Genomic DNA, 45,666 nt, shown 5'->3' on the forward strand with positions numbered 1-45,666 from the left:
GTGGGCAGCGATTGACGACTGCCCAGGGAAGGAGCTCGAGATTTCCCCTGGGCCACCGCGCTTCAAGTTCATCTGATTTCGAGTTTTTCGGTGGGAATTTTTCCGCCTAGTACTGGGAATTTTTCCCAGTCATCCCCCCCCTCATTGTCCGGTTGCGTCCGGTTATTTTGCTGAAATGGTGCAGTACTGGGATTTTTTCCCAGTACCTTTCAATGAAACCGGGGCCTCCAGAGGAGTACGTAAACGGAAAAAATCCCACCCTTTATAAATTACCACCACCAGGGGTTATTAAGATGGGACCAACGACCTACCAGCAGGCCCGCTGCACTCATGGTTATGCAGGGAAATGTAAGCGCATCGGAGGCTTCACTTTCCTTGTTCTCGACTGGCGACCTTGGACGACGCTCGGAATGTGCAGACCGTGCGCCGAGGAAGTGAGGAAAGACCTTATCTACCTCACCGAGAAGGCACCAACGGCCAGTAAATGAAAAAAGGGCACCACCCTGTTTCGGGGTAGTGCCCTTGATCCTGCGATGGGTTTGGTAGTTTGCCAGCCCTACTCCAGCACCACCGCGCGGTATTGCTGATCGCCGCCCAGGTCATCCGAGCCGAACAGGGCCTGATTGACGACCTTCCTGCTATCCAGCATCAGGTCATGCTCATCATGAGTGCCAATGTCCGCCGCAACCCACTCAGGGAGCTCCTTACGCCGCCGCAACTCGCTTAGGTGAGTCCACCACCGGGTGGCGTGGCGACGCTCTGCGAGGATTAGCTCAACCACCAAGTTTCGTTGATTGTCGGTGAAGAGGGGCAGGTGTAAGACGCTAGAGTCTTCCGCTTCAGTACTTGCCGAGCCCTTCCCTTCAAGTTCGGACTTATCTTGGCCTTTCAGGGCGTTACTGATATTTTGGTAAAGTTGCATGACGTGTCTCTCAAGGCTGCGTCGTGTGATCGCCAGGCCGCTGTTGACGCAGCGGCTTGGCACCTCTTTTAAGATGGCCAAAATCTGGCCCATCGATTCAATCGGCTACGGTTTAAGCCGATCTACATCCGGGGTTTTCCCGTATCTACTGCTTACCCTTCTCGCTTATCCAGCCCGCCGCCCAACTCAAAGGGTCTTTCGACTCCATAGGCTTGAGTGGCTTGCCGTCTCGCGCCGCCTGCTTACCCTCTTCCTCTGTATTTGTGTGAATCCACACCGTGGTTTGTCTGTATCCAGCTTCGCGCTGACGCTCCTTGTAGAGTTTCTGGCGGTCTGCTGTTGTAAGCGCCTTTTTTTCCAGCTCCATATGAACCACCCTATCGTTAGCAGTAACGAAGCAATATTCACACATCGTTAGCAGTCACGCAAGAGTCGTGGAGAAAATTCGCCAACATCGCCCACGACAACGACGAGACTTCAGCTTTGTTGAGAGCTTTCAATGATGCAGCCGTAGCATGGTTGAAGAAATGCAAACAAAAAGCAGAGTGATACGGTTAACAGGACTCGACTCATTAACACGAGATCGCTATCTTGAGTGACCATGGCGACAACCGTTCAAGGAACGAAAATGCAGAAAAGACACCAGGTATTTATCAGCTCAACCTATGCGGATCTCAAACAGGAGAGAGCATTAGTTACCCAAACTTTAATGCAAATGGACTGTATACCTGCTGGCATGGAGCTTTTTCCTGCTACAGATGAGGATCAGCTCGAATTCATCAAAAAGGTGATCGATGATTGCGATTACTATTTACTTATTATTGGTGGTCGCTATGGCTCGACTACGGAAGAAGGTATCAGCTACACTGAAAAAGAATACGAATACGCGGTAGAAAAAGCTATTCCCGTCATCGCGTTATTACATCAAAACCCAACTTCAATCTCCGTTGATAAATCTGATATATCCCCCGAAATGCGAGAGAGGTTAGACCGTTTTCGTGGACGTGTATCTACAGGGAGGCTGGTTAAGTACTGGAGCAACGGAACTGAACTAGCTGGGCAAGTCGCCATCAGCATTGCACAGGCCATATCACGCTTTCCTACGGTCGGATGGATTAGAGGCAATAACGTTGCAAGCGAGGATTTGCTCCGCGAAATAAATGACCTAAGAAAAGAAAATCAAGCTCTAAAGGAAAAGTATGAACTTCAAAAAACCATCCCCCCCATTGAAGAGCTTAACCCTGCTGACTTAGAGTCAGGTGTCACTTTGCATGGAACATACTTGTCAGGCATGACAAGAGCAGCCTGGAGCGTAAACACAAGCTGGCGTGAGATATTTTATTTAATATCACCATATTTGACAGTCAACACTTCCGAAGCCACGATAAAAGACCATCTAAAATCTAGCATCATCACAAAACATGGAGTATACCAAAACAAGAACATCTTGAATGATCAAGATTTTCAGACCGTGGCCATACAGATGCAAATCCTTGGATTAGTAACAATAAACGCCCGAAATGAGCACTCCATAGAAAAGCTTTGGAAGCTTACCCCTAAAGGTGAAGCGCTAATGTATAAGCTCCGAGTCATCCAAAGTTAGTCAAATCAACTTCAGGGATCATCCTCAGGAAAGGCATGCCACGCCCACACTCCAAGAGTGAATTATCGCGGAGTGTGACGTTTGGGTCTCACTAAGACGGTTTGGTCTATCTGGTAGATCGGGAGCCGTTCCGATTTTATCGATGCTCGCTTCCACCACGGCGAGACAGACCAAATGGGCCGAATCGGGCGATATGGCCTACCTATCAGCTCCCGATGAGACTGCTTGGTCTCACCGGGATAACTTGTCAACAGACAAACCGCTAAGGCCGCTGTTTCATAGAGCTCAGAAAGGAAATTACTCCTCTGCGTCTAAATCAGAATCCTCAAGCACCAAGGTCTGATTAGTCACCACGATCTGACGCCCTACTGCGAAGGTTACCCACATGACGCATCCAGCACCGTGCTGAGACTGCACCTCGGGAACAAAATGAACGCCGTGCCAGCCATTTTGATGAGCTGCATTAAAAAACCACTCACGGACTTTTTTGGAGATCCGTTGAGCAACGTCGCCACTATCCTGATTGTAGAGAGCCAGAACCCTGGCCGCAGGGCAGAGCACAGTGGTAGATTTTGGGGAACGCGTTTGTGAGTCGGGAAATTGAAATCTAGGTGCCATTTTCGTTGCTTCCATTCAGTCGATCGAACACGCCAACACGGCGCGCCCGCGTATGTAATATCAATACGACACTGTGTGCAACTCTGTATCTAACCAGGCTCTGTCCAGCGCCCTGAATCGCTACTGAAAATAGTATTAGGGTTAGGGCGATAACGGTATTACTGCCTATTACAGGGAGAATGCTGAATAGATAGGGCACCGATCTCAGAAAAAAGTGAGCATCCGTCCCTACGTATCGGTCGCCAACTCCGACAACGGCCCCACATACCATATGATACGACTCGGACCGTTTGGTCTGATTGGCCATCGCTCCTCCTGACAGCAGGCTGGAGCAGGTGTTGCTGTGACAGCAACACCTTCGCTCAATCGTGCTCCTTGCTCACCTTTAAGCGGTGGGGTGGTGAAGCGCCACCTCGCCTAAATCTGTCTCCCGGACAGAATTGAATCTGAGCAGCCAAGTTTGCATATCCTCAAAGCCGTGATTCCGGCTTTCAAATACCCGTAATCAGGGGTATTACCCCGCCGGGGAAGATCCGTCCAAATCTGGACACATTGAATCCGCGCCACGTTTTCATATTTCGCAAAACGTGGCGCGGAAACCTGACATCCCAAAACGGTATGTCAGCCCTCCCCGATCCGACCGCAATCTGAGATCGGACTGAGCCGAAATCTCGGCCCTGTATCACTTTGGCTATCCTCGATTTACTGCAACAAAAACACCCTCTCCAATCCCGCCAAAACCAACTATTTCAGTCCCATTCAATCCCATTCTGTGTAGCATCTTAGGTGCACCTAAAAAGCACTGGATAAATAATCAGATCATGCCTAATGTGAGTTTTTGAGCCACTCAAAACCCATTCGAGGCAGCACCTATGAACACAGCTAAGCCCGCCCGAGGACGTCAGCACAAACCAACTCGCTCCGAAGTTGCTGCCGCCTGGGGCCGCCTTCGCGAAGCCGCAGCAGACGGAAGCGTTCAAGCATCCGCCCTGCTGATAGCGCTCGCTGAAAACAAACCGGTCATCGCCATGGAATCGCCGGCCGCATGACTGATCGCGATAAAGCCGGCAAATGGAAGCCAGGACAGTCGGGTAATCCCGGCGGCCGATCCGGCCAGACGCAAGAGCTGCGCGCCCGACTCGCGGAAGGTGCAGACGCCGTGACAAAGAAGGTTCTGACAGCGGCCAAGAAGGGCGATATGCAGGCTTGCCGACTGATCCTTGAGCGCCTGGTACCGCCAATCAAGCCCACTGCCGAGACAGTGTGCTTCGAACTCGACGACACCGACCTACCCAGCGCAGCCAAATCAATCCTTCGCGCAGTTGCCGCCGGCGAGCTACCGCCCGACCAGGGCAAGGCATTGATCGAAGGGCTAGGCGCTGTTGCCCGAGTCATCGAGGTTGCCGAGCTACAGAAGGCCGTCGAAGAACTCCGCGAACAGATGGAGGGAATGCGGCAATGAGCATTAAGTGGATGCGGGCCGAGCTCAAGCGAATTGCAGAGAAGATCGGCACCGAAGACGGAGAGACAGTGCTCGTTATGTTGACGGTGGTGGACTGCAGGGTTGACGCGGTTGAGGGGGAGATGGATTACCCCGAGACAGTGGGCCACTCGTTCAACTATCCGGTCCTGGGCGCGCAAACGGTGATGCACTTCCCACTGTGCACCATGAACAGCAACGACGCAGCCAATCTGGCAGAGGCGTTCATTCTCCACGTCCGCGCAATTGAAAGCCTCCGCCGTCCCGCTCCGGTAGGTGTGATGGATATGCGGCCTTTCCCAAGTCCGGGTGCCTGGATCTTCCCACCGCTGGCTGATGAGCAAGACATCAAAGACCACGTCGCAGAACAGTACCAACTGATCATCGAGGCCCGCCATGAAGATCCGTAGCCAGGTGGCCAAGCTGCGTCAGCAATCCGGGCTCACTCAATTCAATCGTGACGTGCGAGAGATCAGCGCCCTTATGGACGAGCTGCACGTAGCAGCAGCCGGCGGAGGCACCCGAGAAAACGTTTCCCTACTCGAAATCCTGAGCGAAGCCTCAGACCAAAACCGGCCGAACCACGGCCAGACAATCAAAAGGTAACCCAATGAAAATCGGCAAACGATCCGTCCTCAAAGTTGGCTTGGCCAACCTCCATTACTCCGAATACGAACACTCCCAGGTAGAGGCAAGAACATTCAACATTCAACGACCCGATGGCACCAAAGGCACCTGGCAGGCCGGTGGCTTGCTGAAGTCTGTCCGCCATTTGCAGGGATTGTCGTTGGAGGCATTCAAGGACCTTGGAGAAGAAATCCTCTCGATTCGCGGGAACAAGGACCTTAACGCCGCTGCCATTGAGCGCAAGGGCAAGGAGCAGATTGATGGAATCATCCCTGCCCTGATGCCTGCAATGGAGAAGGCAGCAAAAGATATGCTCACCTTGGCCCAGACAGTGGCCAGCGGCTTTGCAGCGGTCACGCCTCGCGCTAGCTCGGACGTTGTTGGTTTCCTGGCCGATCAGGAGCTACGAGCCATCGTGCGTAGCCTCAAGCCAGAAGAGCGCCAGCGACTAGTCGCTGAGGCGCGCGCAGGCAGTCACCCTGACGTTGTAGAGGCGGTGCTCAGGGCAAACCCAATGCTCTCCGGGCTATCGCCAGAGGCCGCTGACAGCCTTTCGCGCGCAGGCATTGCCGCGTCGCGCGCCGAAGACATCGAAGGGCTCAAGCAGATGCTAGCGATCTACGATGACGTGCTGGCCACCGCCTCCAATGCTGGTGTCGCACTGAGCGGCATGGTTGCCAATTCGAATGGGTACACCGGCCGGTTTGAGAAGTGGAGATCGGGTTGCGAAGGCTCCGAAGCGCTTCGCGAGTGGCTGGCAAAAATGCCCTCTCGCACCTCCGCAAAAGCGTCTCCTGATCAATCCGAAGCGGCCTAACTGTCGCGCCCGTACGCTACGCAAGTATTGGTGGCGCCGATCAACGGCAGACTCTGTGAGTGTGAAGACATGACCTTTCAAGAGCGTTTTACCGAAGCGTGCAAAACGCAGAAATTCAAACCTTACGAACTGATCCAGGGGCCGGACGCCGGCTACTCGGTGTGGGAGGTCCAGCACGTCAGTGGTGGCCAACAAGTGACAGTCGACGGCCCCTTCTTCACTGAGGAAGAGGCCAGGGTTTCCGCCGACCTGCTGAGGGGCACATTCCGAGGCGCCCGGGCCAGCGATTCGATCTACAACCGGGTGTGGAACTACGACCCGCGCCAGGAGCAACTGACCATCGACCAGGCGCATATGTCGCGCGCTGTACTCGCCATTCGCCTTGGGCTTCCAGCCCCTTCTACCAATCTATAGGAGGCCCCATGGCCGCCACAGCAATTGAATATGCCCCACTCACCACCATCAAGCTGTGCGGGCAACTACGGCAGTTCGGTAAGTCCTACCAGTTCTCCGTCCGCACGCCGGCCGAGGCGATCAAAGCATTGTCAGTGCAGATCCCAGGGTTTGAACGGTTTCTGTCAAACGCAAAGTCTCGCGGGCTCGTGTTCGCAGTCTTTCGAGGTAAGAAAAATATCGGTGAGGGTGAGCTTGGATTTCAAGGCAAAGGCGACATCATCATTGCCCCTGTGATCGTAGGCAGCAAACGCTCTGGAGTTCTGCAAACCGTCATCGGCGCCGTGCTGATCGCAGCCTCATTCTTCACGTTCTGGGCGCCCCCGGTATCAGCCGGGCTGCTTGCATCAGGAGTGGGTATGGTCGCCGGCGGCGTAATCCAAATGCTCAGCCCCCAGGCTGGCGGTCTCAAGACGAGCGCAGCGCCAGAAAACACGCCGGGATATGCGTTTGGCTCCGCTCGGAATACCACAGCCTCCGGCAACCCGGTACCGCTTTGCTGCGGCCACCGCCGCTGGGGTGGCGCGATCATCAGCGCTGCTATTTACGCTGAGGATCGGGTATGACTGCCATCGAATATGCACCGCGCACGACCATTCTGCTCAGTGGCTCACTGGCCAAAAAATACGGCCGTCGACACACCTATGCCCTATCCGCTCATGGCGATACCAGGGAGGCGCTGCGGGCAATCGATGTAAATCACCCAGGCTTCCTGAGCGACATCGCGCGAGCAAGGTCTATCGGCCTGGAGTTCGCAATTTTTCGCGACAGGAAGAACGTAGGCGAATCCGAGTTGACTCTCGGCGGAGCTAGGGAAATACGGGTGGTTCCAGTGATCACCGGGAGCAAGCGCGCCGGGATACTTCAGACCATCGTGGGCATCGTGCTGATCGTGGCCAGCGCATTTACCAACGGCGCAACGCTTGCCCCAGGTATTGCGCTCGTGGCCGGCGGGGTAATCCAAATGCTAAGCCCCCAGGCCGGCGGCCTCAAGACAAGCGCCGCACCAGAGAACACACCCGGATACGCATTCGGCAGCGCCAAGAACACCACTGCGTCGGGTAACCCTGTTCCGCTCTGTTACGGCAGGCGGCGAGTGGGCGGGGCGATCATCAGCGCCGCTATCTACGCCGAGGACCGAATGTAAGAACATCAACGCGCAGTGAACGGTGTAACTAGGAAACAAACTCTACGTAGCCGTGCCGTAGATCACTTTTTCCGCCACAAATCGAACGATAGGCAAATACTCTTCTATTATGCTCTCAGAGTCCGTCAGCGGTATGTGGCAATCTTCGCGCTTATAACGATCAGTAGAGTGCACTATCGCGTTTCTTACCTGTTTAAGAACCTTTGCCGTATTAGCCAGCGCGTGAGACTTATTGATCACAGTATCCTTCTGACCAAACAACACTCGAGATTTCGTATATATTTTTTCACCACATCGCGCTTCAAAATCTGTTAAAAACTCAACTAAATCCTCCTCCGAAATATATCGAGCCAGCACATTGCGCAACATTTCGGTCTCATCGTTACGGGAATCGTGCCCTCGAATTGCAGTGATCACCTTATCCAAGTTATTACGACTAGCGCGAAATTTAGGCTCATTTAAGATTGATGCTAATCTATCATGTACCACAAGTTCTGAAACTTTTAGAAATTGATACTCTAGTACGTGATAAAAAGCCAAAAAGCTTTGACTCGGAAAAGGGCTAGCTTTAGCTAGCTTGTAATAGTTGACTACTGTCTCGTCATAATCCGCCTCCGACAGGCTATCATCATCAATGATATCCCCCCAGAATACGGACCGATTGCGCTTCTTCTTGGGCTTCCATACCACCATGCAATCGTTCTGTTCAACAGCCAATTTGAACAAGGCCCTTTCGATTACACGCAGTGATACGCTTTTCAACTCTGGTAGTATTTTGCGTCCCTTGGCCGAATAAGTAACGGTCTGCGGCAAGAACAGAATCTGCCTAACGGGCCGCCTCTTAATCTGAGACAAACTAAGCCTACGCTTAACTCTTATAGAAAAATACTTATCATATTCACCAGAAAGAAAAAACGCTATTGCATACATCATGGAGCAGTCGCCTACAACCACCGTACTTTGCGCCTTATCCTTTAGCGTATATGACTCAGAGATATATGCACCGTTACTCGCCAGCCGAGACACTTGCATCTCAACCGTATTATTAACTATTAGGAGCCGTGTCTCAGAGTCATAGCTAGCGCTTCTTGCAGCAGTGTATGCTCTATAACTTTTCTCCCACTCCTCACTTACACCAACGATGCAAACGGTTCCATCTTCACGAGTAACTAGAACGTCGCTCTCCTGTACCGAGCAATCAAATCCTAACTCTATAATACGATTTTTAACTACTTCAGTGAAGCTCATTAGATTCCCTTCTGTATTCGCCTAGAAACTGTGTATCCGCAAAGACTAGATAGCCAAACGCCACCTATCATCCTATAAAATCAGTGGCTGGGTAACCGCTTTTGAAGTATGCCTATCCAGATACAGGCTTATTTTGCCTTTTTCGGGTTTTCCGCTTGATAAGTAACACCCAAAGTGCAACAGTATTAGTAGAACGCCCTAACTGATACAGGCACCCAATGATGTTCATCCGCGCATACCTCCGAGCTTCCACCGAAGAACAAGACGCCGGCCGTGCCCGCGCCTCGCTCGAGCAGTTCGCCAGCGACCATAATAAGGTCATTGCAAGCGTGTACCTGGAGAATGCCAGCGGCGCCTCCGCAGACCGGCCTGAACTGTTGCGCCTGCTCAAGGATGCCCGTAAGGGTGATGTCTTGCTGGTGGAGTCTATAGACCGCCTCTCACGCCTCCCAGTGGAGGACTGGCAAAAGCTCAAGGCCGCGATTGACTCCAAGGGGCTGCGCATCGTCGCGCTCGACCTGCCGACCAGCCACCAGGGCATGCAGGACACCAAGGGCGACGAGTTCACCGGGCGGATGCTTGGGGCCATCAACTCCATGCTGGTGGAGATGATGGCGGCGATCGCGCGCAAGGATTACGAGCAGCGCCGCGACCGGCAGGCCCAGGGCATCGAGAAGGCCAAGGCCGCCGGCAAGTACCAAGGGCGCCCGGTTGATGCAGATTTACACAAGCGAGTAAAAGAGCTATTGGAGGCCGGCCTGGGCATTCGCGCAACGGCCAGGCACGCCAATTGCTCCACTACTACAGTCCTTCGAATCAAAGCGATAGACGAAGAGTAATTACCTGGCCCTGGGGATCTCTTTCAATACTTTCCTCAGGTCAAATCCCCTTATCCGACCTTCCTCAAGCAGCTCCGTGAATTGCTTGATGAAAAAATGAGAGTCGGCTTCTGAAGGTTTTTCTGCACCTTTGATAAATATCGGTAGCATCTTCTGGATCACATCCTTGCCGTGAGCAATTAGTCTCTCTTCGCTCCACTCGCTCATATACCTGTGTGCCCGGTATTGCGCCTCTACGAATTCCTGCAACGACTGGGGACCAGGGCGAGGCTCTTGGTTGTGCTCAAAGTGAAGGCCAGACGTTGCACTCGTACTTTCAAAATTGTGACCCTGCGAGCGGGCCCAAGCCTGCAGAAAAAGCTGAATTTCTTGCTCAATTTTATGATGGCGATGAGCATTGAAGGGATTGCTTATAATGAAAGTCGGCAGACGTGTCGACCCACCGCCACCTTGTCTTAGCCTGTAGGTGGTCTGGATCAAAACTATAAAATCAATCTCCGAGAAGCGGCCCGGATCTTTACCATCCCCGGTGAGCCGGGTGCTGAACCTGTCAGCGAGCCGAGCTGCGGGAATGCTTTCAACTGTGTCATTCAATATGAGCGCGATCCCAGGGGTGTCGGGATCAAGGCTAAGCAGCCTCTTGGAAGAGGCGATCTGTTGTTTGGCATTTCTAAGCACCCCCTCCACCATCCTGGTTGCGCTAGAGAAAATTTTGTTTAGGTGCTCTTCTCCTCCCGGTGTGTTCTTCATTGCGGTTTCAAGGTCATAGTCACCGAAGATCAGAGGGAAATCGTCAGATTCCATCAGCGATTTAGCGCCATCCAAAATCTTATCTTTCGGATCGATCTTTAGGGTTTTGAGCTCGACAACCGCTTGCCTGTGGAAAAACAGATAATCGGCAATCTTGACGCCATCAGGCTGAGGAACATGACCATCGAGAGGGGTCACATGATCTTGGCTGTGGAGGAAGCTAATCATGCGCTCCTCGATATCCCGCACACTTTCCATTCGATACCTATCCATTGATAAACGGGTAAGTCAGACATTCTAGACGGTGCTAAACCCACAGGGCCGCAGGAGGGAGCGCCAGCCCAGAAAAATATCGGCTGGTCTTTGTGTTTTGTCTGTAGAACCCCAGATGGGATGCGGAATAGGGAAGCGGGCTGAGGGTTTTGATTGACCAAAACTTCAGCTGCTGCTGCCACCCTGCTGTCACGCCAACTTGAGCAGTCAGTCTAAAAGGCGCGGAAGCATTGAATTATATGGTGTCCCAGGGCCGGTTCGAACGGCCAACCTTCCCCTTAGGAGGGGGATGCTCTATCCAATTGAGCTACTGGGACAAATGACAGGCGCCGCGCCTGGCAAGCGGCGACGGACGGCGTGCATGTTAACGGCCAGGTTAGGTTTTGTCATGTCGTCCGTAGGCTTTTTGAGTGTAGGCCGATACTTGCCGGGTGGACCGTGTCTTGACCCCGTCGATACAGGCGTAAGAACCGTATCGTGCAAAATGCACTCCCGCGAAATGCCATCATTGCAAATTGCAACCTGACAGCCTTTCAAATCAGACTTAAGCCTATGATTTTATTGACATAATAGATTGGCATGACACCTGCAATACTTCTCCTACAAACCCTAACAAACCACGGCGTTAAGCGGAGAACATAATCATGAACAGTGCCCTTCTGTTAGCCCTCAACACCGTAGCCCTGGCGGCACTGCTCATGTTCCATTTTCAATCGAGCGACAGTCACGACCCCGCGCAGATCACCCAGGCCGTCCCTCATCACTTGCAACAACGTCCGCAACTGGCAGTGATGGCACCGAACGTGCAATCGCCCATACGTCTGACCCAGGACACCCAAGTGGCGCCTGCAGCTGAACACTGGGTATTCTGAGGAAGCCCCTGATGACCAAATATGCCTGGCTATTCCTTTGCCTGACCGTTGTCACAGCGGTTCTAGGCTTGGGTGAAGAATCTCAAGACGGCACCACCACCGCTTTCATCGCCTGTGGTGTATTCGCCACTCTCTTGTTGCTGACGCTCATCGTGGGTCGTCGTATCAAATTCGACCCCGTCCTGCGCTGATCCCCCCCACGCCTGACCTTATGTCGCCTGGTCCTCGCATATCGGCAAATTGCCACTAGTCTTAAAGCTAAGGGCAAAGGGCCACTTTGCTATAGGATGTGCGGCCTGAAACCCTGTGGTGGCCCGGGCTTGTGGGAAGTTCCCTCGCGAATTCACACGGTGAAAAATTTTCCAACCAGTCCGCAAAAATGTAAATGAGTGCTGGCATAAAGCCTTTAGGCAGTTCAATATTTGTCACAGAATTGACGCCAAGGAACTGTCAAATCTGAGGCATGATGCGGCCTCTTTGCAATTCAGGTTGAACTTTGGTCGTGAGCCTTGTCTTAACACTCATCTTGCGGCCAATTCCAAAAACCGCTCCCCTGAACTAACCGGTTAAATATATGCGCCCATTGAAACAGGCAATTTATTCCAGCCGTACGGCTGACAAGTTCGTCGTACGTCTGCCAGACGGAATGCGGGAACGCATTGCCGAGGTGGCTCGCAATCATCACCGCAGCATGAACTCCGAAATCATCGCTCGCCTGGAACAAAGCCTCATTCAGGAAGGTGCGCTGGGCGACGAGTTGAGCATGCGCCTGGACAGCCCAGAGCTGTCGTTGCACGAACGCGAACTGCTGCAGCGTTTTCGTCAACTCTCCCACCGCCAGCAAAATGCTCTCGTCTCGCTTATCGCGCACGACGTTGAGGCGGCCGCAGAAGCCAATTGATCCGCAACTGAAAGCCGAAGCCAGCCAAGTGCTGGCTTTTTTTTGCCTGGGATTTGGGAAGATAATGCAAAGCGGGGGCAGATTTGCCCCCGCAGAATGGAGTCAGAGCAGGAAAATCGTTGCCAAGCCCAGGAAGATGAAGAAACCGCCGCTGTCGGTCATGGCCGTGATCATCACGCTGGCACCCATGGCAGGGTCGCGCCCAAGGCGAGCCAGGGTCATCGGGATCAATACCCCCATCAACGCCGCCAGTAAGAGGTTGAGGGTCATCGCAGCCGTCATCACCACACCGAGCGACCAACTGCCATACAGCAAGTAAGCCACCACACCGATCACCCCACCCCACACCAGCCCATTGATCAGACCCACCGCCAACTCTTTGCGCAGCAGGCGCGACGAGTTGGCCGTACTGACCTGATCCAGCGCCATGGCGCGCACAATCATGGTAATCGTCTGGTTACCCGAGTTTCCGCCGATCCCGGCCACAATCGGCATCAGCGCTGCAAGCGCCACCAACTTCTCGATCGACCCTTCGAACAAGCCAATAACCCGCGACGCGATAAAGGCTGTGATCAGGTTAATGGCCAACCACGCCCAACGGTTATGCAGCGAGCGCCAAACCGAGGCAAAGATGTCTTCCTCTTCACGCAAACCCGCCATGTTGAGGACTTCGGTCTCGCTTTCTTCACGAATCAAGTCGACGATTTCATCGATGGTCAGACGACCGATCAGCTTGCCGTTCTTGTCGACGACCGGCGCCGAGATCAGGTCATAGCGCTCGAATGCCTGGGCTGCGTCATAGGCATCCTCGTCCGGATGAAAGCTCACGGTATCACTGGCCATCAGGTCGGCAACTTTCTTCTCCGGATCATTCACCAGCAGGCGCTTGATCGGCAGCACACCCTTGAGAATGCCTTCGTAATCCACCACGAACAATTTGTCGGTGTGACCTGGCAGCTCTTTGAGTCGGCGCAGGTAACGCAGGACCACTTCCAGGCTGACGTCTTCGCGGATGGTGACCATCTCGAAGTCCATCAGGGCGCCGACCTGGTCCTCGTCATAGGAAAGCGCGGAGCGCACACGCTCACGCTGCTGAGTATCCAACGCTTCCATGAGCTCATGGACAACATCACGAGGCAGCTCAGGGGCAAGGTCAGCCAGTTCGTCGGCGTCCATCTCCTTGGCTGCAGCCAGGAGCTCATGATCGTCCATGTCGGCGATCAGGGTTTCACGAACCGAGTCGGATACTTCGAGGAGGATGTCGCCGTCGCGGTCGGCCTTGACCAACTGCCATAGGGTCAGTCGATCATCCAGCGGCAAGGCTTCGAGAATATACGCGACGTCGGCGGAGTGCAGGTCGTCAAGCTTGCGCTGCAACTCGACGAGGTTTTGCCGGTGAACCAGGTTTTCAACCAGGTTGTTATTCGGGCCATCCTGGCGGTGCGTAAGGTCTTCGACCACGCGCTGGCGCTGCAGTAGCTCGATGACTTGAGCCAGGCGATCCTGCAGGCTTTCTTGTGTTTTCTTTACTTCTACTTCGGTCATAGGCGAACTCCACTCCCAGCAGCGGGGCACGCCGGAAGGATCAATCAGTCAATTCATGATTGGTAAAACGGGGTACTGAGTAACTACTGGGTAAGTCCATGGAGGTATTCCACAAGCCCCGGCGGGGCTGACGGGCGCAATGATACACCGCCCGGCCACTTTAAACGTCAAAAAACTGGAAAGAACAAGCGCTTGCGAGCCAAAGCTGAGCAAAGGCCGCATCTATGAACTGCGACGACGCAGCGGATGAGGAAAACACATGAAGGCGAGGGAAAAAGAAGAAATCCTACACAAACCCCAGACGGCAAAAAGCCCGCACTAGGCGGGCTTTTTGTTTGTATGGTGCACTCGACAGGATTCGAACCTGTGACCGCTCGGTTCGTAGCCGAGTACTCTATCCAGCTGAGCTACGAGTGCATTTGTTGCCGCGCATTATAGGCCGTTCAATCTCTATGTAAAGCTATTTTTTCGAGTAATTTCAACAACTTACCGAAAAAACCAGATTGCAACGTACTAAGCAAATAATGGCGGAGAACGGGGGATTCGAACCCCCGACACCCTTTTGAGGTGTACTCCCTTAGCAGGGGAGCGCCTTCGGCCACTCGGCCAGCTCTCCGCAACACGGGGCGTATATTAACCACGTTCATCCCCGTTTGCAAACATAAAAAACGATAAAAATTAAAGGCTTGGTTCTTCGTCCTTCTCTTTCTTGATCCGCAGGTAAATTTCCTCGCGGTGCACCGCTACCTCTTTCGGAGCGTTAACCCCGATACGTACTTGATTGCCTTTGACGCCGAGCACGGTCACGGTGATTTCGCCATCACCGATAATCAGGCTTTCTGCGCAACGACGAGTCAGAATCAGCATACCTTTCTCCTCACGCATTTCAGTTCAGGAACAACAGTCTGCAAAAAAAAGGCCTTCGGCCTACAACCCAAAGGCCATAGCCCTACCGCCTAAGTATTGTCGAGCGCGCGCAAAAGAACATGCGCCCGACAAAAAAAGGAAAGGCGCGGTAAACCGCGCCTTTCAGGCACTGCGTCACTCGCCCTGTCGGGCCGGAGCGTCCAGCTCAAAAGCGGTATGCAGAGCGCGTACAGCCAGCTCCAGGTACTTCTCTTCGATCACCACCGAGACTTTGATTTCCGAGGTGGAGATCATCTGGATGTTGATGCTTTCCTTGGCCAGTGCCTCGAACATGCGGCTGGCAACGCCGGCATGGGAACGCATGCCCACGCCCACGATCGACACCTTGGCAATCTTGGTATCGCCGACCACTTCACGGGCGCCGATTTCCTTGGCAGTGTTCTGCAAGATCCGCTCGGCCGCATCGTACTCGTTGCGGTGCACAGTGAAGGTGAAATCGGTGGTGTTATCGTGCGAAACGTTCTGCACGATCATGTCGACTTCGATGTTCGCACCGCTGATAGGACCCAGGATCTTGAACGCCACGCCCGGGGTATCCGGCACGCCACGGATAGTCAGCTTGGCTTCATCACGGTTGAAAGCGATACCGGAAATGATCGGCTGTTCCATGGATTCCTCTTCATCAATAGTAATGAGGGTGCCCGGACCCTCTTTGAAGCTGTGCAATACGCGCAGCGGAACGTTGTACTTGCCGGCGAATTCCACCGCACGGATCTGCAACACCTTGGAACCAAGGCTGGCCATTTCCAGCATCTCTTCAAAGGTGATCTTGTCCAGGCGCTGGGCCACGGACACCACACGCGGGTCGGTGGTGTAGACGCCATCCACATCGGTGTAGATCTGGCATTCATCAGCCTTGAGGGCCGCTGCCAGCGCCACGCCGGTGGTGTCCGAACCGCCACGCCCGAGGGTGGTGATGTTGCCCTGCTCGTCCACACCCTGAAAGCCTGCTACAACTACCACGCGCCCGGCTTTCAGGTCCGTACGAATTTTCTGATCGTCAATCTGCAGGATACGCGCCTTGGTATGCGCGCTGTCGGTGAGGATGCGCACCTGGCTGCCAGTGTAGGACACCGCCGGCACACCGCGCTTATTCAACGCCATGGCCAGCAACGCGATGGTCACCTGCTCGCCGGTGGACACGATCACATCCAGCTCACGCGGCAGCGGCTGTTGGTCACCGCTGATTGCCTTGGCCAGATCGATCAGGCGATTGGTCTCGCCGCTCATGGCCGACAGCACCACCACCAGGTCGTCGCCGGCATCGCGGAACTTCTTAACCTTGTCGGCCACCTGCTCGATTCTTTCGACAGAGCCGACCGAGGTGCCTCCAAATTTCTGTACGATCAAAGCCATTTCTAAGCCGCCTCAGCCCGTAAAGGGGCGCCTAATATCCAATCAACCAGCACCACACCGGCCCGTGACTAGACCACGGGCCGGTTAACAGTGCCTTAAATACCTGCCTCGACAAACGGCACGGTCAGGGCCAGGGCCGCGTCCAGGGCGCCGGCGTCTACACCACCGCCTTGCGCCATGTCCGGACGACCACCACCCTTCCCGCCCACTGCCGCGGCGGCTTGCTTCATCAAATCACCGGCTTTGAGTTGGCCAGTCAGGTCCTTGGTCACACCCGCAACCAGAACGACCTTATCCTCATGGACACCGCCGAGCAGGATCACTGCGCGGCCGAGCTTGTTCTTCAACTGATCGACCAAGGCCAACAGCGCCTTGCCGTCCTGGCCGTCCAGGCGTGCAGCCAGGACTTTCACATCCTTGACGTCCACCGCCGAAGCCGACAGGTCGTCGCCGGCCGCGCTGGCCGCCTTGGCCTGCAACTGCTCCAGCTGTTTCTCCAGGGCGCGGTTGCGCTCCAGCACAGCGGATAGCTTGTCGATCAGATTGTCGCGGCTGCCCTTGACCAGGCTGGCCGCTTCCTTGAGTTGTTCTTCCGCCGCATTCAGGTAGGCCAGGGCCGCAGCGCCGGTCACCGCTTCGATACGACGCACGCCGGAGGCTACGCCGCCTTCGCTGATGATTTTCAGCAGGGCGATGTCGCCGGTCCGGTTGGCGTGGATACCGCCACACAGTTCCACCGAGAAGTCGCCGCCCATGCTCAGTACGCGCACGCTGTCGCCGTACTTCTCGCCGAACAGCGCCATGGCGCCCTTGGCCTTGGCGGTCTCGATATCGGTTTCTTCGGTTTCTACCGCCGTGTTCTTGCGAATCTCGGCGTTGACGATGTCTTCCAGGGCCTTGATCTGCTCAGGCTTGATCGCTTCAAAGTGGCTGAAGTCGAAACGCAGGCGCTGGCTGTCCACCAACGACCCCTTCTGCTGCACGTGCTCGCCCAGAACCTGACGCAGCGCGGCGTGCAACAAGTGCGTGGCCGAGTGGTTCAGCGATGTGGCGTGGCGCACGTCGGCGTCCACCTGGGTTTCGACCGACGAACCGATAGTCAGGCTGCCCGACGCCAACACACCGTGGTGCAGGAACGCACCGCCGGTCTTGGTGGTATCACGCACATCAAAACGACCCGAAGTCGCCTTGAGGAAACCGCAGTCGCCAATCTGGCCACCGGATTCGGCGTAGAACGGGGTCTGGTCCAGAACCACAACACCGTCATCGCCTTCATTAAGTACATCAACCGACTGGCCATCCTTATAAAGGGCAACCACCTTGGCCGAACCGCTGGTAGCCTTGTAGCCGGTGAATTCAGTGGCTACGTCAACCTTGACCAGGCTGTTGTAGTCCATGCCGAACGAGCTGGCCGACCGTGCGCGCACGCGCTGGGCTTCCATCTCACGCTCGAAACCTTCCTCGTCGAGGGTCAGGTTGCGCTCACGGGCGATGTCGCCGGTCAGGTCCATCGGGAAACCGTAGGTATCGTAGAGCTTGAACACCACGTCGCCCGGCACCACGGAGCCTTGCAGGTTGGCGAGGTCTTGCTCGAGGATCTTCAGGCCCTGCTCCAGGGTCTTGGCGAACTGCTCTTCTTCAGCCTTGAGCACGCGCTCGATATGCGCCTGGTTCTGCTTGAGTTCCGGGAAGGCCTCGCCCATCTCGGCGACCAGCGCCGCGACGATCTGATAGAAGAAACTGCCGTTGGCGCCCAGCTTGTTACCGTGACGGCAGGCACGACGGATGATGCGACGCAGCACGTAGCCACGGCCTTCGTTGGAAGGCAGCACGCCGTCGGCAATCAGGAAGCCACAGGAACGGATGTGGTCAGCCACTACCTTGAGCGAGGCCTGGTCTTCATTGGTGCAACCAATGGCCTTGGCCGCAGCGGCCAGCAGGCTCTGGAACAGGTCGATCTCGTAGTTGGAGTGCACGTGCTGCATCACCGCACTGATCCGCTCCAGGCCCATGCCGGTGTCCACCGACGGCGCTGGCAACGGATGCAACACGCCATCGGCGGTGCGGTTGAACTGCATGAACACGTTGTTCCAGATCTCGATGTAACGGTCGCCGTCTTCTTCCGGCGAGCCCGGTGGGCCGCCCCAGATGTCAGCGCCGTGGTCGTAGAAGATCTCGGTGCAAGGGCCGCACGGGCCGGTATCGCCCATGGTCCAGAAGTTGTCGGAGGCGTACGGCGCGCCTTTGTTGTCGCCGATGCGCACCATGCGCTCAGCCGGCACGCCGACTTCCTTGGTCCAGATGTCATACGCTTCGTCATCGCTGGCGTAGACGGTGACCCAGAGTTTTTCCTTCGGCAGCTTCAGCACGCCCGTCAGGAAGGTCCAGGCGAAGTTGATCGCGTCTTGCTTGAAATAATCGCCAAAGCTGAAGTTGCCGAGCATTTCGAAAAAGGTGTGGTGACGAGCGGTGTAGCCGACGTTTTCCAGGTCGTTGTGCTTGCCACCGGCGCGTACGCATTTCTGGCTGCTGACGGCGCGAGTGTAGGCGCGCTTTTCCTGGCCCAGGAAGCAGTCCTTGAACTGGTTCATCCCCGCGTTAGTGAACAGCAGGGTAGGGTCATTGCCTGGGATCAAGGAGCTGGAGGAGACACGGGTGTGACCTTGCTCTTCGAAGAAGCGAAGGAAGGCTTCACGGATTTCTGCGCTTTTCATTAGGTTCTTCCACGGAGGCTGCGGCCAAAGGCCAGTGCGCAACATCATCAGACGGAGCGACGGCAAAGGGCCGCATTATATCGGCCCTTTGCCGGTGGTACAGCGTGTTTATGCGATAGAGAGGCTCAATTAGACGGTCTGCACAGTCATTTGCGCGAAAATTCGACGAATGTCGCGAGCACTTGCTCGACCTGCGCCCGGCTCACATCCAAATGAGTGACCATGCGCAAGCGTGGCGCGGCGCTCAGCTTGATCCCGCGTTCGGCGGCAAACGCCTTCAAGGCCTGGGCCTGGTCGCCGATCTGCACATAGACCATGTTGGTCTGCACCGGCTCCACCTCGTAACCCACCTTGCGCAATTCATCCCCCAGCCATTGCGCATTGGCGTGGTCGTCGGCCAGGCGCTGCACCTGGTGATCCAGAGCGTACAGCCCCGCTGCTGCCAGGGATCCGGCCTGACGCATGCCGCCGCCGACCATCTTGCGCAAACGCCGGGCCTTGGCGATCAACGCCGTGGAACCGCACAGCACCGAGCCGACCGGCGCGCCGAGGCCCTTGGACAGGCACACCGATACAGAATCGAAATGCCGGGCGATCTCCCGTGCGTCCACCCCCAGCTTCACCGCTGCGTTGTAGAGCCGTGCGCCATCCAAATGCAGGGCCAGGCCATGCTCCCGGGTAAACGCGCGGGCTTTGGCCAGGTACTCCAGCGGCAGCACCTTGCCCTGCATGGTGTTTTCCAGCGCCAACAGACGGGTACGAGCAAAGTGGAAGTCGTCAGGCTTGATTGCCGCCAGCACCTGGTCCAGGTCCAGAGAGCCGTCCGCCTGCACGTCCAGTGGCTGCGGCTGGATCGAACCGAGCACGGCTGCCCCGCCACCTTCGTATTTGTAGGTGTGGGCCTGTTGGCCGACGATGTATTCCTCGCCGCGCTCACAGTGGGCCATCAACGCCAGCAGATTGCTCATGGTGCCGGTGGGCACGAACAACGCAGCGGCGAAGCCCAGGCGCTTGGCCAGTTCGGCCTCCAGCCGGTTGACGCTGGGGTCTTCGCCATACACGTCGTCACCGCTGGCGGCGGTGGCCATCGCGTCGAGCATGCCGGGGGTAGGTTGGGTCACGGTGTCGCTGCGCAGGTCGATCACAGACATGAAACAAGCCTCTTGAGGGTTCAGTAAGGTCCTTTTGTGAGTGATTACTGCGGGCAACGCCACACAATATCAAGCCCCAACTGAATTCAATCGAATACCAACCAAACAAACCGATATAGCTTATCGATATCGCGGTCGTGCAGTTTTCGAAAAACCGTGTTAAAAACTCTCCGCCGCCAGGGTTCTGGCGGCAACGTTCTCAGGGCGGGGTGCAATTCCCCACCGGCGGTAATTACACGCAATGTGTATAGCCCGCGAGCGCTTGGCGCCTCGAACTGCTCACGCAGGACGGCGACAAGGTCAGCAGACCCGGTGTGATCCCGGGGCCGACGGTCATAGTCCGGATGAAGAGAGAACGGGATTGGCACCTGAGGGCCGCGCACGATGTGTGCTTGCGTACCCTTAAATCCCATTCGATTCATAACGCCCTGTTTTTTTCTTAAACAGGAGTCAGAACATGCAACCCACCGCAATCGACAGTAAAGCCAAGCACCATCACGGCGAACGTATCGCGTTTATCCAGGCTTGCTGGCACAAGGAAATTGTCGACCAGAGCCGTAAAGGCTTCCTCGCCGAGATCATCGCCCAGGGCTACCAGGAATCGGATATCGACTTCTTCGAAGTCGGCGGCGCCTTTGAAATGCCGCTGCACGCCAAGCTGCTGGCCAAGACCGGCCGTTACGCCGGTATCGTCGCCGCCGCGCTGGTGGTGGACGGTGGCATCTACCGCCACGAATTCGTCGCCCAATCGGTGGTCAGCGGCCTGATGCAGGTGCAGCTGGAAACCGAAGTGCCGGTGTTCTCGGTGTCCCTGACCCCGCATCACTTCCACGCCGGCAGCGAACACCAGACCTTCTTCTACGAGCACTTCGTGCACAAGGGCCAGGAAGCTGCACGTACGTGCGCCGACACTTTGCACAAGGTCCGCGCGATTCGCCGTAGCGAGCCACGCGCGGTAGCGGTCTAAGCAGCACGGCAAAGCAAAATGTGGGAGGGGGCTTGCCCCCGATGGCGGCGGATCAGAAACACATACAGTGACTGAGACATCCTCATCGGGGGCAAGCCCCCTCCCACATTTGGATCGGATGAGGGTTTGAGCTTCAGGCCAAGCCGACGTCCGTCGTCGGCACAATCAATATCCCCGCCCGCAGACCATTCTTCACCTTCGGGTTGGGGAAGATGATGCGCGCGCCCTCCTCCTCGATCACCCAGCGGGTCTTGGCCACGTCTTCGGCCAACAGGTAGCCCCGGGCCAATGGCGAGAAGTTTTCCACGTCTGCCGGCAGGTGCAGCAGGAAGGCGTCGCTGTGCTTGATGACTTCACGGGAGACGGCAAACAACTGCAGGCCGTCGAGGCTGTCAGTCGTCGGCTCGGTGCCTTCGATGATTTGCTTGAGGCGTGTTTCCAGGCGGGACACGTCCACGCCCTGGTTTTGCCCGAACGGCCGCGCCTTGCCCAATTCCAGGGTGAACGCCTCGGCATCGAGTTGTTCGTAGGTAAACGCGGTGAAGGTAATCGACGTCTTGTTCTGCAGCAACACTGCTTGCATGCCGGCAGCGTTCAGGCGCGCCAGCTCATGGCGTGAATGCTCGCGACCTTCTTTCCACGGGTACAGGGCAAACTGCTCGATCTTCGAACCACGAATAGCCGTGTGCAGGTCGTAATGCAGGCGTGAGCGGCCCGGCAGGCTGAAAAAGCTGCGGGCCAGTTGCTCCAGCTCGGCGGCGCGCATGGCCTCCGGGCCGATGTTTTTTTCATGCCGGCCGTTGAACAGCCGGTTGACGTCCAGTTCGAGGTAACGCTCGCCGCGGCGCATGGCCTCGGGGTTGCCGAACAGGAACAGAATACGGATACGGGGCTTGATCTCCCCACGGGCAATGCCATGCAACAGGCGGTCGAGCAGTTCGATCGGCGCGGTTTCGTTGCCATGGATGCCGGACGACAGCAGCAGGTCGCTGCCGTTGTCCTTCGCTTCAGGCGGGCGCACTTCGAGTGCGCCCTCGCTGAGCCAGCGCATCTGCACGCCGTCGACAGTCAGTTGAATTTTTTGCGCCGGTTCACGACCGGCGAGGGTCAGTTCAAGCAGTTTGCCAAGGGCGAGCATACGCAGCTTCCTTAGTGGTTGCAGCCTGGGCCATGGACGTGATCGTCGTCATCACCTTCAACATCGGCCGGTTCCATTTCCAGTTGCAGGCTCATCAGGTTGGTGGCCAGCGGGCGCATCAGCAGGTTGGCGTATTCGGCGTCGCCCTCTTCCACGTCCACGCCGATCAGCAGTTGGCCACGGCCGTCGTGCTGGATCCAGATTTCCTTGCCCTGCCAGACCACGGCGACGCGGGTGCAGGAAGTTTCCAGCTGGGTGCCGTCGGTGTCTTCAAGAATCAGTTTCAGGGTGTCGGTGGTCATAATAGATAGTTCTCAGCCGTACGGCGTTAATTGATCTGGAAAGGATAAACCGCGCCCAGTTTAAGGATTTGCGTCAGTTCATCCAGTGCCGTCCGGCACTCAAGCAGCAATTGTGGATCAGCCAGGTCGCTTTCGCGCAGGCTGTCACGGTAGTGCTTGCCGACCCACTGGGTCAGGGTGTCGTACAACGGCGCGGTCATGATAACGCCTGGATTCACCGCCGCCAGCTCCGTTTCGTTCAAGGCCACGCGCAACCGCAGGCACGCCGGGCCACCGCCGTTCTGCATGCTTTGCTTGAGGTCGAACACCTTCACTTCGCGGATCAGGCCGCCGGCAGCGGTCAGGTTTTGCAGGTACTGCCAGACGCGTTCGTTGGCGCGGCATTCTTCCGGCACGATCAGCAGCATCGAACCATCGGCGCGGCTCAGCAGCTGGCTGTTGAACAGGTAAGAACGCACCGCGTCCTCGACACTGACCTGGGTGCGGGGCACGCACACCGACTGGAAGTTGCCGCCCAGCCTGGCCAGTTTGCCTTGCAGCTCGCCGAGCATCTGTTCGGTATTGAGGAATGCGTCCTCGTGGTAGAACAGCACTTCGCCGTTACCCACCGCGATCACGTCGTTGTGGAACACGCCGGCATCGATCACCGCCGGGTTCTGCTGGGCGTAGACCACGCCGTCATCCTTCAAACCGTGCAAGCGCGCGACGGCCTGGGAGGCTTCGAGGGTCTGGCGCGCCGGGTACTTCTGGGGCGCCGGGTAGCGAGGGTCGAACGCGCTGCGACCAAACACGAAAAACTCGACGCCCGCCTCTGCGTACTCACGGCAGAAACGCGTGTGGTTAGCCGCACCTTCATCGCCAAACTGCGCCACGGCAGGCAACGCGGCGTGGTGGGCGAAGTGCTTCTGATCGGCAAACATCGCCCCCAGCACACGACTGGTGGTCGGGTGTTCGATGCTGCGGTGGTACTTGCAATTGAGGTTGGCGGCAGTGAAATGCACGCGACCATCTGCCGTATCGGCACTCGGGCTGACGGTGGCGGCGTTGGCCACCCACATGCTCGACGCGGAGCAACTCGCGACCAGCAACGGCATAGCGTCTTTGGCCGCCTGCTGGATCACTTGCGCGTCGGTGCCGCTAAAACCCAGGTTGCGCAAGGCGGCCACGTCAGGACGTTCCTGGGGCGCCAACACACCTTGTACAAAGCCCATGTCCATCAGGGCTTTCATTTTCTGCAGGCCCTGCAACGCCGCTTCCTTCGGGTTGGAATGCTGCTGGCTGTTGCTCTGGGACGCGACGTTGCCGAAGGACAAACCGCCGTAGTTATGGGTCGGCCCCACTAGACCGTCAAAATTGACTTCATAGGATTTCATCGGCGAGGCTCCACGAACATCTGTTTTTATAGGCAATCTTCAGTACTACAGAGATCAAAATGGGGGGCAAGCCCCCTCCCACATTCAGATCAGTGTGATGCCGGGGGTCAGCGTGGCAGGCACCACCAGGCTCGGGGTCTCAAGCGAGGCCACCGGGTACGCACAATAATCCGCCGCGTAGTAGGCACTGGCACGATGATTACCCGACGCCCCTACCCCGCCGAACGGTGCGGTGCTCGCGGCGCCGGTCAGCTGTTTGTTCCAGTTGACGATACCGGCGCGGCTTTCCAGCCAGAACTGCTGGTAACGCGCTTCGGAATCCGACAACAAGCCCGCGGCCAGGCCGTATTGGGTGTTGTTGGCCTCGGCAATCGCCGCTTCGAAGTCAGCGTAGCGGATCACCTGCAACAAGGGGCCGAACAGCTCCTCGTCTTCGCGCTCGGTCACACCGGTCACGTCGATGATGCCCGGCGTGAGCAACGCGGCCTGGTCCTGTGGCTGGGTCATCTCCAGCAGCGCTACGGCGCCATTGGCCAACATCAATTCCTGGGCGTCCATCAAGGCTTTGGCGGCGCCAAGGGAAATCACCGAGCCCATGAACGGCGCCGGTTGCTGGTCGAACGCACCGACTTCGATCGTCGCGCTGACCGCCACCAGACGCGCCAGCAACGTATCGCCCCAGGCGCCTTCCGGCACCAACAGGCGACGGGCACAGGTGCAACGCTGGCCAGCCGAGATAAAGGCTGACTGGATGATGGTGTAGACCGCCGCATCCACGTCGGCCACTTCGTCGACCACCAGCGGGTTATTGCCGCCCATTTCCAGGGCCAGGATTTTGTCCGGGCGCCCGGAGAACTGCTGGTGCAGATGATTGCCGGTGCGGCTGGAGCCGGTGAAGAACAACCCGTCGATGCCGGGGTTGGCCGCCAGGGCGATGCCGGTTTCCCGCGCGCCTTGCAGCAGGTTCAGCACGCCCGCCGGCAGGCCGGCTTCGATCCAGCACTGCACGGTCAGCTCAGCGACTTTAGGGGTCAGCTCGCTCGGTTTGAACAGCACGGTGTTACCCGCCAGCAAGGCCGGGACGATATGCCCGTTCGGCAGGTGACCAGGGAAGTTGTAAGGCCCGAACACCGCCACCACACCGTGGGGTTTGTGACGCAATACGGCGGTGGCATCGCCCAGCGGGCCGCTCTTCTCGCCGGTGCGCTCGCGGTAGCTTTGTACCGAGATGGCGATCTTGTTGGCCATGCTGGTGACTTCGGTGGCCGACTCCCACAGCGGCTTGCCGGTTTCCTCGCCGATGCAGCGGGCGATTTCGTCGGCGCGACGTTTCAGGGTGGCGGCGAAGGTTTCCAGTACGTGGATGCGCTCTTCCAGCGGGCGCCTGGCCCAGGCAGGGAATGCCTGGCGCGCGGCCTGCACGGCGGATTCGACCTGTTCGGCGGTGGCGCCATTGCCGGCCCACAGCACCTGTTGGGTCACCGGGTTGCGCGACTCAAACAGCTCACCCTGGCCAGCCAGCCAGCTACCTGCGATATACAGCGAATTCATTATTTCGACTCCCGAGCAGCGGACAACGGTACGGCACGCACTTGATCACCCACCACCAAGCGCAGACGCTTGGCGGTCTGTGGGTCGACCACCAGGGTTCCGGCTGCCATGCGGGCCGGGGCAGCGGTGATGCGGCAATCTTCGCGTTTGCGGTTATGGATCAGGAACGGCGTGGCGTCGTCACCTGGGGTGCCGATCGCCAAGACCAGTGTCTGGCTGTCGCGAACGGCACGGATCTTCTGGGTCTCACACTCCACCGCAGGTCCCGCGTCGAAGATGTCGACATAGCCCTGGTAGCTGAAGCCTTCGCTCTTGAGCATGCTCAGCGCCGGTTCGGTGTCCGGGTGGACCTTGCCGATCACGTTGCGCGCATCTTCGGAGAGGAAGCAGCTGTACAGCGGAAACTTCGGCATCAGCTCGGCGATGAATGCCTTGTTGCCCACGCCGGTCAGGTAGTCGGCCTGGCTGAACTCCATCTTGAAGAAGTGGCGACCCAGGCTTTCCCAGAATGGCGAACGCCCGGCGTCGTTGGACACCCCGCGCATCTCGGCGATGATCTTGTTGCCGAACAGCTGCGGGAATTCCGCGATGAACAGCAGGCGCGCCTTGGCCAACATGCGACCGTTGAGGCCGCTGCGGTAATCGGCGTGCAGGAACAACGAGCACAGTTCGGAATTGCCGGTGAGGTCGTTGGCCAGGAACAGCGTCGGAATTTCGCGATAGATGTTCAGCTCCTGGGAAGCGCTGACGGTCAGCCCGACCCGGAAGTTGTACCAGGGCTCACGCAGGCCGACGGCACCGGCAATGGCGGAAATGCCCACCACACGGCCTTCGTCGTTTTCCAGCACGAACAGGTAGTCGGCATCGCCCCGCCCGGCGTCGCCGCGAAAGGTTTTTTCCGCCCAGCCCACGCGGTGGGTCAGGCGCTCTTCGTTGGCCGGCAAGGTGGTGAGGCCGGTGCCGGTGCTGCGCGCCAGATCAATCAGGGCCGGTAAATCGCTGCTGCGTACGGGACGAACGATCATGCTATCTCCTCGAACGGGCCGCTGTTGTCAGCCACCCGCGAAACTCTCTTTTTAAACCGCAACCAGGCGCACGCTCGCGCCTTCGCCAACACCCAAGGCCTCGGCCGCTGCCAGGTCCAACGTCACCGGTTTACCCGGCGCGTAGTCCAGCTCCAGCATCACCGCACGGTAGTCCTGCAATTGCGCGTTGCTCACCAGGTACTGGCGGCCGACGCCCTTGACCATCTCGCCGATCTTCACCGGCACCACGCGGCTCTGGGCGATCGAGCGAATGCCCGATACCCGTGCGTGCAGCGTCGGGCCGCCGTCGAAGATGTCGATGTAGTGGTCGGTCTCGAAGCCTTCGCGCATCAGGATGTCGAAGGTGATCTGCGCACGCGGGTGCACCTGGCCCATGGCTTCCTGGGCTTCGTCCGGCAGCAGCGGCACGTAGATCGGGTAATGCGGCATCAGCTCGGCGAGGAAAGTGCGGCTTTTCAGTCCGCACAGACGCTCGGCGGCGGCGTAGTTGAGGTCGAAGAAGTTACGGCCGATGGCGTCCCAGAACGGCGAGTCACCGTTCTCGTCGCTGTAGCCGACGATCTCGGTCACCACCGAGTCGGCAAAGCGCTCGGGGTGGCTGGCGACGAACAGCAGGCGGCCACGGGAATTGAGTTCCGACCACGGCGAACCGACCAGCTCGGGCACCACGTAGAAACTGGTGAGCAGGCTGTTGCCGGTAAGGTCGTGGCACTGGGAAAGCACGTGGATCTTGTTGTGGATCTTCAGCTCGCGGGAGGCGTGCACGAAGGTCTCGTTACGGAAGCTGTAGAACGGCTCGGAGTAACCGGCCGACGCGACAATGGCCGAGCAACCGGCGAGCTTGCCGGTCTCGGTGTCTTCGAGCACGAAGAAATAGCTTTCTTCACCGTTGAAGCTCACCTCGGCGGCGAAGGACGCTTCGCTCGCGGCGATCTTGTCGCTCAGGCGTTCCACGTCGTCCGGCAAGGACGTGACACCAATCGGGCTGTCCGCAGCCAGACGCTGTACCTCGCCCAGATCAGCCATTTGCGCGGGGCGCATCACCAGCATGGTGTCACTCCTTAACTCGAAAAACTCATAGGAAAAAATACCGGACAGTTCCTGATTCAACACAGGTCAAATGTGGGAGGGGGCTTGCCCCCGATAGCAGTCTGTCAGTTGATAAATCAGGTGGCTGACCCATCGCTATCGGGGGCAAGCCCCCTCCCACATGACACGGTCCGGCAAATAAGTGTGTATCAGGCTTGAGTCAGCGTTTTCACTGCACGTTCAAAACGGTCCAGGCCTTCCTGGATATCCGCGTCTTCCACCACCAGGCTCGGCGCAAAACGCACCACGTCCGGGCCGGCTTGCAGGATCATCAGGTTTTCCTTCTCGGCCGCGTTGAACACGTCCTTGGCCTTGCCTTTGAACGCATCGCTCAACACGCAACCGAGCAACAGGCCCATGCCGCGCACTTCGGTGAAGATCCCGTATTGCTTGCCGATCTGCTCCAGGCGCGCCTTGAACAGGTCGTGCTTGGCGTTCACGCCAGCCAGCACTTCAGGGGTGTTGATCACGTCGATCACCGCCTCGGCCACCGCGCACGCCAGCGGGTTGCCGCCGTAGGTGGTGCCGTGGGTACCGACCACCAGGTGCTTGGCCAGGTCTTCACGGGTGAGCATGGCCGCAATCGGGAAACCGCCGCCCAGGCTCTTGGCGCTGGTGAGGATGTCCGGCGTCACGCCGTAGTGCTGGTAGGCGAACAGGTGACCGCTTCGGCCCATGCCGGTCTGTACTTCGTCAAAGACCAGCAAGGCGTTATTCGCGTCGCACAGCTCGCGGGCGCCTTGCAGGTAGGCCAGTTCGGCCGGCAGTACGCCGCCTTCGCCCTGGATCGGCTCCAGCACCACAGCGCAGGTCTTGTCCGACACGGCGGCTTTCAGCGCAGCCAGGTCGTTATAAGGAACGTGGGTGATGCCGGTGATTTTAGGCCCGAAGCCATCGGAGTACTTGGACTGGCCACCGACGTTGACGGTGAACAGGGTGCGGCCGTGGAAGCTGTTCAGCGCGGCGATGATCTCGTACTTCTCGGTGCCGAAACGGTCGAACGCGACGCGACGGGCCAGCTTGAACGCGGCCTCGTTGGCTTCGGCACCGGAGTTGCAGAAGAACACGCGCTCGGCAAAGGTGGCGTCGATCAGCTTATGCGCCAGGCGCAGCGCCGGCTCATTGGTGAACACGTTGGATACGTGCCACAGCTTGTTGGCCTGTTCGGTCAGCGCGCCAACCAGCGCCGGATGGGCATGGCCCAATACGTTGACCGCGATGCCGCCGGCAAAGTCGATCAGCTCACGACCGGCCTGGTCCCACACGCGGGAACCTGCGCCACGCACGGGGATGAAGGCGGCAGGTGCGTAGTTGGGAACCATGACCTGGTCGAAATCGGCACGTTGCACCGGGGCTTGCTCAACGGACATCGGAGTCTCCTGAAGAGGAACGCCTGCCTGGAACTGGCGGGCGATGCAGGGATTGTAAGGACAGTTTTCAGTAGGGCCTTGTCGCCAAGCGACAACTTCTTATAGCGCCAACCCGCGTTTTACGTGGGTTTACGCCAATGCGACAAATAGCATCGCAATGGCGCAGTTTAAACGCTGTCGCACAATTACGTGAGACCTGCGCGCACGCTCGGCATAACTATCTAAAGGCCGGTGCGCACAGGTGACTGATTAACTCGTGGTTTTCAAGCCCTCCATGGATGTGAGCATGACGACCCCAACGCCCCCTGCACCCGCAATCACCCAAAGCAGCCATCCCGATCGCCACTACGAACCCTTGACCCGCGCACTGCCGGCCTGGCTCGGCAACGCGTCCGCCAGCAAGCGCTCCGCCCTCAAAAACGCCACGCCCCTGCCCCTGCCCCTGCCCGCCACCGACGCTGCGCAACAGGCAACCCTCAGGCAGCTCAATGGTGCCCACTGGCACGCACAGAACCGCGTCGACCAGGCCCTCAAGGACCTCCAGGACGCCAGGACCTACTCCATCCCCTTGCTCAAAGACGCCTTGAAACGCCAATCCGGCCTTGAACTGGATGTGGAAACCACGTTTATCCGCCTCTACATCCCCCAGACCATCCCCTGGTTTACGGTACGTTCCGGCGGGGCGCGCGCCTGGACCGTGTCCCTGCTGGACGCCGCACTGCATAACTTCGAACACAAAGAGACCCTGGCGGATGCCTATGAGCCGGACTCCACCTACATCACTCAACCCGATGCCAACGGCCAGTTCGACACATTGCCCGCCATCAAGCGCCGCCTGCCCATCGCGGCGTTCGCCCAACTGTGTCGTGACCTCGACCTCGGCGCGCGCTATATGGGCTACCTGCGCGAGCAACTCGGCGTCGACCACCCGGTCGCCGGCGCGGTGCTGCAAGCCAAGGTCGACGCCAGCCAAAAAGCCGCTCTGCGTGCGGCGGTACAATTGGCGCGGATCCGGGGCGACATCCAAGAAGACTATGCACGGTTGATCGAAGGCCTGATCGACGGGCTTTCCGGCATGCGCCTTGGCTCAAGCGCCGTGCACATACATGACTTCAGCATGATGGAGGCCCCCCTCACCGGCATCCTGCTCTTCGCCCCGGACCTCGAAAACACCCGCACGGTGCAACGAATGGTGGCCTATGTGCCGGACGACCCGGAACATCCGCTCAAGGAGTACCCCTCCCCCCTGGCCTTCAAGCAGGAGCTGACCCGACAACTGCGCGCCGCCGATTACCAGGTGTTCTTCAGCCGATTCGTCGCCCACGAGCACCGCGGCGCGTTTTTCGCCGACCTGGGCCAACGCCTGGAAAAAATCACCTGGCATCCCAGTGAATACGGCAGCGGCCTGGCGCCCTGGCGCGCCGACCCCACCGACGATCCGTTATTGCAGTTCACCGCCAGCCCGATTCTCATCGTCCCCTGGGACTACCTCTACCAGTCCAGGCTCAACCAGTTGCTCAACGACGCCCGCACCCTAGCCGTCTCCACCGCGACCGTGGATCGCAATGCGCGATGGGCCTTGTGGGACAGCTTCGTCAACGTCGCTTCATCCATCGTGAATGCAGCGTTGCTGGTGGTCGCACCGTTTATTCCGGGGCTGGGGGAATTGATGCTTGCGTACATGGCCTATCAACTGCTCGACGACGTGTTCGAAGGCATTGTCGACTGGGCTGAAGGACTTGACCGCGAGGCCTTCGCACACCTGATGAACCTGCTGGAGAGTGCGGTTCAACTGGGATTGTTCACGGCGGGTGGGCAGATCGGCGTACCCGAGTTGCGCAAGCTGATGTCGCCACAGACACTGGCCTTCATCGATCGCTTCAAACCAGTCACCCTCGCCAGCGGTGCCCGCCGTTACTGGAAACCCGACCTGGCCCCCTATGCGCAAAACCTGCAGTTGCCGCCGAACCTGGGCATCGACGAACTGGGCCTGCATACGGTGCGCAAGGAATCGATCCTGCCGCTGGAAGGCTCGTTTTACGCCGTGCAGAAGTCTCCTGGAGACGGACAGTACCGGCTCAAGCACCCGAGCCGGGCCGACGCCTATCAACCGCTGCTGATCCATAACCAGGCGGGCACCTGGCGTACCGAACTCGACCAGCCGTTGCAATGGCAAGGCCCGGATTTGCTCGGCCGTCTCGGCCACCGTGCGCAAGGCCTCAGTGACGCCGACCGGCAACTGGCCATGACCCTGAGCGGTACCGACGAAGCCATCCTGCGCAAGATGCACCACAACAGCGAACCGCTGCCGCCGCTGTTGGATGATGCCCTGGCGCGACTCAGGATCGAGCGGGAACTGGACACCTTGATCGAACGCCTGAGCAGCGATGACCCGGCACTCTACAACCGCATCGCCGCCCTGGACCTGCTGCAATTGCTCACCGCCAATGGCGCCTGGCCGCACACCCGGGGCTTGCGCTTTCTGGATGATCAGGGCCGCGTGGTCTGGACCTTTGGCGACCAGACCAAGCCGCTGGTACAAATACACGAAGCGCAACTGAGCAACGGCGATCTGCTCAAGACCGTGTTGCAGACACTGACCCCGGAAGAGATCCGCGCACAATTCGGCGAGCGTGCCAGCGACCCGCAACTGAGCCTGGAAACCCGCACGCGCAACCTGAGAAAAACCCTTGCCGGGATCGCCCGCAAGCATCGCGTCGCACTTTTCGACTCACGCTACGGGCCCTTGCAGCACGCTGAACACCCCCAAGCCCGGCAGTTGGCCGATGAAGCCCCCGGCTTGCCGGCCACCGTCGCCGAGCGATTGCTGGGCCAGGCCACCGGTGAAGAGCTGCTTGAACTACACGCCCAGCGCACACCGCCACGCCTTGCGCAGTTGGCCCAGGCGGCGCTCACCGAAGTCCGCCTGAACCGCGCCTACGAAGGGCAGCACCTGGACTCACAGGTCAACCTCGACACCGACCTGCTGGCCTTGAGCGCATTGCGGGTGCTGCCAGGCTGGTCCACGGAGATCAACCTGCAAGCCCTGCACCAGTCCATCGACGGCGAGGCCTGGCACAGCGTCGGCTCTGACGACGCACCGATCCGCCGCAGCCTGGTGCGCCTGGACAGCGGTCGCTACGTGGCCTACGACGAAAAAGGCCCCCTGTGCGGCGAGACCGACCTGTACTCGGCCATTCTCCATGCCCTGCCTGACGCCCAGCGTGAGCAGCTGAACATCGACATTCATCAAGGCCACGAACTGCGCGAGCGCCTGCGCCAACGCCCGCCGCCGCGCGACGAAATGCGCGTGCTGCTGGGGGGCGACACTCCCGAACCGGCCACCGAGACCCTGCAACTGCTCGGTCACGATGCCGGCTACGCCCACCAACCCGCCATCGAGGGTGGTCCGGCGAGTCTGCATCAGCGCGCACGCAGCCTGTACCCAAGCCTGGACGACAGCCAGTTGCACGCGCTCATCCAAGACTGGCAGGCACACCCCGGCGGAGCGGCAGCCAAGCTCGCGCAACTGGCCGAGGAATATGCGCAACTGGACAGCGGCTTGCAGGCCTGGCAAGCCGATGTCCCTCACCATCACCCGGTGACGGGACACGCCTTGTACCGGTGGGAGCTCCAGCTGGAAAAACAGAATCGCACCGCGATGACTCATCGGCTCAAAGCGGCCTGGCGGCGTGAAACAGTGATCGACAACTACTACGAAGACCCGGCGCGGGACGGCCACACGCTCAAGCTCAATGGCAACATCCTGGGCGAGATGCCACGACTGCAAGCCAATTTCGATCATGTCTCTCTGCTGTCCCTCAACGGATCAGCCAACTTGCGCGGGGTGTCCTCGTTCCTGGGCCACTTTCCCAAACTGCGCCAACTCAGTGTCATCAACACGCCTCTACGGGGCCTGCCTCAGGAGATCACGTCGATGCCGGACCTGAACGCCCTGCAACTGAACACCTGCCAGATCGTCCTCACCCCGCAAAGCCAGGCGCAGTTGGCCGCCATGCACCAGATGCGCTCGCTGGACCTGCACGGCAATCCGTTGGGTCTTGTCCCCAGCGTCGAAACAATGCCTGACCTGGTCGCCCTGGACTTGTCGCGCACCAATATCGACCGCCTGCCGGCCGGCGTGCTCAGCCATCCGGAGCTGCAAGTCGCCCTGTTGAGCAACAACCGGATCAGCCACTTGCCAGATGGCATTTTCCAGCTTGCGCCTGAATCCAGCTTGCGCTTCGACCTCTCGCGCAACCCGTTGAACCGCGAAACCCTTGAAAGGATCAAGGCCTATCACCAGCGGCACGGCACCCGCTTCGAGGCCAGCGCCTTGCAGGCCGACCGGCGCGACGCCAAGCTGTTGTTTCCGAAATTCAGCGAAGAGCAGATCAACCGATTCATCTTCAACCTGCCCGGCGATATCGAAGCGGGACGACGTGAGCTGGCACGGCTGGCAGGCGACTACCAGACACTGACGGACAAGTTGCAGGCCTGGGCCCAGGCACCGGCGCTTCCCGAGCTGGAAACGGCTCGCAGGGCGGCGCTCAAAGACCTGCTGGAACGAAGCTGGCGGCGCGAAACCCCGCAGCAGACCCAGGTAGGCTCCCTGGAAATTCCCGCCACCCTGGCAGGCGAACTGCCGCAACTGAGCATCACGTTCGACCACATCGGCGGGCTTCGCATACAGGGCAACCAACGGCCCCTGCACCTGGATCAGTTCCTGCGCAGCTTTCCCAATGTTCACGCGCTCTCCATACAGGACGCACCGTTGGGGGACCTGCCGGCCTCGTTGCTCAGCCTGCAACACCTGGAATTCCTGAGCCTGCCCGGATGTTCGATCATGTTGTCGGCCTCATCCGCGCACGGCCTGGAAGGCATGAAGGGGCTGACGTTCCTGGACCTGAACCATAACCCCTTGGCGCACACACCCGACTTCAGCCAATTGCCCAGCCTGCGCCGGGTGCTGTTGCGCAATACCGGCCTGCGCGAGGTGCCGGCGGGTCTGCTGCGCAGCGATCAGCACGTCACAGTGGACCTGAGCAACAATGCGATCGAAAACCTGCCCCCTGCCGCCTTCACATTGCCCAACACTGCGGTGCGAGGCATTGATCTGTCGGGAAATCCGTTGTCCAAGCCGACGCTGGAACAGGTCAAGACCTATTGCCAACGCACCGGCGAGTTCTTCAAGGCAGAAGCCAACCCTGGCGAGCGCGAACGTATCCAACAGCTTTACCCCACCTTCGTCGACAGCGAAATCCATCGGTTCATCTTCAAACTGCCTGGCGACATGGACGCCGTTACCAACCAAATCAGCCTGCTCGAAGAGGAATACCGGCAATTGGGCACCGACCTCAACGAATGGGTGTTGGATGTCCCGACCCATCACCCGATTCTCGGCACGCTGATGGATGAACAGGCACGCGCCGAACAACAGTTGATCCGGCAGGATTTCAAGACCCTGCTCGAGCAAGCCTGGCGTTTTGAGAGAATCGAAGACGAAGAGAGCCTGGACGAAGAGGTGACCCACAGTTTGATACTCGATACCCCAATACTCGGGGCCCTGCCGCAACTGCGCGCGCGCTTTAATCACGTGTCCACTTTCGAACTGATCGGCGACGGCATCACGACCCAGGTCGATGGCACACTCGGCAGCTTCCCCCAGCTGGAGACACTGACCCTCAACAAGTGCTCACTGCAAACCCTGCCCACCTCGATATTCAACATGCCCAAGCTGTCCTCCCTGGACCTGTCCGAATGCAACATTGCGCTTTCACCGCAAAGTGCCCGCGCACTCGAGGACTTGAAAGACATCGAGTTCATCGACCTGAGCAACAACCCCCTCGGCCACGCACCGGATGTGAGCCAGCTTCGTCAATTGAGCTCACTGCACCTGCGCAATGCTCAACTGCATCACGTCCCCGAAGGTGTGTTCCAGGAGTCGTCGGTGTTGCACACCCTGGACCTGAGCAACAACCACATCGAACAGTTGCCGGCGTCTCTCCTGGAAATTTCATACACCCTCGACAGCGATTCAGACCTGCGCGGCAACCCGTTGTCGCCACACAGCCTGGCGTTGCTCAGGGAGTATTACCGGCGTACAGGCTTTGCTTTCCATGTCGAGGCAGCCAGGCAGGACGCCGAGGGCAACCCACTGATCCCACCCTTGGGTCGGGAAGAAGAGTGAAGCCTGTATTCAGCCGCGTTCCGACGGCACCGACGACAGCTCGAACGGGCTGCTGCTGCGCCGCTGGTTGCGGTCTTCACGGGGGGTGGCGCCGAAGAAGTTGCGGTAGGCGCTGGAGAAATGCGGCCCCGAGGAGAAGCCGCACGACAGGCCGATCTGGATGATCGACTTGCTGGTTTGCATGAGCATCTGGCGGGCCTTGTTCAGGCGCAGTTCCAGGTAGTACTGGCTGGGGACGCGGTTGAGGTATTGCTTGAAGATGCGCTCGAGTTGTCGTCGCGACACGCACACGTGCTGGGCAATTTCGTCGGTGGTCAGCGGTTCCTCGATGTTGGCTTCCATCAGCAACACCGCCTGGGTCAGCTTCGGATGGCTGGAGCCCAGGCGGTTTTGCAGCGGGATGCGTTGGCGCTCGCCGCCTTCGCGGATGCGCTCCACCACCAGTTCTTCGGACACCGCGCCAGCCAGTTCGGCGCCGTGGTCACGGGCCAGCACCGCCAGCAGCAGGTCGAGCACTGACATGCCCCCGCAGGCGGTGAGACGGTCGCGGTCCCAGTCGAACAGATGGCTGGTGGCGATGACCTTGGGGAAACGCTCGGCAAAATCATCCTGCCAACGCCAGTGCACGGCGGCGCGGTAGCCGTCGAGCAGGCCGAGCTGGGCAAGCGGATAGACACCGGCCGACAGACCACCGATCACACACCCGGCCCGCACCAACTGCTTGAGCGCCGTGCTCAGTTGCGAGGCAATGACGGTGGGTGGTTCATCCGCCAGCAGGAACAGCTTCTGGAAACCTTCGAGCTTGCCGGCCCACGGCTCGCCCGGCAGTTGCCAGGCATTGTCAGTGGGAGGTTCGGCCTGCAGGAACGACAGCTCGTAGACCACCTCCGGATGCACCCGCTGGGCAACGCGCAAGGCCTCCTCAGCCAGCGCAAGCGTCAAGGCTTTTGTGCTGGGCCAAATCAGGAAACCAATTTTGTGGGCGGTCATGGGAGTGCTATCCGAAGCCAGTAACAGTAATGAAGACAAGGGCCAATGCTAGCCCGTAATCGAGTACAAATCTCAAAAACGATGCATATCCAATGTGAGAGGGGGCTTGCCCCCCTCCCACAGGGGTTACCTATTCACAGGAGGTCATTATTTCAGGCTGCCGGACAGGAACTGTTGAAGGCGCTCGGACTGCGGGTTCACCAGCACTTCCCGCGGGTTGCCACGCTCTTCGACGATGCCTTTGTGCAAGAACACCAACTGGTTCGACACCTCACGGGCAAAGCCCATTTCGTGGGTCACCACCACCATGGTGCGGCCTTCCTGGGCCAGGTCCTGCATCACCTTGAGCACTTCGCCGACCAGTTCTGGGTCCAGCGCCGAGGTGGGTTCGTCGAACAGCATCACCTCCGGCTCCATCGCCAGGGCGCGGGCGATGGCCACGCGTTGCTGCTCGCCGCCGGACATGTGGCCGGGGAACGCATCCTTGCGATGGCCCACGCCGACCTTGGCCAGGTAGTGTTCGGCTTTTTCACGGGCGTCTTTCTTCGACATGCCCAGCACGTGCACCGGCGCTTCCATCACGTTTTCAAGCGCGGTCATGTGCGACCACAGGTTGAAATGCTGGAACACCATGGACAGGCGCGAGCGCATGCGCTGCAACTGTTTAGGATCGGCAGCCTTCATGGCGCCGTCCTTGTTGGCCACCAGCTTCAACTCTTCGTTGTTGAGCAGGATCTTGCCGGCGTGGGGTTGCTCCAGCAGGTTGATGCAGCGCAAAAAGGTACTTTTGCCCGAACCACTGGAACCGATGATGCTGATCACATCACCGGCCGCAGCGGCCAGGGACACGCCTTTGAGCACTTCATGACTGCCATAGCGTTTATGCAGGTCTTGGACTTCAAGTTTGTACATGCGGTCGGTTCTCACAAAAACAGGTGGTCAGTCGTTGAGCAAGCGCCCGTGACGCAGCGCTTCGCGCCCCGCCACCTTGGCCAGCCAGAAACCCGCTTGGGCATAACGTAGCCGTTCAACGGCAAACAGCACCCCCGAGGTGCCCGCGCAGATCGTGCTGACGCGGTCTTCCAGGGGGTCAATCACTTCAAAAATCGGCTCGCCTTTTTCGACCACATCACCGGCTTTACGCAGGTAACTGATCACCCCGGCATGGGGCGCGAACAACAATTCGGTGCCTTCAAACGGCAGGCCTTCGCACGGCTCGTACAGTGGCGCCGGCCATTCGCCCTTGATCAGGCCCTGCTCGGCCAGGAACGCGAGGATGCCTTCGGCGTGGAAGATCGCTTCGTCGCGGCCCGTGTCAGCCTGGCCACCCAACTCCAGTGTCGTTGCCAGGCAGGCCAGCGGGACCTGTGCCGCGGGAAACGCCTGGGACAAGCGCAGCCACGGCAGCGAGCAGGCTTCATCAAACGAACTGCCGCCGGAGTCTTCCGCCAGCAGGCCGACCTTCACATTCAAATGCGCCGACAGCGAACGCCACTGCGGCCAGTGCTGCGGCAGTGCATACATGTGCAGTGCGGCTTCGGCGTCGCAATGCAGGTCGAGCACCACATCGGCGGTGCAGGCGTGGCTCAGCAAGATGCGCTGCATGCCTTGCAACTGGCTGCTTGGCTCGGGCAACGCGCGGAGCACATCGCTCATCGCCTGACGGATCAAACGCACATTGGCGTGGGGGTCATCACCCAACCTGCCGCTGAGCAACGCGGCAACCGGCTCGCTCAACTCGACAAAATCACGGTTGAAGTTCTTGCCACTGCCCACCTCGAAACGCCCCTGGTGGCTGCCTTGCAGCAGTTGGCCCAGGCCCATCGGATTGGCGACTGGCACCAGCTCGATCAAGCCATTGAGCGCACCTTGCTGTTCCAGTTCGACGAGACGCTTTTTCAGCTCCCACGCGGCGCGCATGCCGGGCAATTCGTCGGCGTGCAGGCTGGCCTGGATATAGGCCTTGCGCTCGCCCTTGCCGAAACGGAACACGCTCAGTTGGCGCTCGCAGCCCAGGTGACCCCAGGGCAACCGGTGATCGATACGTTCCATATCAGTGCTTCCGTGGCGCCAGGTAGCTCAGCCAGCGGCGCTCGGCCAACTTGAACAGGCGCACCAGGATGAAGGTCAGGCACAGGTAGAACACGCCGGCGGTGATATAGGCTTCGAACGGCAGGTAGAACTGCGCGTTCACCGTGCGTGCGGCACCAGTGATATCGATCAGGGTGACGATGGAGGCCAGGCTGGTGGTCTGCAGCATCATGATCACTTCGTTGCTGTACTGCGGCAGCGCACGGCGCAGGGCCGACGGCAGCAGGATGCGGCGATACAGCTTGTAGCGCGACATACCCATGGCCTTGGCCGCCTCGATCTCGCCATTGGGCGTGGCCTTGAGGCTGCCGGCAATGATCTCGGCGGTGTAGGCGCTGGTATTGATCGCAAACGCCAGGCACGCGCAGAAGGTGGCGCTGGACAGCAGCGGCCACAGGAAGCTTTCGCGCACGGCGTCAAACTGGGCCAGGCCGTAGTAGATCAAGAACAGCTGCACCAGCATCGGCGTGCCGCGAATCACGTAGGTATAGAGCCAGGCCGCACCATTGACGATCGGCTGCTTGGACACGCGCATCAGGCCCAGGGGCAAGGCCGCGAGCAGGCCGAAGAACAGCGAGATGGCGAGCAGTTTGAGGGTGGTCACCAGGCCGCCGAGGTACAGCGGCATGGCCTCCCAGATGACGTTGTAGTCGAAGATCATAGATCAGCCGCCCTTACGCCTACCGAGTAGCGCTTCTCAAGATGACGCAGGGCCAGCAACGACACGCTGGTGATCACCAGGTACATCGCCGCCACCGCGAGGAAGAAGGTAAAAGGCTCGCGGGTGGCGTCTGCCGCCTGTTTGGCCTTGAACATCATGTCTTGCAGGCCCACCACCGAAATCAGCGCAGTGGCCTTGGTGAGAACCAGCCAGTTGTTGGTGAACCCGGGGATTGCCAGCCGGATCATCTGCGGCACCATCACCCGGAAGAACACCTGGAAGCTGCTCATGCCATACGCCAGGCCGGCCTCGGCCTGGCCCTTGGGAATGGCCATGAAGGCGCCACGGAAGGTTTCCGAGAGGTAGGCGCCAAAGATGAAACCCAGGGTGCCGATACCGGCGGCCAAGGGGTTCAAGTCGATATAGTCGTCGTAGCCCAGCATCGGCGCGACGCGGTTGAGCAGGTCCTGGCCGCCGTAGAAAATCAGCAGGATCAGCACCAGGTCGGGGATCCCGCGGATCACCGTGGAGTACAAGTCACCCAGCCAGGCCAACCAGCGCACCGGCGACAGGCGTAACGCGACCCCGATCAGACCCAGAACAATGGCCAAGGCCATGGACGACAAGGCGAGCTGAAGCGTCAACCATGCGCCATCGAGGATGACGGCCCCGTAGCCTTTCAACATGATTCAGGTCCTCGAAAAGGGGGGATGAAAAAATGGCGCAAACCGCAGGAATTCTGTTGCTTGCGCCATTTGGGACAGACCGCTGCGACGAGTTACTTGGCGTCAGCGCCGTAGATATCGAAGTCGAAGTACTTGTCCTGGATTTTCTTGTACTCACCGTTGGCACGGATCGCGGCAATAGCTGCGTTGATGCGGTCCAGGTTTTCCTTGTCGCCCTTGCGTACCGCGATACCGACGCCGTCGCCGAAGTACTTGACGTCGGTGAACGCCGGGCCTACGAACGCGTAGCCTTTGCCAGCAGGGGTTTTCAGGAAACCGTCCTGCAGCAGGGTAGCGTCAGCCACGGTGCCATCGAGGCGACCGGCTTCCACGTCCAGGTAGATTTCGTTCTGCGAGCTGTAAGGCACCACGGTGGCGCCTTTCGGAGCCAGGACTTCCTTGGCGAAACGATCGTGGATCGAACCGCGCTGCACACCGATTTTCTTGCCCTTCAATTCATCCAGGCTGTCGCTGACGGTAGTGCCTTCCTTCAACACCAGGCGCGCCGGGGTCAGGTAGTAGCGGCTGGTGAAGTCCACGGACTTCTTGCGGTCCTCCGTGATGGACATGGACGACAGGATCGCGTCGATCTTGCGCACTTTCAGCGCCGGGATCAGGCCGTCGAACTCCTGCTCGACCCAGGTGCACTTGACCTTCATCTCTGCGCACAGGGCGTTGCCGATGTCGTAGTCAAAACCGACGATACTGCCATCCGGCGCCTTCGAGGCAAACGGAGGGTAAGCCGCTTCGATACCAATCTTCAGGGGCTTTTCATCAGCGAAAGCCTGCATGGACAGCACGGACAGCGCCAGGGCGCCCAACAGCACGAGTTTCTTCATCTTGGGACTCCATCGGTATAGGGCAAAACAGCAGTATGAGCCATGGCCCACGATGCGGCGTAAGGGAAACCGAATAGCGGTGCTGCGTCCGACACCGATTCAACACCGGAGACGACGAGCGAGTGATCGGCATTCTAACGACAGGCTGGAAGCCGATATTTCCTCAATGCGACAACAATTTACAGAAGCACCGAGAAAGCGGTTCCAGCTCATTGACAGCCTCTGGATTTTATGCAGAGACAAAAGACATTAAACCTGTAGACGCTGCAAATTGCGGGCCTATTATTCGCAAACCCTTCTGGCACGGCAAGTCTGGCGTTTAATCTTATTTCCAGGGGTGTCTGGAATGGGGTTTTTCGGAGCAGAGGCGTAGCGCATTGCCTCAGGTTTGGGCGCGAGGTTACACATTCAGCGCTCGCGGTAACATTCAGAAACGCCCTACACGAAAAACCGATATTTATTGATCTGCCGCAGATCCCATGTGGGAGGGGGCTTGCCCCCGATAGCGGTGGATCAGCGCCAAATATGTCTACTGACACACTGACATCGGGGGGCAAGCCCCCTCCCACATTTGATCTCCATTGGTTTCAAGATCCCACGAAAAAGCCCCACCCGGCTTATACCGGGTGGGGCTTTATCCGACTATCCCGCCTTACGCGACGTTCATGGTCTTGTGCGTCTCGATCAGATGCGCCACCACACCCGGGTCCGCCAGCGTGGAGATATCCCCCAGCCCGTCGTACTCAGCCGTGGCAATCTTGCGCAGGATGCGCCGCATGATTTTCCCCGAACGGGTCTTCGGCAAGCCCGGCGCCCACTGGATCACATCCGGCGAAGCAATCGGCCCGATTTCCTTGCGCACCCAGTTTTTCAGCTCCAGGCGTAGCGCTTCGTTGGGCTCTTCGCCATTTTTGAGGGTGACATACACATAGATGCCCTGCCCCTTGATGTCGTGCGGAACCCCCACCACCGCCGCTTCGGCGACTTTGGGGTGGGCAACCATGGCGCTTTCGATCTCGGCGGTGCCCATGCGGTGGCCGGACACGTTCAGCACGTCGTCCACGCGGCCGGTAATCCAGTAGTAACCGTCCTCGTCACGGCGCGCACCGTCACCGGTGAAGTACATGCCACGGAAGGTCTTGAAATAGGTGTCGACAAAGCGGTCATGGTCGCCGTACAGGGTACGCGCCTGGCCTGGCCACGAATCGAGGATCACCAGGTTGCCTTCGGCCGCGCCTTCGATCAGGTTGCCGAGGTTGTCCACCAATGCCGGCACCACGCCGAAGAACGGCCGTGCCGCCGAACCCGGCTTGAGCGCATGAGCCCCCGGCAGCGGGCTCATCATGTTGCCGCCGGTTTCGGTCTGCCACCAGGTATCAACAATCGGGCAACGGGATTGGCCGACGTTCTTGTAGTACCAGTCCCAGGCCTCCGGGTTGATTGGCTCGCCCACCGAACCGAGCAGGCGCAGGCTGCTGCCATCGGCGCCTTCCACGGCAGCGGTGCCGGAGGCCATCATGGCGCGGATTGCGGTTGGGGCGGTGTAGAGGATGTTGACCTTGTGCTTGTCGACGATCTTCGCCACCCGGGTAATGTCCGGGTAGTTCGGCACGCCCTCGAACAGCACGGTGGTCGCGCCGTTGGACAGCGGTCCGTAGACAATATAAGTGTGGCCGGTGACCCAGCCGACGTCGGCGGTGCACCAGTAGATTTCGCCCGGGCGGTAGTCGAACACGCGCTCGTGGGTCAGGCCGGCGTACAACAGGTAGCCGCCGGTGGTGTGCTGCACGCCCTTGGGCTTGCCGGTGGAACCGGAGGTGTAGAGGATGAACAGCGCTTCTTCAGCGCCCATCTCTTTGGGCGCACACACTGTGCCCGCCACTTTCATCAGGTCTTCGTACCAGATGTCGCGGTGCTGGTTCCACTTGATCTGGCCGTTGGTGCGCTTGCACACGATGACTTTCTGGATGCTGCTGGTTTCCGGGTTGGTCAGGGCGTCGTCGACGTTGGCCTTCAGCGGAATCTTCTTACCGGCACGGATGCCCTCGTCAGCAGTGATCACCACCTTCGACTTACAGTCGATGATGCGACCGGCCAGGGCCTCCGGCGAGAAACCGCCAAACACCACGGAGTGAATCGCACCGATGCGGGTACAGGCCAGCATGGCCACCACGGCTTCGGGGATCATCGGCATATAGATAGTCACCACGTCGCCACGGTGCACATCCTGGCCACGTAGGGCGTTGGCGAACTTGCAGACTTCTTCGTGCAGCTCGCGGTAAGTGATGTTGCGGCTCTCGGCAGGGTCGTCGCCCTCCCAGATGATCGCGATCTGGTCGCCACGCTCGGCGAGGTGACGGTCCAGGCAGTTGTAGGAAACGTTCAGGGTGCCATCGGCGAACCACTTGATGTCGACGTGGTGATCGTCGAAAGAGGTCTGCTTCACCGTGGTGAAAGGCTTGATCCAGTCAAGACGCTTGGCTTGCTCGCGCCAGAAACCATCGGGGTTGACCACCGACTGCTGGTACATGGCCTTGTAGGTCGCCTCGTCGGTCAGCGTGTTGGCTGCTACTTCGGGGCGAACGGGGTACAGGGAAGCCGCACTCATCTTTCTTACCTCGGTGACATAGTTGTTTTTGTATGGCCCTGTTGTAGCCGGGGCAGCCCTATAGAACCATTCGACGATGGTAGTAACAAGCCCCTACAAATTGCCCTGATATCTCCGTTTGCGGCTCTGGCCCGCGGGCTGTGGCGCTTTGCGGCTTTGTGAAAAAAGCTTTACCACCGGATTGTTACAAAAACCGCCAATAGTGTTTATCAAAAGCACGGGTATATGAATATAACCCGGGAGCCTAAAATCACTTCCGCCAACACGGCACTTTAGTTAAATACAGCAGTGATTAACAACGCAACAGCCCCCACGAAGGCAACGTTAATCCGAACTTCCCAACTCTTGAGTTACACACGTGGCCTCACAAGGGCCCCGTGACCCCTTTCGCCCTGAAGAAGGTAAATAGAGAAATGAAAGCTTTAGTAGTTATGGCCCTCAGCAGCTTGTGCGCCACCGCCGCCCTGGCCGACGAAGCCCCGACTGACGTAGCTGCCAGCAACCCTCCGATTGTTGAAGACTACACTTACAGCACCCATCTGGACGTGGCAAAAGTACTGTCCATGAGCAGTATTCCGGAAGTGTGCGAAGTGGTACCGGTGAAGATGGAATATGAAGACTCGCAGGGCCAGCGGCATATTCTTAATTACCACGTGATGGGCAATGGTTGTTCTAACGGTTAATCACTTGGTTAGTTTGAACGTATTCGCCGCAAGAAATCGTTCTTGCGGCAAAGCACCGACCCCGCCCAAATGTGGGAGGGGGCTTGCCCCCGATAGCGCTAGCTGCCACACCGCACCTATAAAAGCCTGACGCACCACGCCGCTCCTCCCCTCACAAAAAACATCCCACCGCCCGTCAAAAAAATCCAACCCCGGCAAAGCCTTGTAAACCCGCACTCTGGCCGAAAAACACGTCATTCTGGCCGCTCTCCGTGACCATCCGCCTCAACACAAACCGGTTTTTTTCCCCTACAATGCGCGGGTAAATCGGGCCTGCAATATCCCTTTACACAGGGATGAAGAGCCAGACCTGAGGCATCCCGCAGGAGCAAGCAACCACCGCTCCGCACCTCAAGCCTCACGCAGAGCACCCGTAAGCCTATTCCGTTTAATGCGTGCGCTAGCTGCAACAAACGATTCCTTAAGATCCACCGCGGCCTCAGGGCCGTGTGAACACCCAACCATCCGGTTTCACACGGGCACCTTTGAGCCCTCACGCAGGAGACGACACGTCATGCTGAGCTGGGACGAATTCGACAAAGAAGAAGAAGGCGAAGTAGCCACCAAAGGCGCCAACGCCGGCCACGCCACCGAAGCCAACATGGACCGCCTCGACGGTGCCGGCGCTGCCGCGGCCATCGAAGCCCGCGCCGTCACCGCCAGTGACTCCGCCGCCATCATCCGCGCCAAGGCTGCGCTGGACAAACTCGACGTCGCCGAAGGCCTCGCCGAACTCGAAGGCGCCTCCGCCCGCGTCGCCGTTGACGAAAAGCGCATGATCAACTGCCGCGCCGACCTCAACCAACTCGTGCCGTTCAAGTACGACTGGGCCTGGCAGAAGTACCTCGACGGCTGCGCCAACCACTGGATGCCGCAAGAGGTCAACATGACCGCCGACATCGCCCTGTGGAAAAACCCCGAAGGCCTGACCGACGACGAACGCCGCATCGTCATGCGCAACCTCGGCTTCTTCTCCACCGCCGACTCCCTGGTCGCCAACAACCTGGTGCTGGCCGTGTACCGCCTGATCACCAACCCGGAGTGCCGCCAGTACATCCTGCGCCAGGCCTTCGAAGAAGCGATCCACACCCACGCCTACCAGTACTGCATCGAATCGCTGGCCATGGATGAAGGCGAGATCTTCAACATGTACCACGAGATCCCATCGGTCGCCAAAAAGGCCGCCTGGGGCCTGAAGTACACCCGCTCGATCTCCGATCCGAAGTTCGAAACCGGCACCGTCGAGACCGACAAGGAGCTGCTGCGCAACCTGGTCGCCTACTACTGCGTCCTGGAAGGCATCTTCTTCTACTGCGGCTTCACCCAGATCCTGTCCATGGGCCGTCGCAACAAAATGACCGGCGTCGCCGAGCAGTTCCAGTACATCCTGCGTGACGAGTCGATGCACCTGAACTTCGGTATCGATGTGATCAACCAGATCAAGATCGAAAACCCACACCTGTGGGATGCCGAGATGAAGGAAGAAGCGACCCAGATGATCCTGCAAGGGACTCAACTGGAGATCGAATACGCTCGCGACACTATGCCTCGCGGTGTATTGGGCATGAACGCGGCGATGATGGAGGATTACCTCAAGTTCATTGCTAACCGTCGTCTGTCGCAGATTGGGTTGAAGGAAGAGTACCCAGGTACCACCAACCCATTCCCGTGGATGAGCGAGATCATGGACTTGAAGAAAGAGAAAAACTTCTTCGAGACCCGTGTGATCGAGTACCAGACTGGCGGCGCGCTGAGCTGGGA

General features: G+C 58.7%; 41 protein-coding genes, 3 tRNA genes and 1 riboswitch (1 of these 45 only partly in view). Of the genes, 17 read left to right on the forward strand and 27 right to left on the reverse strand.

What is annotated here, in order from left to right:
• On the forward strand, positions 1-76 hold the end of the coding sequence (locus BFN10_RS16280; protein ID WP_071490530.1) for a hypothetical protein. 329 nt of this gene lie to the left of the window's left edge; 76 of the gene's 405 nt are visible here — the last part of the coding sequence; the start codon falls outside the window, past its left edge; its stop codon occupies positions 74-76.
• A 480-nt stretch (positions 77-556) separates the two neighbouring features.
• Here BFN10_RS16280 and BFN10_RS29750 read toward each other — a convergent pair whose 3' ends face one another.
• Both BFN10_RS29750 and BFN10_RS16290 read right to left on the reverse strand, forming a co-directional pair.
• On the reverse strand, positions 557-1,015 hold the full coding sequence (locus BFN10_RS29750; RefSeq protein ID WP_231999522.1) for a hypothetical protein: 459 nt from the start codon (positions 1,013-1,015) through the stop codon (positions 557-559).
• A 52-nt stretch (positions 1,016-1,067) separates the two neighbouring features.
• Positions 1,068-1,289, reverse strand: coding sequence for a hypothetical protein (locus BFN10_RS16290; RefSeq protein WP_071490531.1), 222 nt, complete (start codon positions 1,287-1,289; stop codon positions 1,068-1,070).
• Positions 1,290-1,523: 234 nt separating this feature from the next.
• Here BFN10_RS16290 and BFN10_RS16295 point away from each other — a divergent pair, with 234 nt between their 5' ends.
• On the forward strand, positions 1,524-2,525 hold the full coding sequence (locus BFN10_RS16295; RefSeq protein ID WP_231999523.1) for a DUF4062 domain-containing protein: 1,002 nt from the start codon (positions 1,524-1,526) through the stop codon (positions 2,523-2,525).
• Positions 2,526-2,822: 297 nt separating this feature from the next.
• Here BFN10_RS16295 and BFN10_RS29275 read toward each other — a convergent pair whose 3' ends face one another.
• On the reverse strand, positions 2,823-3,158 hold the full coding sequence (locus BFN10_RS29275; protein ID WP_130898132.1) for a hypothetical protein: 336 nt from the start codon (positions 3,156-3,158) through the stop codon (positions 2,823-2,825).
• A gap of 1,030 nt (positions 3,159-4,188) precedes the next feature.
• Here BFN10_RS29275 and BFN10_RS16300 point away from each other — a divergent pair.
• The 7 genes from BFN10_RS16300 to BFN10_RS16330 all read left to right on the forward strand — a co-directional run bounded on the left by BFN10_RS16300 (position 4,189) and on the right by BFN10_RS16330 (position 7,667).
• Complete coding sequence (locus BFN10_RS16300; RefSeq protein ID WP_017138405.1) at positions 4,189-4,605, forward strand: DUF5681 domain-containing protein; 417 nt, start codon at positions 4,189-4,191, stop codon at positions 4,603-4,605.
• The gene (locus BFN10_RS16305) at positions 4,602-5,033 is read left to right on the forward strand and encodes a hypothetical protein (protein WP_071490533.1); all 432 of its coding nucleotides are present in this window, start codon (positions 4,602-4,604) and stop codon (positions 5,031-5,033) included. Before BFN10_RS16300 ends, BFN10_RS16305 begins: the two co-directional genes overlap by 4 nt.
• On the forward strand, positions 5,020-5,229 hold the full coding sequence (locus BFN10_RS16310; protein WP_130898131.1) for a hypothetical protein: 210 nt from the start codon (positions 5,020-5,022) through the stop codon (positions 5,227-5,229). The genes BFN10_RS16305 and BFN10_RS16310 overlap by 14 nt, the downstream gene beginning before the upstream one ends.
• Positions 5,230-5,233: 4 nt before the next feature.
• On the forward strand, positions 5,234-6,067 hold the full coding sequence (locus tag BFN10_RS16315; RefSeq protein WP_071490534.1) for a hypothetical protein: 834 nt from the start codon (positions 5,234-5,236) through the stop codon (positions 6,065-6,067).
• Positions 6,068-6,136: 69 nt separating this feature from the next.
• Positions 6,137-6,481, forward strand: a complete 345-nt coding sequence (locus tag BFN10_RS16320) for a hypothetical protein (RefSeq protein WP_071490535.1) — start codon at positions 6,137-6,139, stop codon at positions 6,479-6,481.
• Between the two features lie 8 nt (positions 6,482-6,489).
• A complete protein-coding gene (locus tag BFN10_RS16325) occupies positions 6,490-7,086 on the forward strand; it encodes a tail assembly protein (RefSeq protein ID WP_071490536.1) in 597 nt (198 codons plus the stop codon).
• Positions 7,083-7,667, forward strand: coding sequence for a tail assembly protein (locus tag BFN10_RS16330; RefSeq protein ID WP_071490537.1), 585 nt, complete (start codon positions 7,083-7,085; stop codon positions 7,665-7,667). Before BFN10_RS16325 ends, BFN10_RS16330 begins: the two co-directional genes overlap by 4 nt.
• Before the next feature lie 42 nt (positions 7,668-7,709).
• On the opposite strand, the gene BFN10_RS16335 is transcribed toward BFN10_RS16330, so the two are convergent.
• The gene (locus tag BFN10_RS16335; protein WP_071490538.1) at positions 7,710-8,915 is read right to left on the reverse strand and encodes a hypothetical protein; all 1,206 of its coding nucleotides are present in this window, start codon (positions 8,913-8,915) and stop codon (positions 7,710-7,712) included.
• 221 nt (positions 8,916-9,136) lie between these two features.
• Here BFN10_RS16335 and BFN10_RS16340 point away from each other — a divergent pair, with 221 nt between their 5' ends.
• On the forward strand, positions 9,137-9,754 hold the full coding sequence (locus BFN10_RS16340; protein ID WP_071490561.1) for a recombinase family protein: 618 nt from the start codon (positions 9,137-9,139) through the stop codon (positions 9,752-9,754).
• Here the strand turns inward: BFN10_RS16340 and BFN10_RS16345 are convergent, their stop codons facing one another.
• Positions 9,755-10,762, reverse strand: coding sequence for a hypothetical protein (locus tag BFN10_RS16345; RefSeq protein WP_071490539.1), 1,008 nt, complete (start codon positions 10,760-10,762; stop codon positions 9,755-9,757).
• A gap of 255 nt (positions 10,763-11,017) precedes the next feature.
• Positions 11,018-11,094: transfer RNA gene (locus BFN10_RS16350), tRNA-Arg, on the reverse strand.
• Positions 11,095-11,421: 327 nt separating this feature from the next.
• Here BFN10_RS16350 and BFN10_RS16355 point away from each other — a divergent pair.
• The 3 genes from BFN10_RS16355 (at position 11,422) to BFN10_RS16365 (ending at position 12,550) form a co-directional block, all read left to right on the forward strand.
• A complete protein-coding gene (locus BFN10_RS16355; RefSeq protein ID WP_071490540.1) occupies positions 11,422-11,649 on the forward strand; it encodes a hypothetical protein in 228 nt (75 codons plus the stop codon).
• A gap of 11 nt (positions 11,650-11,660) precedes the next feature.
• Entirely contained in the window at positions 11,661-11,840 is a 180-nt protein-coding gene (locus tag BFN10_RS16360; protein WP_071490541.1) for a PA3371 family protein, read from the forward strand.
• 383 nt (positions 11,841-12,223) lie between these two features.
• A complete protein-coding gene (locus BFN10_RS16365) occupies positions 12,224-12,550 on the forward strand; it encodes an Arc family DNA-binding protein (RefSeq protein ID WP_003175643.1) in 327 nt (108 codons plus the stop codon).
• 102 nt (positions 12,551-12,652) lie between these two features.
• On the opposite strand, the gene mgtE is transcribed toward BFN10_RS16365, so the two are convergent.
• The 7 genes from mgtE to ltaE form a co-directional block, all read right to left on the reverse strand.
• Complete coding sequence (gene mgtE / locus BFN10_RS16370; protein ID WP_071490542.1) at positions 12,653-14,095, reverse strand: magnesium transporter; 1,443 nt, start codon at positions 14,093-14,095, stop codon at positions 12,653-12,655.
• A 340-nt stretch (positions 14,096-14,435) separates the two neighbouring features.
• Positions 14,436-14,512, reverse strand: a tRNA-Arg gene (locus BFN10_RS16375).
• Positions 14,513-14,620: 108 nt separating this feature from the next.
• A tRNA-Ser gene (locus BFN10_RS16380) sits at positions 14,621-14,711 on the reverse strand.
• Between the two features lie 62 nt (positions 14,712-14,773).
• Complete coding sequence (csrA, locus tag BFN10_RS16385; protein ID WP_003175645.1) at positions 14,774-14,962, reverse strand: carbon storage regulator CsrA; 189 nt, start codon at positions 14,960-14,962, stop codon at positions 14,774-14,776.
• Positions 14,963-15,136: 174 nt separating this feature from the next.
• On the reverse strand, positions 15,137-16,378 hold the full coding sequence (locus BFN10_RS16390; protein WP_010208327.1) for an aspartate kinase: 1,242 nt from the start codon (positions 16,376-16,378) through the stop codon (positions 15,137-15,139).
• Between the two features lie 95 nt (positions 16,379-16,473).
• Positions 16,474-19,092, reverse strand: coding sequence for an alanine--tRNA ligase (alaS, locus tag BFN10_RS16395; RefSeq protein WP_071490543.1), 2,619 nt, complete (start codon positions 19,090-19,092; stop codon positions 16,474-16,476).
• Between the two features lie 146 nt (positions 19,093-19,238).
• A complete protein-coding gene (gene ltaE, locus BFN10_RS16400; RefSeq protein WP_071490544.1) occupies positions 19,239-20,243 on the reverse strand; it encodes a low-specificity L-threonine aldolase in 1,005 nt (334 codons plus the stop codon).
• 191 nt (positions 20,244-20,434) lie between these two features.
• Positions 20,435-20,604: riboswitch (FMN riboswitch) on the forward strand.
• Between the two features lie 96 nt (positions 20,605-20,700).
• On the opposite strand from ltaE, the gene BFN10_RS16405 reads away from it, so the two are divergent.
• Positions 20,701-21,210: a 6,7-dimethyl-8-ribityllumazine synthase gene (locus tag BFN10_RS16405; RefSeq protein ID WP_071490545.1), complete on the forward strand. Its 510-nt coding sequence runs from the start codon at positions 20,701-20,703 to the stop codon at positions 21,208-21,210.
• A gap of 133 nt (positions 21,211-21,343) precedes the next feature.
• Here the strand turns inward: BFN10_RS16405 and astE are convergent, their stop codons facing one another.
• From astE to BFN10_RS16440, 7 genes are all read right to left on the reverse strand, one after another.
• Complete coding sequence (gene astE, locus BFN10_RS16410; protein WP_071490546.1) at positions 21,344-22,348, reverse strand: succinylglutamate desuccinylase; 1,005 nt, start codon at positions 22,346-22,348, stop codon at positions 21,344-21,346.
• 11 nt (positions 22,349-22,359) lie between these two features.
• Positions 22,360-22,650, reverse strand: coding sequence for a hypothetical protein (locus BFN10_RS16415; protein ID WP_003214319.1), 291 nt, complete (start codon positions 22,648-22,650; stop codon positions 22,360-22,362).
• A gap of 26 nt (positions 22,651-22,676) precedes the next feature.
• Entirely contained in the window at positions 22,677-24,023 is a 1,347-nt protein-coding gene (gene astB / locus BFN10_RS16420; protein WP_071490547.1) for an N-succinylarginine dihydrolase, read from the reverse strand.
• 84 nt (positions 24,024-24,107) lie between these two features.
• On the reverse strand, positions 24,108-25,577 hold the full coding sequence (gene astD / locus BFN10_RS16425; protein ID WP_162276407.1) for a succinylglutamate-semialdehyde dehydrogenase: 1,470 nt from the start codon (positions 25,575-25,577) through the stop codon (positions 24,108-24,110).
• Entirely contained in the window at positions 25,574-26,599 is a 1,026-nt protein-coding gene (gene astA, locus BFN10_RS16430) for an arginine N-succinyltransferase (RefSeq protein WP_071490549.1), read from the reverse strand. Before astA ends, astD begins: the two co-directional genes overlap by 4 nt.
• A gap of 51 nt (positions 26,600-26,650) precedes the next feature.
• Positions 26,651-27,670 carry an arginine/ornithine succinyltransferase subunit alpha gene (gene aruF, locus BFN10_RS16435; protein WP_003175655.1) on the reverse strand — a complete coding sequence of 340 codons (1,020 nt, stop codon included), beginning with the start codon at positions 27,668-27,670 and terminating at the stop codon, positions 26,651-26,653.
• Between the two features lie 188 nt (positions 27,671-27,858).
• Positions 27,859-29,079, reverse strand: coding sequence for an aspartate aminotransferase family protein (locus BFN10_RS16440; protein ID WP_071490550.1), 1,221 nt, complete (start codon positions 29,077-29,079; stop codon positions 27,859-27,861).
• A 286-nt stretch (positions 29,080-29,365) separates the two neighbouring features.
• Here BFN10_RS16440 and BFN10_RS16445 point away from each other — a divergent pair, with 286 nt between their 5' ends.
• Positions 29,366-35,269, forward strand: coding sequence for a dermonecrotic toxin domain-containing protein (locus tag BFN10_RS16445; RefSeq protein ID WP_071490551.1), 5,904 nt, complete (start codon positions 29,366-29,368; stop codon positions 35,267-35,269).
• 9 nt (positions 35,270-35,278) lie between these two features.
• Here BFN10_RS16445 and BFN10_RS16450 read toward each other — a convergent pair whose 3' ends face one another.
• The 7 genes from BFN10_RS16450 to acs form a co-directional block, all read right to left on the reverse strand.
• Positions 35,279-36,259, reverse strand: a complete 981-nt coding sequence (locus BFN10_RS16450) for a GlxA family transcriptional regulator (RefSeq protein ID WP_071490552.1) — start codon at positions 36,257-36,259, stop codon at positions 35,279-35,281.
• A gap of 147 nt (positions 36,260-36,406) precedes the next feature.
• Positions 36,407-37,171 carry an ABC transporter ATP-binding protein gene (locus BFN10_RS16455; protein ID WP_003214336.1) on the reverse strand — a complete coding sequence of 255 codons (765 nt, stop codon included), beginning with the start codon at positions 37,169-37,171 and terminating at the stop codon, positions 36,407-36,409.
• Between the two features lie 27 nt (positions 37,172-37,198).
• Positions 37,199-38,311, reverse strand: coding sequence for a succinylglutamate desuccinylase/aspartoacylase family protein (locus BFN10_RS16460; protein WP_071490553.1), 1,113 nt, complete (start codon positions 38,309-38,311; stop codon positions 37,199-37,201).
• 1 nt (position 38,312) lies between these two features.
• Positions 38,313-39,011, reverse strand: coding sequence for an ABC transporter permease (locus tag BFN10_RS16465; RefSeq protein WP_058426872.1), 699 nt, complete (start codon positions 39,009-39,011; stop codon positions 38,313-38,315).
• Positions 39,008-39,697, reverse strand: coding sequence for an ABC transporter permease (locus BFN10_RS16470; protein WP_010208305.1), 690 nt, complete (start codon positions 39,695-39,697; stop codon positions 39,008-39,010). Before BFN10_RS16470 ends, BFN10_RS16465 begins: the two co-directional genes overlap by 4 nt.
• 92 nt (positions 39,698-39,789) lie before the next feature.
• Entirely contained in the window at positions 39,790-40,575 is a 786-nt protein-coding gene (locus BFN10_RS16475) for an ABC transporter substrate-binding protein (protein ID WP_071490554.1), read from the reverse strand.
• A 652-nt stretch (positions 40,576-41,227) separates the two neighbouring features.
• On the reverse strand, positions 41,228-43,183 hold the full coding sequence (acs, locus tag BFN10_RS16480) for an acetate--CoA ligase (protein ID WP_071490555.1): 1,956 nt from the start codon (positions 43,181-43,183) through the stop codon (positions 41,228-41,230).
• Positions 43,184-43,596: 413 nt separating this feature from the next.
• Between acs and BFN10_RS16485 the strand changes: the two genes are divergently transcribed.
• Positions 43,597-43,866 carry a DUF2790 domain-containing protein gene (locus BFN10_RS16485; protein ID WP_071490556.1) on the forward strand — a complete coding sequence of 90 codons (270 nt, stop codon included), beginning with the start codon at positions 43,597-43,599 and terminating at the stop codon, positions 43,864-43,866.
• Positions 43,867-44,419: 553 nt separating this feature from the next.
• Positions 44,420-45,666 (forward strand): ribonucleotide-diphosphate reductase subunit beta (locus tag BFN10_RS16495; protein WP_071490558.1); only part of this gene is annotated, 1,247 nt, incomplete at its 3' end.

Origin of the sequence: Pseudomonas extremorientalis, assembly GCF_001870465.1 — a bacterium.
Lineage (GTDB): Bacteria > Pseudomonadota > Gammaproteobacteria > Pseudomonadales > Pseudomonadaceae > Aquipseudomonas > Aquipseudomonas extremorientalis.

Excerpts from the sequence above, each read along its gene's own strand:
- BFN10_RS16360 (WP_071490541.1), top strand. The coding sequence starts at position 11,661 with ATGACCAAATATGCCTGGCTATTCCTTTGCCTGACCGTTGTCACAGCG.
- BFN10_RS16470 (WP_010208305.1), bottom strand. The coding sequence starts at position 39,697 with ATGTTGAAAGGCTACGGGGCCGTCATCCTCGATGGCGCATGGTTGACG.
- BFN10_RS16445 (WP_071490551.1), top strand. The coding sequence starts at position 29,366 with ATGACGACCCCAACGCCCCCTGCACCCGCAATCACCCAAAGCAGCCAT.
- BFN10_RS29275 (WP_130898132.1), bottom strand. The coding sequence starts at position 3,158 with ATGGAAGCAACGAAAATGGCACCTAGATTTCAATTTCCCGACTCACAA.
- BFN10_RS16335 (WP_071490538.1), bottom strand. The coding sequence starts at position 8,915 with ATGAGCTTCACTGAAGTAGTTAAAAATCGTATTATAGAGTTAGGATTT.
- BFN10_RS16415 (WP_003214319.1), bottom strand. The coding sequence starts at position 22,650 with ATGACCACCGACACCCTGAAACTGATTCTTGAAGACACCGACGGCACC.
- BFN10_RS16300 (WP_017138405.1), top strand. The coding sequence starts at position 4,189 with ATGACTGATCGCGATAAAGCCGGCAAATGGAAGCCAGGACAGTCGGGT.
- BFN10_RS16465 (WP_058426872.1), bottom strand. The coding sequence starts at position 39,011 with ATGATCTTCGACTACAACGTCATCTGGGAGGCCATGCCGCTGTACCTC.
- aruF (WP_003175655.1), bottom strand. The coding sequence starts at position 27,670 with ATGCTGGTGATGCGCCCCGCGCAAATGGCTGATCTGGGCGAGGTACAG.
- BFN10_RS16405 (WP_071490545.1), top strand. The coding sequence starts at position 20,701 with ATGCAACCCACCGCAATCGACAGTAAAGCCAAGCACCATCACGGCGAA.
- BFN10_RS16485 (WP_071490556.1), top strand. The coding sequence starts at position 43,597 with ATGAAAGCTTTAGTAGTTATGGCCCTCAGCAGCTTGTGCGCCACCGCC.
- BFN10_RS16475 (WP_071490554.1), bottom strand. The coding sequence starts at position 40,575 with ATGAAGAAACTCGTGCTGTTGGGCGCCCTGGCGCTGTCCGTGCTGTCC.
- ltaE (WP_071490544.1), bottom strand. The coding sequence starts at position 20,243 with ATGTCTGTGATCGACCTGCGCAGCGACACCGTGACCCAACCTACCCCC.
- acs (WP_071490555.1), bottom strand. The coding sequence starts at position 43,183 with ATGAGTGCGGCTTCCCTGTACCCCGTTCGCCCCGAAGTAGCAGCCAAC.
- BFN10_RS16330 (WP_071490537.1), top strand. The coding sequence starts at position 7,083 with ATGACTGCCATCGAATATGCACCGCGCACGACCATTCTGCTCAGTGGC.
- alaS (WP_071490543.1), bottom strand. The coding sequence starts at position 19,092 with ATGAAAAGCGCAGAAATCCGTGAAGCCTTCCTTCGCTTCTTCGAAGAG.
- BFN10_RS16390 (WP_010208327.1), bottom strand. The coding sequence starts at position 16,378 with ATGGCTTTGATCGTACAGAAATTTGGAGGCACCTCGGTCGGCTCTGTC.
- astB (WP_071490547.1), bottom strand. The coding sequence starts at position 24,023 with ATGAAATCCTATGAAGTCAATTTTGACGGTCTAGTGGGGCCGACCCAT.
- BFN10_RS16290 (WP_071490531.1), bottom strand. The coding sequence starts at position 1,289 with ATGGAGCTGGAAAAAAAGGCGCTTACAACAGCAGACCGCCAGAAACTC.
- BFN10_RS16355 (WP_071490540.1), top strand. The coding sequence starts at position 11,422 with ATGAACAGTGCCCTTCTGTTAGCCCTCAACACCGTAGCCCTGGCGGCA.
- csrA (WP_003175645.1), bottom strand. The coding sequence starts at position 14,962 with ATGCTGATTCTGACTCGTCGTTGCGCAGAAAGCCTGATTATCGGTGAT.
- astA (WP_071490549.1), bottom strand. The coding sequence starts at position 26,599 with ATGATCGTTCGTCCCGTACGCAGCAGCGATTTACCGGCCCTGATTGAT.
- astE (WP_071490546.1), bottom strand. The coding sequence starts at position 22,348 with ATGCTCGCCCTTGGCAAACTGCTTGAACTGACCCTCGCCGGTCGTGAA.
- mgtE (WP_071490542.1), bottom strand. The coding sequence starts at position 14,095 with ATGACCGAAGTAGAAGTAAAGAAAACACAAGAAAGCCTGCAGGATCGC.
- BFN10_RS16340 (WP_071490561.1), top strand. The coding sequence starts at position 9,137 with ATGTTCATCCGCGCATACCTCCGAGCTTCCACCGAAGAACAAGACGCC.
- BFN10_RS16440 (WP_071490550.1), bottom strand. The coding sequence starts at position 29,079 with ATGTCCGTTGAGCAAGCCCCGGTGCAACGTGCCGATTTCGACCAGGTC.
- BFN10_RS16305 (WP_071490533.1), top strand. The coding sequence starts at position 4,602 with ATGAGCATTAAGTGGATGCGGGCCGAGCTCAAGCGAATTGCAGAGAAG.
- BFN10_RS16455 (WP_003214336.1), bottom strand. The coding sequence starts at position 37,171 with ATGTACAAACTTGAAGTCCAAGACCTGCATAAACGCTATGGCAGTCAT.
- BFN10_RS16345 (WP_071490539.1), bottom strand. The coding sequence starts at position 10,762 with ATGGAAAGTGTGCGGGATATCGAGGAGCGCATGATTAGCTTCCTCCAC.
- BFN10_RS16325 (WP_071490536.1), top strand. The coding sequence starts at position 6,490 with ATGGCCGCCACAGCAATTGAATATGCCCCACTCACCACCATCAAGCTG.
- BFN10_RS16310 (WP_130898131.1), top strand. The coding sequence starts at position 5,020 with ATGAAGATCCGTAGCCAGGTGGCCAAGCTGCGTCAGCAATCCGGGCTC.
- BFN10_RS16460 (WP_071490553.1), bottom strand. The coding sequence starts at position 38,311 with ATGGAACGTATCGATCACCGGTTGCCCTGGGGTCACCTGGGCTGCGAG.
- BFN10_RS16295 (WP_231999523.1), top strand. The coding sequence starts at position 1,524 with ATGGCGACAACCGTTCAAGGAACGAAAATGCAGAAAAGACACCAGGTA.
- BFN10_RS16315 (WP_071490534.1), top strand. The coding sequence starts at position 5,234 with ATGAAAATCGGCAAACGATCCGTCCTCAAAGTTGGCTTGGCCAACCTC.
- BFN10_RS16320 (WP_071490535.1), top strand. The coding sequence starts at position 6,137 with ATGACCTTTCAAGAGCGTTTTACCGAAGCGTGCAAAACGCAGAAATTC.
- BFN10_RS29750 (WP_231999522.1), bottom strand. The coding sequence starts at position 1,015 with ATGGGCCAGATTTTGGCCATCTTAAAAGAGGTGCCAAGCCGCTGCGTC.
- BFN10_RS16365 (WP_003175643.1), top strand. The coding sequence starts at position 12,224 with ATGCGCCCATTGAAACAGGCAATTTATTCCAGCCGTACGGCTGACAAG.
- BFN10_RS16450 (WP_071490552.1), bottom strand. The coding sequence starts at position 36,259 with ATGACCGCCCACAAAATTGGTTTCCTGATTTGGCCCAGCACAAAAGCC.